The sequence below is a fragment of the Pseudomonas sp. B414 genome, from assembly GCF_055408445.1.
Genome location: NZ_JBUZTQ010000016.1, coordinates 57,672 through 105,842, shown reverse-complemented (window position 1 = coordinate 105,842; position 48,171 = coordinate 57,672). Strand labels below are relative to the sequence as shown.

The following is a 48,171-nucleotide window of genomic DNA, read 5'->3' as shown; positions in this document are numbered from 1 at the left end:
CGCATGCCAGACGGCCGTGATACCTGCACCATTTACCCCGGCTGCACGGAAAACAAGGCGGTGACCCCATGAGCCTTGCCTCCCTGAAAGACAGTGATAGAGCGTCCTTTGACGGGCGTATCCATAGCTGCCCACTACGCGGGCACTCGACCAGTTTTCAATTGGTCGATGAACTAGGGGAAGGCGAGCCCTACGCCGGTTTGGTATACGAAGTTACTGATTCTGAAGATATCACCTACACCGGCAAACTGGATGCTACCGGTTCCGGCAAGGTGGACAACCATTATTGTGGCCCGACGTACAGGGCTTTGCGGGGCGGCATGCAAGCGTTGGCAGGTGCGTTTCCTGCAGATGCTTGAACAGCAGGGGCACACCGAGCTAGTCCAATGGATCACCTGGCTCGGTAGTCGCAAGGTCAAGGAAGTGAGTGATTTTGTGCGTGATAGCGGACAGTTGAAGGAGGTCGCGGGTTCTCGTTACTCAGCTGATTCAAATCGGCGCTTTGCCGTTCCACCCAAGCACTCCAGAAAGCGGAACTGCGTTTCATAAGGTGCTTCAGCCACTACCTAAAAACACAAAATGCTACCCGCGAGTTGTGTGTAGCCAGCTCAAGAATGGATTGTGCACGATGCACGATGGCCATTCATGCAGAATGCACGATCGACAATTGCATTAAAAATTTTAAGACATTGATTTATAAGGATTTTTTAAAAAACGCATAGTGGCACAATCACTGCAACCTCTACTCCATACAAGCACTTGAGCGCTAATGGAGCTGAACACATGAGCCTGATCCAGGAAAAATTTGCATCGTTGTTCTCCAACCACACCGTCACTGTAAAACCTCGCCCTGATGGCGGCGTGTTGCTGACCTTGTGTGACAGCGATGGCAAGCAGACCCAGCGCACGCTGTCCTACACCCAGTTGCACACCGCCGAGGAATTAACCTGGGCCATCAGCGCCATTCGCCGTGACCTGGCCGGTACAGCCAGTGAATTGCCGACGATTTCGCTGCTGCAAAGTCAGCATCGCTTTGCCCTGCCGACTTACCACACCCGCTAAACCGAATCCCAGAGACAAAAAAGCCAGCGATTGCTGGCTTTTTGCTGTGCGGTGGATCAAAGCGCTTAAAGCCCGGCAGGATCGATCTCGGCAAAACTCTTGACCGTTTTATGCCCCGCCAGCTCGCCCCCCTCACGGGCCAGGCCGCAGGTCAACATGCCTGCAGCCTGAGCAGCATCCAGCTCTTCAACAATATCGGACAGAAACAGGATCTTCCCGGCCGGGCATCCTATGGCTTCCATGATATGCCGATAGGACTGCGCCTCGCGCTTGGGCCCAGAAGTTGTATCGAAATAGCCGTTGAACAGCGGCGTCAGGTCGCCCGCTTCCGAGCAGCCAAAGATCAGTTCCTGGGCCTGGATCGAACCCGAAGAGTAGACATACAGTTCATAGCCCTGCTCGTGCCAGGCCTGCAGTGCCTGCACTGCGTCCGGGTAGACATGGCCCTTGAGCTCCCCTGCCTCATAGCCCTGCTTCCAGATCATGCCTTGCAAGGCCTTGAGCGGTGTGGCCTTGCGGTCTTCGGCAAGCCACTGCTGCAGGATTTCGATAACACGCTCGACATCGGCTTCCGGCTCACCGCTGTCCAGGCGCACCGCACCCAGTTGCATGGCCACGTCCGGGTCTTCGGCGTGCTGACGGACAAATTCGGGCAAGTGCCTGGCCGCGTACGGGAACAGCACGTCGAACACGAAGCTGACGGCACTGGTGGTGCCTTCGATATCGGTGAGGATGGCTTTGATCGGCATGGGGGCGTCCTTAATCTTCGAGGCGCGGGAAGCGGTTGGCGATATCTTCGCCGGTAAAGTTTGCAACCCAGCCCTCGGGGTTATTGAACAGGCGGATGGCGACAAAATGCGGATGCTCGCCCATGTCGAACCAGTGCGGCGTACCTGCGGGCACGGAGATCAGGTCGTTCTTTTCACACAATACCGCGTAAACATAGTCGCCAATATGCAGCGTAAACAACCCGCGTCCGGCGACGAAAAAGCGCACTTCATCTTCGCCATGGCGGTGCTCGTCGAGGAACTTGGCGCGCAATTCGGCTTTTTGCGGGTGATCGCTGTTAAGGCTGATCACGTCAACGGTGACATAGCCACCTTCGCTCATCAGCCGGTCAATCTGGGCGCGATAGGCGTTGATTACTTCATCCTGGCTGGCACCCGGCTGAATCGGCGTGGCGGCCTGCCAACGCTCAAAGCGCACCCCCTGCTCGGCCAGCGTGGAGGCAATGTCATCAAGGTGAGTCAGCACCTTGTTGGGTAATTCAGAGCTGGATACGTGATAAACGGACAGGCTGCTCATGGGGCGTGGTTCCTCGGCTTCGGCGCGCTTTCGGCTTTTACAGGCCGTTCAGGCAGACCGTGCAAATCAGGTAGTGAGCTTCTTCACGGTGAAGTCAGCGTTAGCGATTGAGTACGGCGCGGGTTTTCAGTTCACATTCAAACAGAAACTCGAAGGCTTCGATCTGGCGCAGGGCATCACTCATGCGTGCACCCCAGGTGTACAGACCATGCCCGCGGATCAAATAACCCACGCAGTCAGGATGCGCCTCAAGCCAAGGCTGGACCTTGGCCGCCAGGCGGGTGATGTCCTGGTCGTTGTCGAAAATCGGCACCAGCACCTTCGACTCATGGGTCGATATGCCACTAAAGGCCTTTTGCAGTTCGTAGTCTTCAAATTCGATGCTGTCACCCGGAGTCAGGCGCGACAGCACCGTGGCATTGACCGAGTGGGTATGCAGCACCGCGCCGATCTGCGAGCACCAGCTGTAAAGCTGGGTATGCAGCAGGGTTTCTGCCGAAGGCTTTTTGCCCGGCTCCAGGCTGTTGCCTGCCAGGTCGGTGGCCAGCACATCGTCCGGGCCCAATTGGCCCTTGTGCTTGCCCGAGACGGTCAGCAGCGCTTCGCTGGCCGACAGTCTGGTCGAGTAGTTGCTGCTGGTGGCCGGCGACCAGCCGCGACCATACAAAAAGCGCCCGGCTTCGATAATTTCCTGGCTCAGGTGTTCACGGGTAAGGCTCATGGCCTGTCCTCTTGCAGTCGAGTGGCAATGATAACGGCTGCGGCCAGCGCTGCGACGCTCGCCATACTAAAGGTGATAGTGGGGCCCAGGGTGTTCCAGCTGTAACCGGAGTACAACGCCCCTACCGCACCACCAATACCGGCCAGCGTGGCGTACAGGGCCTGGCCCTGCCCCTGTTGGCCGGGGCCAAAGCTGCGCTGCACAAAGGTCATGGCCGCAGCGTGGAAACTGCCGAAGGTGGCAGCATGCAGCAGTTGCGCCAGCAGCAGCACCCATAAGTGCTCGGCAAAAGACCCCAGCAGCAGCCAGCGCAAAGCGGCCAGGATAAAACTGAACATCAACACCCGGCGTACCGAGAACTTAAGCAGGATGCGGCGCATGGCCATAAACATCAGCACTTCCGCCACCACCCCCAATGCCCAGAGCAGACCAATCACGCCGCGACTGTAGCCCAGGTGCTCAATGTGCAAAGTGAAGAATGTGTAATACGGCCCATGGCTCATTTGCATCAGCGCGACACAGATGTAAAACGCCAGAACACCAGGGCTGAACAATTGCTTTAAAAAACCGCCCTCCATCAGCTTGCGGCCCAGGCTGGAGGGCTGCGCGTTCGGCACCCACAAACTGCACAGCACAATGCCACCCATGATCACGATCAACGCAACCGGGTAGATATCCAGGCTCAGCCATTCAAACAGGCGACCCAATATCACCACGGTGAGAATAAAACCGATCGAGCCCCACAGGCGAATCTGACTATAACGCTCAGGCTGCTCGCGCAGATGGGCAAAGGTGATGACTTCAAACTGCGGCAACACCGCATGCCAGAAGAACGCATGCAACGCCATGACCAGCGCCAGCCAGGCGTAGCTCTGGCTGACAAAGATCAGGGCAAAGCTGACCAAGGTACACAGCGCCCCAAGACGCACGATCAGCAGGCGCTGGCCGGTATAGTCCCCCAGCCAGCCCCACAGATTGGGCGCCACGCAGCGCATCAGCATGGGGATGGCCACCAGTTCGCCTATGCGCGCGCTGGAAAACCCCAGGTGATGGAAATACAGCGCCAGAAACGGCGCTGTCGCGCCGAGCAAGGCGAAATAGAAAAGATAGAAGCCTGACAGACGCCAGTAAGGAAGTGTCGCCACGGCCGTCAGACCGTGACGCTCAACAATCCTTGCATTACAACTGGCCCAGCACGGGAGTGCTTACACGCACGTCAGAGTTCTGGCCGCGATGGCGCAGCAGGTGGTCCATCAGCACAATGGCCATCATGGCTTCGGCGATTGGCGTGGCACGAATGCCAACACAAGGGTCATGACGGCCCTTGGTGATCACGTCCACCGGGTTGCCGTGCACATCGATCGAACGCCCTGGGGTGGTGATGCTCGACGTCGGCTTAAGGGCCAGATGGGCAACAATCGGCTGCCCCGAAGAGATGCCGCCCAAAATGCCGCCCGCGTTGTTGCTGAGGAAGCCTTCCGGGGTCATCTCGTCACGGTGCTCGGTGCCACGCTGAGCCACACTGGCAAAACCGGCGCCAATCTCGATGCCCTTGACCGCGTTGATGCTCATCAGCGCATGGGCCAGTTCGGCGTCCAGGCGATCGAAAATCGGCTCGCCCAGACCCGGGATCACGCCTTCGGCGACCACGGTGATTTTGGCACCCACCGAATCCTGATCACGGCGCAGCTGATCCATATAGGCCTCAAGCTCGGGCACCTTGTCCGGATCAGGGCTGAAGAAGGCGTTTTCTTCGACCGAATCCCAAGTCTTGAACGGGATTTCAATCGGGCCCAGTTGGCTCATATAGCCACGGATCACGATGCCCTGGGTGGCCAGGTACTTTTTCGCTATGGCACCAGCGGCCACACGCATGGCCGTTTCACGGGCCGAACTGCGACCGCCGCCGCGATAGTCGCGCTCACCGTATTTGTGGTGGTAGGTATAGTCGGCGTGGGCCGGGCGGAACAGATCCTTGATCGCCGAGTAGTCCTTGGACTTCTGGTCGGTATTGCGGATCAGCAGGCCAATGGCGCAACCGGTGGTGCGACCTTCAAACACTCCAGAGAGGATTTCGACTTCGTCGGCTTCCTGGCGCTGGGTGGTGTGGCGGCTGGTGCCGGGCTTGCGTCGATCCAGATCACGCTGCAAGTCTTCAAGGGACAGCTCAAGCCCGGGCGGGCAGCCATCAACAATGGCGACCAACGCCGGACCATGGCTTTCGCCAGCGGTGGTGACAGTGAACAGCTTGCCGTAGGTATTGCCGGACATGCAGGGCGCTCCGCGAAAATCAGCCGATAGAATTCAGCCCAGAATAGGTTCATGTCCCGTTGCAGCCACAACAGAAGTTGAACAGATCCCAGATAACCAAATGCGCCAGTATACGCAGGCTACCTCTGTAGTTCATCCTCGAACCTTCCTCATCCGGGTTTGTCCAACCGGCACACTAGACAATGATGGCGCTATGATGCTGCGAATACTCGTTTTTGCACTGACCCTGTTTGGCTTTGGCACCCAGGCCCTGGCGGCTCCACCTTCCAATGTCTTGCTGCGGCCCATTGAACTGGATACCGGCTCTGGCACGTTGTACGGCTCGCTGGTACTGCCCAAAAGCGACAAACCCGTGCCCGTGGTGCTGATCATTGCCGGCTCAGGCCCGACTGACCGCGATGGCAACAACCCGATTGGCGGGCGCAACGACGCCTTGAAAAAGCTGGCATGGCGCCTGGCCCAGAGCAATATCGCCAGTGTGCGCTTCGACAAGCGCGGCATAGCCCAAAGCCAGCCCGCCGGGCCTGACGAGCAAAAACTCAACTTCGATCAATATGTCTTAGACGCTGTGGCCTGGGGCGAAAAGCTCAAAAGCGACCCGCGCTTTGGCAAGGTGTTTGTCATCGGCCACAGTGAAGGGGCGATGATCGCCAGCCTCGCAGCGCCGAAAATCGGTGCCGCCGGGGTGGTTTCCATAGCCGGCACGGGGCGCCCGGTGGGTGTGCTGCTGCGCGAGCAATTGCAACGCAATCATCTGCCGCCTGCCCTTCTCAAGCGCAGCTTTGAGCTGATCAGCACCCTGGAAGCCGGTAACACCGACAACAATGTGCCCAAAGACCTTGAGGTGGTATTCCGCCCAAGTGTGCAGCCCTATATGGTCAGCCTGTTGCGCCACGACCCGGCAGCCGCTTTTGCTGCATTGAAAATGCCGGCCATGATCATCCAGGGCACCCACGACATTCAGGTCGAGGTCAAGGATGCGCGCCTGCTCAAGGCGGCCAAACCGGATGCCGTGCTGACCTTGATCAATGGCATGAACCACGTGATGCGCATCGTGCCCATGGACATGAAACGCCAGGTGCAGTCCTACAACGATCCCAATCAGCGCCTGGCAGGCGAACTGGGCGACCGAACTGTGCGCTTTATCACCAAAGTCAATGCGGGCCAGCCCTTCAGTACTGCGCACAACGGCCGATAAACATGTGTCGGCCGCCTTTGCTTTGCTGACATTTCGGGCTAGCACAGGATCGAGCCGCTATGAGCGACACCCCATCACAACCCGCCGGGCCTGAGGCACCGGCAGTGCCCGAGGCGCCGCCACTGCCCTGGGCTGACGTGCAGCCCGAGCATTTGCGCATGCTGCGCCTCGCCCCCCTGCCTATTGACCGCAGCACCGGGGCGCGGCCCTTACGCTTTGTGCAGTACGGCCATGCCGCACGTCACAGCAAAGAGCTCAGCCTGCTACGTTTGGCCATTACCCTGCCGGGGCAGCGGGTCCGTAGCGAACAAAACCAGCTCGACGTATGGGTCGACCACACCACCCAGCGTGTACGCATCAGTCCTGAACGCGGCTTGCAAGTTGAGCCGCAGAACCGCGGGATTGGCCGTTTTCTGTTGGCTCAGGCCGTGCAGTGGGCGCAAAAAAGATGGTCGCACTACCGTGTTGAAGGCATGGATCTGCCTAGCAGGGATGCCCTGAATGAAGACAGCCGTCTGCGCCGCGATCATTTTTTGCGGGTTCAGGGTTTTGATGTGGTGTATGCCGACGCCCAGTTTCTCAAGGCGCGAGTCGAAGAAGTGCCAGTGGGCGAGCTGCTGGACAGCTGGAACGGCGAAAAGCTTCAGTTCCTGGATATCCTCGATGCTGCGCACATGCTCCAACAGGCCGAACAGAACCTGCAGGAACAGGATGTAAAACTGCGCGAGAAAGAAGAAAAACTCGGCAGATACCAGCGCGAAGAGATGGGCCTGCGCTTTACCATCACCTGCCTGGTGGCCTTTTCGGTGTTCCAGGCAGGCTTGTTGATCTGGATTGCGACGCACCGCTGAAACACGCCGCAATCCGTAACTACATGGACTCGATCAAACCCGCGAAGCAAACAACGCCTGATGCTCACGGCACTGCTCGGCAGTCAGCATGAACACGCCATGACCGCCGCGCTCGAATTCAAGCCAGGCGAAGTCCACTTCCGGGTACAGCGACTCAACGTGAACCTGGCTGTTGCCCACTTCCACAATCAGCAAGCCCTTCTCAGTCAGGTGATCCGCTGCCTCGGCCAGCATCCGGCGAACCAGATTCAAACCATCATCACCGCAAGCCAGGCCCAACTCCGGCTCATGCTGATACTCGGCCGGCATATCGGCAAAATCCTCAGCATCGACATAGGGCGGGTTGGACACGATCAAGTCGAAGCGCTGCCCCGGCAGACCATCAAAGCCATCGCCCTGCACCGTGTAAACACGTTCATCGACGCCGTGACGTTCAATATTCTGGTTGGCCACTTCAAGGGCTTCAAAGGACAGGTCAGCCAGCACCACTTCAGCGTTCTGGAACTCGTAGGCACAGGCAATGCCGATGCAACCCGAACCGGTGCACAGGTCGAGAATGCGCGCAGGCTCGGCAGCCAGCCACGGCTCGAAACGTTTTTCAATCAATTCGCCAATCGGCGAGCGCGGGATCAGCACGCGCTCATCGACGATAAACGACATGCCGCAGAACCAGGCCTCACCCAACAGATAGGCAGTTGGCACGCGCTCTTCGATGCGGCGCTTGAGCAGATGTTGCAGGTTAACCAGTTCATCGTCCTCAAGACGGCAATCGAGGTAACTGTCAGCGATTTCCCACGGCAGGTTCAGCGCACCCAACACCAGTTGACGGGCTTCGTCCCAGGCGTTGTCGGTGCCATGACCAAAGAACAGATCTTCCCCATGAAAGTGGCTAACGGCCCAGCGAATATGGTCGCGCAGAGTGCGCAGGCGGGAAGTGATCAATGGTCTTACTCCTCAAAATCGATTGGCGATTCTAACAGCCAAACCCCGACGCGCCAAAGTTGCGCCAGACGGTTACACGGGCCAGTGTTTTAAAAAGTAAGACCGTGCACAAAAAAAACCTGAAATCGCTCCACTTTGTACATTTTATGGTTGCAAAACATCTCCTTGACATCGCTACAGGCCAACAACCACAAGGCCTGCACGACTGGCCATTCACATAAACGCTCCGCCAGTGGAGAATGTCGCAAAAGCCCCATTCAAAGGAGCCCCCGAATGCCCGCTTTAAAGACGATGTTTCAACTCACTGGACGTGGTTACGCCGCGGCCAATCTGAGCAACGCCAGCCTGCTGATCATCGATGCGCAAAATGAATACCTGAGCGGCCCATTAGCCCTGTCCGGCATGGACGCGGCCACCGCCAACATCGCCCGCCTGCTTGAAGCTGCGCGCAGGGCCCGGCGCCCGGTGATCCATATCCGCCACCTGGGCACGGTTGGCGGCATGTTCGACCCCCAGGGCGAGCGCGGTGCTTTTATCAAGGGCCTTGAACCCCAGGGCGACGAACTGATCATCGAAAAACGCATGCCCAACGCCTTCAACGACACCGGCCTGCAAAAAGCCCTGGAAAACCTCGGCTCGCTGGATGTGATTGTCTGCGGCTTTATGAGCCACTCCAGCGTCAGCACCACCGTGCGCGCGGCCAAGGACTACGGCTTGCGCTGCACCCTGGTGGAAGACGCCTGCGCCACCCGCGACCTGCCGACTGCGGACGGCATCATCAGCGCAGAGCAAGTGCAAAAAGCCGAAATGGCCATCATGAACGACAACTTTGCCACCCTGACGCTGACCCAAAACCTGATTTGATCCGAGCGGGCCAGGACGGGCGGCCATTGCCACCGCCCATCCCAGACACCCTCTACCGGCACGCAATTGCCAATTTCACGACAGGCAGGAACAACCTGCCCAAGTACCTGTCGAAGGGCCGATACCCTTTAAGGAAAGATCGGAATGAAGATCTCCGATGGTTTTGATGCTCGACGCTTGCGCCCCAAGGCCCACCGTGACTGGGGCTCGCGCCTGGTACTGCTGTTTGCAGCGCTGCTAACCCTGAGTGGCGCCCTGTTGCTGCTGGCAGGCGCTGCCAGCCTGATTGGCCACCCCGACGCCCTGGGCGACCTCAACGCCAGCCCTGCAGGTGCCGTACTGGTACTGGTGTTCGGCTTGCTGGTGTGCTGGCTGGGCGCATGGATATGGCGCCGCCGACGGCGCCTGATGCGCCAACCATTCGGGCTTAATATGGCCCCGCACCTGATGAAAAAGCACGACTGACGCATATCCGCCGCCCGATCGTCGTCGACTTGGGTAAACTGGCCGCCCTTCGCGGAGGCTGACATGCAAGACGACGACTTTTCCCTGTTCAAAAACGAAATTCGCGGTGTCAAACCGATCAAGCATGATCGGGCCGACACCGGCAAACCCAAAGCTGACCGAGCACAGCTGGCCAAACTGCGCCAGAACGCCATTGTGCGCAGCAATACGACCATCATCGACGGCCTGTCAGACCAGTTTGTGATTGATGTCGGCCCTGAAGACCAGTTGAGCTGGGCCCGTGACGGCGTGCAGGAAAGCCAGATGCGCAAGCTCAAGCTGGGGCAGATCAGCTTCGAGGGCAGCCTGGACCTGCACGGTATGACCGTCGAAAAAGCCCGTGAGACCCTCTGGGAATTCCTCGGCGAAGCCACCCGGCTTGAAGTGCGCTGCGTGCGCGTCACCCACGGCAAGGCCGTGCGCCTGGACGGCAAGCGCCCGATGATCAAAAGTCACGTCAACACCTGGCTGCGCCAGCATTCCCAGGTGCTGGGCTTCTGCTCCTGCCAGGCCAAACATGGCGGCGCAGGTGCGGTGTATGTGATGCTCAAGCGCACCATGATGGAGGGGCGCGACGAGTAACAGCGTGTCATCACGCTTGCAGCGTCGTACGAAAAACTTGTACGAGCACATCCTGAAAGCACCAGTGCAAGCGCCGCAGCTACAGCAAACTGGGGTATCCGCGTGATCAGTTCTCTCCCTGAAAACGCCGACTGCACCCCGTACCTGCTCAAGCATCCAGTTGTCTGGACGCTCAGCAGATAGTTGCATGATGTACCTTTTTAGGTACACTACTGCTATGACTGATATCCCTCTCGTCCTCAACGTACGGTTCTTCTGTACAGACGCTGGCAATGAGCCGGTTCGTGAATGGCTGACCGATCTCCCAAGGGAGCATCGGCGCATGATCGGTACGGACATCAAAACCGTGCAGCTTGGCTGGCCAATCGGGATGCCGGTGGTTCGTAAGTTAGACACGGGGCTTTGGGAAGTCAGAATTGATCTGGATGACACCATCGCCCGCATTCTGTTTACGATCGTTGGCTCAGACATGATTTTGCTTCACGGCTTCATCAAGAAAAGCCAGAAAACACCAGCGTCTGACATGGCAACCGCCAAACAGCGTAAAGCTAGACTATGAGGTACTACACATGAACAAGCATATCGGTTCTGACTTCGACGACTTCCTCTCCGAGCAAGGCCTCGTAGAAGAGGTTTCCGCAGCCGCTCTTAAGCGCGTGATTGCCTGGCAGATCGCTGAAGCGATGAAGGCTCAGCACGTCACTAAGAAAGCCCTCGCTGATCGTATGCATACCAGTCGTACCGCTGTGGATCGCGCGCTTGATCAAAATGACGCTGGCATGACTCTCGCTACATTGGCCAGCGCAGCTCGCGCACTTGGTCAAAGGGTCGAGGTTCGCCTTGTTCCGGAGCGCGACGTGGCACACGTATAACCCACCGCCCGTTGCCTGCAAGCCCAAGGACTGGACTCATTGATCGCACCCCAGTGGATGTAATTGAACTGCCAGCCAGGGCCAAAAAGGCCGTTGATCCGTTTACGGTCGAAGAAGCAGACAGGATGATTGGCTATCTGTACTCACACTTGAGAAGCGCAACGCGAATCTACGCTGCGTATTTTGAGTTAGCTTTCTACACCGGCATGCGCCCGGGTGAGATTGCAGCGCTTCGCTGGGATGAAGTCGATGAAGAGAAGAAAGTCGCCAACGTATGCAGGCAAGCGTAACCGACAAACATTTCCAGGAAGCGCTATCAAAACTGAAGATCAGAGTGCGCCGACAATACAACTGCCGCCATTCCTACGCTACCATGTGCCTCATGGCAGGCATGAACCCTGCGTTTATCGCCAATCAGCTAGGTCACAGCGTACAGATGTTGCTTTCAACGTATGCTAAATGGCTAAATTCCAGCACAGACTGGAGCGAGCTCGGGAAACTCGAAAACAGCATGATTGGTACAAAATTGGTACGACCCGACGAGGTGCCACTCTGAAACCCGCATGGAATATAGTCCTGTGACACTGGAACAAAACTACACCGCGATCCTCGGTCAACTCGGCGAAGACGTTTCCCGTGAAGGCCTGCTGGATACGCCAAAGCGTGCAGCCAAAGCCATGCAGTACCTCTGCCGTGGCTATGAACAAACCCTGGAAGAAGTCACCAACGGTGCCTTGTTCAGCTCTGACAACAGCGAAATGGTGCTGGTCAAGGACATCGAGTTGTACTCGCTGTGCGAACACCACCTGCTGCCGTTTATCGGCAAGGCGCATGTCGCTTATATTCCGAGCGGCAAAGTGCTGGGCCTGTCGAAAGTGGCACGCATCGTCGACATGTATGCCCGACGCCTGCAGATCCAGGAAAACCTCAGCCGCCAGATTGCCGACGCGGTTATGGAAGTCACCGGCGCCCTGGGCGTTGCCGTGGTGATCGAAGCGAAGCACATGTGCATGATGATGCGCGGTGTCGAGAAGCAGAACTCGTCGATGATCACTTCGGTGATGCTGGGTGAGTTCCGCGAAAACGCCGCCACGCGCAGCGAGTTTCTCAGCCTGATCAAGTAAGTGCTGCACCGAAAAAACCGGCGTTTATCGCCGGTTTTTTTTCGCCTGCCGGTTTTCAGGTAAGCTGCGCACCTTCTAACTTGCCCATGAGGCTTTTACCGTGTTTATCAAAGCGCTTCGCGTAGGCCTGGGTCAGCTCATCATCGCTGGCGATTTCGTCACCCGTCCAAGCAAAAAGCAGCGCCCTGCCGCCGCTCAGGCGCAGGTCGATGAGGCTGCCAAGGGTTTGACCCTGTATCAGTTCCACGCCTGCCCGTTTTGTGTCAAAACTCGCCGCACCCTGCGCCGCCTGAACGTGCCGGTAGCCTTGCGTGACGCCAAGAACAATGAACAGGACCGTCAGACCCTGCTGGAGCAAGGTGGCAAGATCAAGGTGCCGTGCCTGCGTATTGAAGAAGATGGCAAGACCACCTGGATGTATGAGTCCAAGGTGATCATTGATTATCTGAACCAGCGGTTTGCGACTATCTAAGCAAGCAAAAACCCCTCACCACGCCTCTCCCTCCGGGAGAGGCGTGGTGAGGGCGCTTTTGGCTCAGCCCAGCATCCCGACATGCCGCGGATGGCTGGCCACCCGCGCAAGCCAGGCCTGAATACCCGGATAACCGCTCAGGTCAAAACCGCCCTGATCGGCCACATGGGTGTAGGCATACAGCGTCACATCAGCAATCGAGTACTGCTCACCCACCAGATATGGCGTGCGGTTGAGCTGCTGTTCCATCACGTCCAGGGCCTTGTAGCCACGCTTTTGCAGCTTGCGATACTCCTCAAGACGCTCAGGCGGCAGGCCCAGGTAAAACTGGATAAAGCGCGCCACCGCGATATAAGGCTCATGGCTGTACTGCTCGAAAAACTGCCATTGCAGCACTTGCGTGCGCAAACGCGGCTCGCCGGGCAAGAACTCGCTACCGTCGGCCAGGTAGTTGAGAATCGCATTGGACTCCCACAGGCAGGTACCGTCTTCAAGCTCCAGTACCGGCACTTTGCCGTTGGGGTTCTTCGCCAGGAATTCCGGGGTTTCGGTTTCACCCTTGAGAATGTCCACGGTAAACCACTGATACTCAAGACCGAGCAGATGCAGCATCAGCTTGATCTTGTAGCAGTTGCCCGAGTTGTAATCGCCATAAACCTTAAGCATCGCGCCTCCCTCAGGCCGCCTGGGCAGCCTGTGCCTGACGAATCACGTTAGCCAGACGCTTGAGACCTTCATGCAGGCGCGCAGGGTCGATATGGCTGAAGTTCAGCCGCAGGCTGCCCACGTTCTGATCCGGGTTGGCAAAGAACGGCTCGCCCGGCATAAAGGCCACGTTCTGCTCCAGCGCAGGCTTGAGCAGCGTGCGGGTATCAAACGGCTGCTTGAGGGTCAGCCAGAAGAACAGCCCGCCCTGTGGAACATGCCAGTCAGCCAGATCCGAAAAATGCTCTTCAAGGGCCAGCTGGAAACCGTCACGGCGCACACGGTAGAAATCACGCAGCTCGGCCAGGTGGTTGCTCATTTTCTCGGTGCCGATCCACTGCAAGGCTTGCCACTGGCCGACACGGTTGGTGTGCAGGTCGGCCGATTGCTTGAGGCGCAGCAGGTGCGGGAACAGGTCCGGGCTAGCAATCAGGAAGCCAACGCGCAGGCCCGGCAACAGGGTTTTGGAAACGGTGCCGGTGTAGATCCAGCTGGCTTTTTTCAGGCGGCTGACAATCGGCGTGGCACTGCCGCCGTCGAAATTCAGTTCGCGGTACGGTTCGTCTTCAATCAGGGTCACGCCGAACTCGTCCAGCAGGGCCGCTACGGCATCACGCTTGGTTTCGCTGTAACGCACGGCAGACGGGTTCTGGAATGTCGGGATCAGGTAGATGAATGCAGGCTTGTGGGCTTCGAGCTGCACACGCAACGCGGCCAGGTCCGGGCCATCGGCTTGCAGCGGGAAGGTCAGGCATTCGGCGCCGAACAGCTGGAAGATTTGCAGCGCGGCCAGGTAGGTTGGCGCTTCGAGCATGATTTCCGTGCCCTTGTCGATATACAGCTTGGCCGCCAGATCCAGGGCCTGCTGCGAACCGCTCAACACCATGACCTGACTTGCATCGCAGTCAACGCCCAGGGCGCGAGCCTCTGCGGCCAGGACTTCACGCAGTGCCGGCTCGCCTTCACTCATGCCGTATTGGCCCATCGAGGCCGGCATATCGGTCCAGTCGACCTTGGGCAGCATGGCCTCGGCCGGTAGCCCGCCAGCGAAAGACATGACTTCCGGACGTTGGGCCGCAGCCAGAATTTCACGAATCAAAGAGCTTTTCAGGCGGGAAACACGTTCGGAGAAGGCCATACAGATCACCGGTAGCGGAAGTAATTGGAAATAAGTCAAACTGGTTGACCGAAACTACGCCGCGAAGCCTAGATACGTCAATATGCTTGACCTTAAAAATCCGACCACTCAGCGCGCCGCCATGGAAGCCTTCTTCTTTGGCTATCAAGCATTTACCGCCAAGGCGGATGAAATGCTGGCTCGCCGTGGGCTGAGTCGGGTGCATCAGCGCATTGTTTTCTTTATCGCCCACCACCCTGGTGTCAGCGTCAAGGAACTGCTGACCTTGCTGGGCGTAAGCAAACAGGCTCTCAATACGCCATTACGCCAGTTGGTTGAGAGGGACCTGGTGCGCAGCGTCGCGCCAGAGACCGACAAGCGCAAACGCTTGCTGGAGCTGACCGCGGACGGTGTGACCTTCGAACAAAACCTGCGTCGCGAGCAGGTCAAGCTGCTGCAACGGGTGTTCGCCCAGGCAGGCGACGATGCGGTGAATGGGTGGCTGGCGATCAATCATGCGCTGGGGCAAAGCCGCCACGGCTGAGCTGTGGGAGCAGCGGTGCGACTTGCTCGCGATGAAATCACAGCAATTATCCTGACAAACCTCACTGCCCGAATCGCGAGCAAGCCCGCTCCCACACTATAGAACCAATGCAACCCTGCACTTCGTCCACAATTTGAAAAACATTATTTGCTTTATTTGTATACAAAAGCATAATTCATCTCGCCTGCGTTCTTGACCAAAAAGTCAGGAAACCTGTCACCTGCCTCACCCAGTGCCCTTAAAAACAATAAAAGCCTGAGGAAATCACCGTGGACAGCCAAAAGTCAGAAATACCCGCTCTCGACCTTTCACCCCCCGCCCCGCGTGGCTGGCTGGAGCGTCTGTTCAAACTGTCGCTGCATGGCACTACGGTCAAAACCGAATTGATCGCCGGCGTGACCACCTTTATCACCATGGCCTACATCATTTTCGTCAACCCCAACATCATGGCCGATGCCGGTATTAACCATGGCGCCGCCTTTGTCGCGACTTGCATTGCCGCCGCCCTGGGCAGCCTGTTGATGGGGCTATATGCCAACTGGCCAGTAGGCCTGGCACCCGGCATGGGCCTGAATGCGTTTTTTACCTACACCGTGGTCGGGACCATGGGCTACAGCTGGGAAACGGCACTGGGCGCGGTATTTGTCTCCGGTGTGCTGTTTCTGTTTCTGACCCTGTCACGGGTGCGCGAATGGTTGCTCAATAGCATCCCCGTCAGCCTGCGTTACGCAATGGGTGCAGGGGTAGGCCTGTTTCTGGGGCTTATCGGCCTGAAAACCTCGGGCATTATCGTTGACAGCCCGGCTACCCTGATCAAACTCGGATCGTTGCGCGACCCTGCCCCACTGCTGGCCGCCGTGTGCTTTTTGATGATTGCGATTCTTAGCTACCACCGCGTTTTCGGCGCAATCCTGATCAGCATCATCGCCGTTACCCTGGCTGGCTGGGGACTGGATCTGGTGCATTACAACGGCATCATGTCCGCACCGCCGAGCCTGGCCCCGACCTGGATGGCCATGGACCTCAAGGGTGTGTTCAATATCAGCATGATCAGCGTGGTATTGGCCTTTCTGTTTGTACACATGTTCGATACCGCCGGCACCTTGATGGGCGTGGCCCAGCGTGCCGGACTGGTCAAGGCTGACGGCAAGATCGAAAACCTGTCCCGGGCCCTCAAGGCGGACAGTGCCTCCAGCGTATTCGGCGCCGTGGTCGGCGTGCCACCGGTGACCAGCTACGTCGAAAGCGCCGCAGGCGTTGCCGCGGGCGGTCGTACCGGGCTTACCGCGGTCACCGTCGGGGTATTGTTTGTCGCTGCGATGTTCTTTGCCCCGCTGGCTGGCATGATCCCCGCTTATGCCACTGCCGGTGCGCTGATTTACGTCGCCATGCTGATGATGGGCGGCATGCAGCACATCAACTGGGACGAACCCACCGACTGCATCCCGGCCATTGTGACCGTGATCATGATGCCGCTGACCTTCTCGGTCGCCGACGGGATTGCCCTGGGCTTTATCACCTATGTCGCACTCAAGGCGGGCACCGGCAGATACCGGGAAATTTCCGTCAGCCTGTGGGTACTCTGCGCTATTTTCATCGCCAAGTTTATTTACCTGTAAACCGGGCGGTATCAATCGGCCCCGCAATGACGCGGGGCCTTTGTTGTTTGGGAGGAAGTGATGAGTCTGGAAACCTGGCTGCTGTTCAGCAGCGCGGCATTGGTGGTAATCCTGATTCCGGGACCACTGTCGTTATTGATGATCAGTAACAGTCTGAACTACGGCTTGCGCCGTTCGTATCCGGCCTTTCTGGGCGGCGTGTTTGCCTCGATCTGCCTGCTCAGTGCTTCAGCCCTGGGTTTGGGCGCCTTGCTGCTGGCCTCGGAAAAGCTTTTCAGTGCTCTCAAGATCGTGGGTGCGCTGTATCTGTTTTACCTGGCCTGGCAAAGCTGGAAACAATCGCGCCAGCCGGCCACGGTCACCAATGTGCCCGAGGCTGCACCAATACCGCGCTTTGGCGCCCTGTTTGGGCGCGCGTTTGTGCTGGGCGCCAGCAACCCGAAGGACATTTTGTTCTTTGCCGCCTTCCTCCCGCAGTTTCTTAACCCTGACTTGCCGTTCCTTAACCAGTTGCTGGTGATGATCGCCACCTGGACCGTGCTTGACCTGCTGTGCAAGCTGGCCTACGGCCTGGGCGCCCACGGTGCGGCGGGTTATCTGCGCAGCGGCAAGGGCCAGAGCTGGTTTAACCGGATCAGTGCCGGGTTGTTTGGGGTAGCGGGTACGGCGTCGTTGCTCAGCCGATAATCGGTGCCTTGTAGTCGCTGACGAGGAACGAAGGCTGCGATCGGCGGCGCAGCCGTCGTAAACTTGAATGCTCAATGTATCTGATACACCAGGTGTCTGACTTTACGACTGCTTCGCAATCGATCGCAGCCTCGCTTCGCTCCTCAGCGACTACAAGGCGTCAGTAACCGGTTGCTCGTCCCGATCCTGCAGGCAAAAAAAAGCCCGCAGTGTGAGCGGGCAAATAACCACATGCGCAGATCGTAAACCCGTTAGCTGCCGCGATAAGTCGAGTAGCTGTACGGCGAAATCAGTAGCGGTACATGGTAGTGATCCTGCTCGGCGTTGATGCCAAAACGCAGTACCACCACATCCAGAAAGGCCGGTTCCGGCAATTGCACACGCCGTGCACGGTAGTAATCACCGGCACTGAATTGCACCTGATATACCCCGGAACGGTAAGCATCTCCCTCCAGCAACGGCGCGTCACAACGGCCATCGCTATTGGTCCGCGCTGTAGCGACCAACTCCAGCTGCGAACCTTCAACCCGATACAACTCGACCTTGATCGAGCTGCCAGGGCAGCCGTGTGCGGCATCCAAAACGTGCGTAGTCAAACGTCCCATTGATTCTGCGACCTCCCGAGTCGGTGAATAAAACGGTTGCCGCCCCCTTTTGGCGCACCAAAAGACTCGGCGAAGACATGATTAAGACATTTATCAAAAAAATTGTACACAATTAAAAACGACAATCTGTGACCACCCTGAAGCGACGGGGCCTGCACGGTATTAATCGTCAAAGCCGCAGCCTTTACAGACCTTGTACCCATAAACTGACCAATCAGGCAGGTTTCTTGCAAGTACTATTAATGTACAAATCATGGTAGAAATAGGAAAAATCAGGGTTACAAATAAAATGTAAAGTTGTATACAATCAGCTCATCGCAGTGACGCCAGGTCTGGCCAATCGACTGTTACCACGAACAATAAGGAAGACTGCAGTGAGCGCTGACTACCCACGCGACCTGATTGGTTACGGCCCAAACCCTCCACATCCGCACTGGCCGGGCAACGCCCGTATCGCCCTGTCTTTTGTTCTCAACTACGAAGAAGGCGGCGAGCGCAATATCCTCCACGGTGACAAGGAATCTGAAGCCTTCCTTTCGGAAATGGTTTCGGCCCAGCCGTTGCAGGGCGAGCGCAACATGAGCATGGAGTCGCTGTACGAATACGGCAGCCGTGCAGGCGTGTGGCGCATTCTCAAACTGTTTCGCGAGTTCGATATCCCGCTCACGGTGTTTGCCGTAGCGATGGCGGCCCAACGCCACCCTGACGTCATCCGCGCCATGGTCGCAGCCGGGCATGAGATTTGCAGCCACGGCTATCGCTGGATCGACTACCAGTACATGGATGAAGCGCAAGAGCGTGAACACATGCTCGAAGCCATCCGCATCCTCACCGAAATCAGCGGCGAACGCCCGCTGGGCTGGTACACCGGCCGCACCGGTCCCAATACCCGGCGCCTGGTGATGGAAGAAGGCGGCTTTTTGTACGACTGCGACACCTATGACGACGACCTGCCCTACTGGGAACCCAACAACCCGACCGGCAAGCCGCATCTGGTGATCCCCTACACCCTGGACACCAATGACATGCGCTTCACCCAGGTGCAGGGTTTCAACACCGGCGAGCAGTTCTTCCAGTACCTCAAGGATGCTTTCGATGTGCTGTACGCCGAAGGCGCAGAGTCGCCGAAAATGCTTTCCATCGGCCTGCATTGCCGCCTCATTGGCCGCCCTGCGCGTCTCGCCGCCCTCAAGCGTTTCATCGAGTATGCCAAGGGTCACGAGCAGGTCTGGTTCACCCGTCGCGTGGACATCGCCCGCCACTGGCACGCCACCCACCCTTTTGTTGCCGAGACCGCCAAATGAGCGCCTTCAAGACCCTCAAGCCTTCACAACTGAGCCGTGAAGCCTTTGTCGCGGCCTTTGCCGATATCTACGAACACTCGCCCTGGGTTGCCGAAAAGGCTTACGACCTGGGCCTGGACAGCAGCGTCGATCAGATCGAAAGCCTGCACCAGCGCATGAGTGACATTTTGTTGAGCGCCGATCACGCCAGCCAGCTGGCACTGATCAATGCTCACCCGGACCTGGCCGGCAAAGCTGCCGTCCAGGGCCAGTTGACCGAAGCCAGCACCAATGAACAGGCTGGCGCCGGTATTCACCAATGCACGGCCGAAGAGTTCCAACGCTTCACCGAGCTGAACGACGCCTACAAAGCCAAGTTCAAGTTTCCCTTCATCATGGCGGTAAAAGGCAGCGACCGGCACCAGATCCTCGCCGCGTTCGAAACGCGCATCCACAACCCGGCAGACGTCGAGTTCAAATGCGCGTTGGCAGAAATCAACAAAATTGCCCTGTTCCGATTGCTCCAGCTCTAAGCCGATCCGGCACGTGCCGATGACGCATCTCCAGCCACTTAATTAAAGGCAGACAAGAAGAATGAAAGCTTACGCCGTACCTTTCGAGAAGTTCGTCAACCTGGCCGATGCCCGCCTGGGCACCAAAATCGTTTCGGTAACCGATGACTGGTTCGCCGACGCCAACCGCATGTTCCAGCCGACCCCGGCCGTATGGAAGGAGGGCGTTTTCGATGACAACGGCAAGTGGATGGACGGCTGGGAGTCCCGCCGCAAGCGCTTCGAAGGCTATGACAGTGCTGTCATCCGTCTTGGCGTGCCAGGCTCGATCAAGGGTGTGGACATCGACACTTCATTCTTCACCGGCAACTTCCCGCCGTCTGCCTCGCTGGAAGCCTGCTTCCTGGCTTCAGGCGAACCGAATGAAAACACCCAGTGGGTTGAAGTGCTCTCGGCCGTCGAGCTGCAAGGCAACAGCCATCACTACCACGAGATCAACAACGACCAAGCGTTCAGCCACCTGCGCTTCAACATCTTCCCGGATGGCGGCGTAGCGCGTCTGCGCGTTTACGGCGTGCCATTCCGTGACTGGTCGGCAGTCGGCGACAACGAACAGGTCGACCTGGCCGCAGCCCTCAACGGTGGCCGCGCCCTCGCCTGCTCCGACGAACACTTCGGGCGCATGAGCAACATCCTCAACCCGGGCCGTGGCATCAACATGGGCGACGGCTGGGAAACCGCGCGTCGCCGTACTCCTGGCAATGACTGGGTCATCGTCGCACTGGGCCACCCTGGCCTGATCGAAGAGATCACCATCGACACCCTGCACTTCAAGGGCAACTACCCGGACACCTGCTCGATTCAGGCCGCGTACGTCAAAGGCGGCACCGACAACCAGATCGAAACCCAGTCGCTGTTCTGGCGTGAATTGCTGCCGAGCCAAAAAATGGAAATGCACGCTGAGCACACCTACAGCGAGCAGCTCAAAGACCTCGGCCCGATCACCCATATCCGCCTGAACCTGTTCCCGGACGGTGGTGTAAGCCGCATCCGCGTATTGGGCAAAGTCGCGAAGTAAGGGTTGAACCCAATCGCGAGCAAGCCCGCTCCCACAGCGGTAAATTCATTTCAAATGTGGGAGCGGGCCTCGCGATAACAATAGAAACAACACCACAGAAACCCGAATAAGAAGACCACCATGCGCACATTGATGATTGAACCGCTGACCAAAGAAGCCTTCGCCCCGTTCGGTGATGTGATTGAAACCGATGGCAGCGACCACTTCATGATCAATAACGGTTCGACCATGCGCTTTCATCGTCTGGCCGAGGTCGAAACGGCTACGCCAGAAGACAAGGCGATCATCAGCATTTTCCGCGCCGAAGCGCAGGACATGCCGTTTACCGTCCGCATGCTGGAGCGCCATCCGTTGGGCAGCCAGGCTTTTATACCGCTGCTCGGCAACCCCTTTCTGATCGTGGTCGCGCCGGTTGGCGATGAACCTGTATCGGGCCTCGTCCGCGCCTTTGTCAGTAATGGCAGGCAGGGCATCAATTACCATCGCGGCGTTTGGCACCATCCGGTGCTGACGATCGAAAAGCGGGATGACTTCCTGGTGGTTGATCGCAGTGGCACAGGCAATAACTGCGATGAGCATTTCTTTAAAGAGGATGAGTTGTTGATCCTCGCCCCCCACCAATAAGAGAAGGTCCAACACTCATCAAAGAGTGACGGGCAAGAGGTAAAGACTGTGGAAGCACATCTAATGGAATGGCTGAATCTGAGCGTGCGCTGGATTCATATGATTACCGGTGTGGCCTGGATCGGCGCGTCGTTTTATTTCGTCTGGCTGGAAAACAACCTCAACCGTGCCAACCCCAAGGATGGCCTTGCCGGCGATCTATGGGCGATTCACGGCGGCGGTATTTACCACCTCGAAAAGTACAAGCTGGCTCCTCCCACCATGCCGGAAAACCTGCACTGGTTTAAATGGGAAGCCTATTTCACCTGGATGTCAGGCATCGCCCTGCTCTGTCTGGTGTTCTACTTCAACCCTGCGCTGTACCTGATTGCTCCCGGCAGCACCCTGAGCGGCCCGCAAGCGGTTGCCATCGGTATCGGTTCGCTGATTGCCGGCTGGTTCATTTACGACTTTCTGTGCGATTCCGCCCTGGGCAAACGCCCGGCGTTGCTCGGTTTCGTCCTGTTTGTGCTGCTGGTTGCGGCAGCGTTCGGCCTGAGCAAAGTGTTCAGCGGGCGCGGTGCCTACCTGCACGTAGGCGCCATTATCGGCACCATCATGGTCGGTAACGTGTTCCGCACCATCATGCCGGCCCAACGTGCCCTGGTAGCAGCCATCAAGGAAGGCCGCAGCCCCGACCCGGCACTGCCGGCCAAAGGCCTGCTGCGTTCGCGTCACAACAACTACTTCACCCTGCCGGTGCTGTTCATCATGATCAGCAACCACTTCCCGAGCACCTATGGCAGCCAGTACAACTGGTTGATCCTGGCCGGGATCGCAGTGTTGGCCGTGTTGGTACGTCACTACTTCAACACCCGCCACGACAGTCACAAATATGCCTGGACCTTGCCGGTTGCAGCACTGGGCATGATCTGCCTGGCTTACGTCACCGGTCCCAAGCCTGTTTCGACAGCGCCGCAAACCGCCAAGGTGATCAAGTATCAGCCGCTGCCTGAAACCGCTCTGGGTGGTGTCAAGGCTGCAGATGCTCCTGCCCCGGTAACCGCACCCGCTGCCCCTGCAGCCCCTGTGGCCACTATCGATTTCGAGAAGGTCCACTCGGTGATCCAGGAGCGCTGCACGGTCTGTCATTCCGCCACCCCTACCAGCCCGCTGTTCAGTGCGGCCCCGGCAGGCGTGATGTTCGACACCGCGCAGCAGATCAAACTGATGGCTCCACGTATTCAGGCCCAGGCCGTCGCCACCCCGATCATGCCACTGGGCAACATCACCCAGATGACCCAGCAGGAACGTGATCTGATCGGCGCCTGGATCAGTGCAGGAGCTCAAACCAACTAACGCACAGACCTTGTGGTCGCAGCCCGGCTGCGGCCACAAACACACACCACTAGCTCACAACAATAAGAATGACCGAGGTGTTGCATGTCCGATTTAACCGAAGCGCGCAGACCCGCCGTAACGGCCCCGCCGCCGCTGGCGCGGCTACCCATGCTGCAACTGATCCTGGTCGGTTTGCAGCATGTGCTGCTGATGTACGGCGGCGCTGTGGCCGTGCCATTGATCATTGGTCAGGCCGCCGGTTTGAGTCGTGAGGAAATCGCCTTTTTGATCAACGCCGACCTGCTGGTGGCGGGGGTTGCAACCATCGTGCAGTCGATGGGCATAGGCCCCATGGGCATTCGCATGCCGGTGATGATGGGCGCCAGTTTTGCTGCGGTTGGCAGCATGGTGGCAATGGCCGGAATGCCGGGTATCGGTTTGACCGGGATCTTCGGTGCGACCATCGCCGCGGGTTTTTTCGGGATGATCATTGCGCCCTTTATGTCCAAGGTGGTGCGCTTCTTTCCACCTTTGGTCACCGGTACGGTGATCACTTCTATTGGCCTGTCGCTGTTCCCTGTTGCGGTCAACTGGGCCGGTGGCGGCAGCGCTGCGGCGCAGTTTGGCTCGCCGGTGTACCTGGCCATCGCGGCCCTGGTACTGGGCACCATCCTGTTGATCAATCGCTTTATGCGCGGCTTCTGGGTCAATGTCTCGGTATTGATCGGCATGGCCCTGGGCTATGTACTGTCAGGCGCCATCGGCATGGTCGACCTTTCCGGCCTGGACAGTACGCCCTGGTTCCAGGTCGTCACCCCGCTGCACTTCGGCATGCCGGAGTTTCATTTGGCACCGATCCTTTCCATGTGCCTGGTGGTGGTGATTATTTTTGTCGAGTCCACCGGGATGTTCCTGGCACTGGGCAAAATCACCGACCAGGAAGTCACCCCGCGCATGCTGCGTCGCGGCTTGCTGTGTGATGCAGGCGCTTCGTTTATCGCCGGTTTTTTCAACACCTTCACCCATTCCTCTTTCGCCCAGAATATTGGCCTGGTGCAGATGACCGGTGTGCGTTGCCGCTCGGTGACGATCATGGCCGGGATATTTCTGATTACCCTGAGCCTGCTGCCCAAGGCAGCGTATCTGGTGGCTTCGATTCCGCCTGCGGTATTGGGCGGTGCAGCCATTGCCATGTTCGGCATGGTCGCGGCAACAGGAATCAAGATCCTGCAGGAAGCCGACATTGCCGACCGCCGCAATCAGTTGCTGGTGGCGGTGAGTATCGGTATGGGTCTGATCCCGGTGGTGCGTCCTGAGTTCTTTGCCCACCTGCCACTGTGGATGGACCCCATCACCCACAGCGGCATCGCCATGGCCGCCGTCAGCGCGGTCTGCCTGAACCTGATGTTCAATGTGCTGGGCGGTTCCGAACGCGCAGCCATGAGCGGGCATGTGCATCAGCATTAAGCGAGTGGATTGACTTGCCCCTGTGGGAGCGGGCTTGCTCGCGATAGCATCACTGCGGTCGTTAAGGTACACCGCGTCGTTTGCATCGCGAGCAACCCCGCTCCCACAAGGGGGGCTTGCACCTCTCCTACATCCGACACAACAAAAATAAAAAAGGGAGTTACCCATGAACTGCAAACACTGGGGCGTCACGCTCGCAGGTGGACTTTTGGCTGCCAGCCAGACAATGGCCGGCGATCTGTTTTTGTGGCAAACCAACAGCCTTACCTACCTGTACGGCAAGAATTTCGCGATCAACCCGTCGATCCAGCAAACCGTCACTTTCGAGCATGCCGACAAATGGAAATACGGCGACAACTTCCTGTTTGTCGACCGTATTTTCTACAATGGCAAGGCTGACCCCAACAAGGGCCCGAACACTTACTACGGTGAGTTCAGCCCACGCCTGTCGTTCGGCAAGATCTTCGACCAAAAGCTTGAATACGGCCCGATCAAGGACGTGTTGCTGGCCATGACCTATGAGTACGGCGAAGGTGACAGCGAGGCCTACCTGATCGGCCCGGGCTTTGATCTGGCGGTGCCGGGGTTCAACTACTTCACCCTGAACTTCTATCGTCGCCATACCGAAGGCCCGCGTCCTGGCACCGGTGTCTGGCAGATCACCCCGTCGTTTTCCTACACCATTCCCATGGGTCGCTCCAACGTGCTGATCGACGGGTATATGGACTGGGTAGTCGACAACGACCAGAACTCCCGCGGCACGTACCACGCCAACCTGCACTTCAACCCGCAGATCAAATATGACCTGGGCAAGGCCCTGAACCTGGGTGAGAAGCAGCTGTATGTGGGGATTGAATACAGCTACTGGAAGGACAAGTACGGTATCGACAGCAGCAGCCGCCTGGACACTAACCAGAACACTGCCAGCGCCCTGATCAAAGTTCACTTCTAAGTCTAAGGCTGTGCACGCTCTGTTATTGCCCACCGAGGGCTTTAACAGAGCGCTTGAGTGCAGACGCCAGAGCCAGTATTCTCCGCGGCCGCTCAACTGCGAGCACTGTTGAAAGCTGACTTTAAAGCCAAGTTTATATCGATAAATCAAAGGTTTGCGGTCTGTTTTAAACAATGAACCAAGGCGCCGGCACAGAGCGCCACGTTCTCACTACTGCACAATTTTTTACTTTTTTGGAGCTAACCGAATGAAGCGCACACTTACCGGCCTGATGCTTGCGGGAAGCATGCTGGGCGGGGCTCCGGCAGTCGCCGGCGACCTGCTGCAATGGCAAACCAACAGCCTGACTTACTTGTACGGCAAAGACTTCCAGGTCAATCCAAAAATTCAGCAAACCCTGACGTTCGAGCATGCTGACAGCTGGAAGTACGGCGACAACTTCTTCTTCCTCGACCGTATCTTTTACAACGGTAAAAAAGACGGCAACGTAGGCCCGAACACTTATTACGGTGAATTCACTCCACGTTTGTCGATGGGCAAGATCTTCGACCAGAAGTTTGAATTCGGCCCGATCAAAGACGTGCTGCTGGCCATGACTTACGAGTTTGGCGAAGGCGACACTGAGGCCTACCTGATCGGCCCGGGTTTTGACCTGAACGTGCCGGGCTTCGACTACTTCCAGTTGAACTTCTACCAGCGTTTCCCGGAAGGCAGCCGCGCCGGCAAAGGCGTGTGGCAGATCACCCCGGTGTGGGCCTACACCCTGCCCCTGGGCAATTCCGATGTGCTGATCGACGGCTACATGGACTGGGTGGTCGACAACGACCAGAACTCGCGCGGTACCTACCACGCCAACCTGCACTTCAACCCGCAGGTCAAATATGACCTGGGCAAGGCCTTGAGCTGGAGCGCCAAGCAACTGTATGTCGGTGTTGAATACGACTACTGGAAGAACAAATACGGCATCGAAGACAGCGGCTCGTTCAAAACCAATCAGAACACCACCAGCCTGCTGGTCAAGTACCACTTCTGATGCACCCGCCTCAGCCGCGCTATTGCGCCTGAGGCACCTGCAGCAAACCGCGCAGCATCAGGTCCAGGCTGTCCAGTGCAGCCGCCAGACGCTGCGGCGGGTTGTCGGCCTCGGCAATCCACAACGACGCATCCATCAAACCGCCCTGAATCAGACGCGCCAGCGCTTCGGGGTGGGTGTGTTGTATCACTTGCGTGTCCATCAAGTTCCGCAGCATCGACGCCATCGACAGGCAGCACACCGACTGGGTGTTCTGCACATATTGCGAACCCAGCACCGAAGGCGCGTCGCGCAACAGAATGCGCTGCACTTCGACTTGCAGGGCCATCTCCAGATACAACCGGCACTGATCCTGAAACCCTTGCCACAGGCTGGCAGCCTGTTCGAGCACCTGGGCCAGTTGTGCGTCCAGTTCGGCATCGATCTGCTGGGCGACAGCTTTGAACAGCCCCTTCTTGTCACCAAAATGGTGATACAGCGCGCCACGGGTCAAACCTACCGAGGCCGTCAGCTCGTCCATCGAGGTCTGGGCATAGCCCACTGAACTGAATGCCAGACGCGCCGCCTCAAGCAGCTTGCCACGGGTTTCTTCGATCATCTGCGACCGCGCTTTGGGCGCCATGCCAGCCTCCTTTTTTTGAGATACGCGACGTATGTTAATTGACATACACCGTGTATGCGTATATTTCTACATACGCCGCGTATGTAATACCGCGCTCCCACCACTCCAACATATTTCCGGAGCTTGTATGGCCAACCCTTATCGCGAGATTTTCAGCGCCCCCGGCACCAAGGCTTTCAGCGGTGCGGGCCTGATCGCACGGATGCCGATTTCCATGGTCGGCATCGGCATCATCACCATGCTGGCGCAATTGCATGGTTCCTATTGGCTGGCCGGTGCCGTGGCGGCCACCTTTGCCCTGGCCATGGCCCTGCTGGCGCCGCAAATCTCGCGCTGGGTCGATCGCTACGGTCAGCGCCGCGTACTGCCCGGCGTCACGGCCATTGGCGTCAGCGCACTGCTGGCCTTGCTACTGTGCAGCCACTATGGCGCGCCGGACTGGACCCTGTTTGTTTTCGCCGCACTGTCGGGCTGCATTCCGAGCATGCCGGCCATGGTGCGGGCACGCTGGACCGAGCTGTATCGCGGCTCGCCCAAACTGCACACCGCGTTTTCGTTCGAGTCAGTGCTCGATGAGGTGAGTTTTATTGTCGGCCCGCCAATTTCCGTGGGTTTGAGTGTGGCGCTGTTTCCCCAGGCCGGGCCATTGGTGGCCGCCATCCTGCTGGCTATCGGCGTCACCGCGTTTGTACTGCAACGCAAAACCGAACCACCGGTACACCCGCGCAACAGCGAACACGGCGGCAGTGTTCTACGTCAGGGCGCGGTGGTGATTTTGCTGCTGTCCCTGTTGGGACTGGGCACCATTGTCGGCACTGTGGATGTGGTCAGCGTCGCCTTTGCCCAGCATCAGGGCCAGCCTGCTGCTGCGAGCATCGTGCTGTCTATGTATGCCTTGGGGTCATGCGTCGCCGGGCTGGTGTTCGGCACGCTCAAGCTGAATATGCCGCTGCCCAGGCTGTTTTTGCTCGGTGCCCTGGCCACTGCAATCACCATGGTGCCGCTGATGTGGGCCGACAGTATTGCCACCCTGGCGGTCGGAATGCTGGTCGCCGGACTGTTTTTCGCCCCTACCCTGATTACTGCGATGGGCCTGGTGGAAAACATCGTGCCGCCAGCCAAGCTGACCGAAGGCCTGACCTGGATGATCACTGGCCTGGGCATGGGCGTTGCACTCGGCGCCGTTCTTGGTGGCTGGGTGATCGACGCCTATGGCGCCCGCACCGGCTTTACCGTGTCGCTGGCCGCCGGCGGGGTGATGCTGCTGTTCGCCGTGCTGGGCTATCGCCTGCTGCAAGACAGCACTACACCCCGGGCCATTGCGGCCTAGCCTTTAACCGCCCGCCAGAGTTTGCTCACGCCTGCTACCACGGCCAACACCACAGCGCCGGCAATAATGCCGGCCACGGCGTTGAGCAGGGTCGGCACGATGGCCGAAACCACGCCCAGCCATTGCGCGCTGCTTTGCGCCACGCCTTCGACCCAGTGATGCAGCGCCGGTACGCCGTGGGTCAGAATACCGCCACCGACCATAAACATTGCTGCCGTGCCAATCACTGACAAGCTTTTCATCATATACGGAGCGGTGTTCAATATACCCCGGCCAAAACTGCGCTGAAAACGCGGCCACAGACCCTCCCCGGTTTTCTGGCTCAGGTACAGGCCAGCATCGTCGAGTTTGACGATACCGCCCACCAGGCCATAAACGCCGATGGTCATGACAATCGCGATCCCCGACAACACCGCCACTTGCTGCATCAGCGGTGACTCGGAGACGATCCCCAGGGTGATGGCAATGATTTCGGCGGACAGAATAAAGTCCGTGCGCACAGCGCCCTTGATCTTGTCTTTTTCAAAGGCCGCCAGATCGACGTCTGCGCCAGCCAGCGAGTCTTCCAGCGCCTGACGCTCACCCTGGGCATCAGCCTTGCTGTGCATAAAGCTGTGGGCGACCTTTTCGAAACCCTCAAAACACAAATAAGCGCCCCCCACCATCAACAGCGGGGTGACTGCCCACGGCGCAAATGCGCTGATGGCCAGGGCAGCAGGCACCAGGATCAGCTTGTTGCGAAACGAGCCCTTGGCCACTGCCCACACCACCGGCAACTCGCGGTCTGCGCGTACGCCCGAGACTTGCTGGGCGTTCAATGCCAGGTCATCACCAAGCACCCCGGCGGTCTTTTTGGCGGCCACTTTGGTCATCAGCGAGACGTCATCAAGCACGGCGGCGATATCATCGAGCAACATCAGCAAGCTACTGCCAGCCATAGAAAAACGTCCTTTGAGAATGAATGACCACAAGCATAGCGTGTACCGGCCCGAAAGCTGCAATCTTGAGCCGCCTGCAAGCCCGGTGCTACCATGCCCGACCGCCCCAGCAGGCAAGGACATATCGGGTTTATGAGCAGTATCCGCGAGCGTAACAAAGAACTGATTTTGCGTGCCGCCAGCGAAGAATTCGCTGACAAGGGTTTCGCCGCCAGCAAAACCAGCGACATCGCGGCCAAGGCAGGCGTGCCCAAGCCCAACGTCTACTACTACTTCAAATCCAAGGAAAACCTCTATCGCGAGGTGCTCGAAAGCATTATCGACCCGATTCTGCGGGCCTCGACGCCGTTCAATGCCGATGGTGAGCCGAATACAGTATTGAGCAATTATATCCGCTCAAAAATCATGATTTCCCGCGACCTGCCCTTTGCCTCAAAAGTGTTCGCCAGCGAAATCATGCATGGCGCGCCGCACCTGAGTGAAAAACAGGTCGAGCTGCTGAATGCCCAGGCCCAGCACAACATTGCCTGCATCCAGACCTGGATCGACCGCGGCCAGATTGCCGCCATCGACCCGCATCACCTGATGTTCAGCATCTGGGCAGCGACCCAGACCTATGCCGACTTCGACTGGCAAATTTCTGCCATTACCGGCAAGGCCAAGCTGGAAGACAGCGATTACGAGGCGGCGACACAAACCATTATCCGGTTGGTGCTCAAGGGGTGTGCGCCGGACTGAAAAACAACACCTCCCCCTGTGGGAGCGGGCTTGCTCGCGATGCAAACGACACGGTGTATCTGAACGACCGCGTTGATGCCATCGCGAGCAAGCCCGCTCCCACAAAAAGCCAGCGCTGCGTTTAGACCACCACCCCCGCATCCGCCCGCAAGCCCAACGCTTCTATCGCACTAATGGCGCATTGTTCGTCGATATCCGAGGTATCACCGCTGATACCTACCGCGCCAACCACCTGCCCCGCCTCATTACGAATCAATACGCCGCCCGGTGCAGGCACCACATCACTCTGGCCCATGCCATTAAGGGCCGCGAAAAACGCCGGGCGCTGTTGCGCGTCCAGCGCCAGCAGGCGCGAGCCCTTGCCCAGTGCAATCGCGCCCCAGGCCTTGCCAATCGCGATGCTCGGGCGCAGCAGGCTGGCACCGTCTTCGCGCTGCAACGCCAGCAAATGCCCGCCACTGTCGAGCACCGCTACCGTCAACGGCGCGGCATTGATCTGACGCCCGACACTCAAAGCCTGAGCGGTCAGTTCTAAAGCGACTTTCAAGGTTAAAGCACTCATGGTTGCCATCCTTATCTTGTTATGGAAAGCCTTCGGCGCGCCACGCTAGGCGCGCTCAATATCACCAATAGAACACAATACAAATATGTTTTGTATACAATTTTTATTGATCAAAAAAATTAAATCAACAGAACAAGCCTGAATACAGGGCTTAGGACTGATCAGTCATCGAATCGATAAAAGCCATTGACCTGCATGGCGGAGGATGAATACACTCGCTCAACAGCCACTTGTATACAATTACAAAACGTAAGAGGCACAAAACAATGAGCAAAATGAGAGCAATCGAAGCCGCCGTTCTGGTGATGCGTCGCGAAGGTGTCGATACCGCATTCGGTATCCCGGGCGCCGCCATCAACCCGCTGTACTCGGCCCTGAAAAAGGTCGGTGGCATCGATCACGTCCTTGCTCGCCACGTCGAAGGCGCCTCGCACATGGCCGAGGGCTATACCCGCACCAAGGCCGGCAATATCGGCGTGTGTATCGGTACTTCGGGGCCTGCGGGCACCGATATGGTCACCGGCCTGTACAGCGCCTCGGCCGACTCGATCCCGATTCTGTGCATCACCGGCCAGGCACCACGGGCGCGGATGCATAAAGAAGACTTCCAGGCAGTCGATATCACCGCCATCGTCAAGCCCGTCACCAAGTGGTCGACCACCGTGATGGAGCCGGGCCAGGTGCCTTATGCTTTCCAGAAAGCCTTTTACGAAATGCGCTCCGGCCGCCCTGGCCCGGTGCTGATCGATCTGCCGTTTGATGTGCAGATGGCTGAAATCGAATTCGACATTGACGCCTACGAACCGCTACCACTGGCCAAGCCAGCGGCAAACCGGCTACAGGCAGAGAAAGCCCTGGCCATGCTCGACCAGGCCGAACGACCGCTGCTGGTGAGCGGTGGCGGCGTGATCAATGCCGACGCCAGCGACCTGCTGGTGGAGTTCGCCGAATTGACCGGTATCCCGGTGATCCCGACCCTGATGGGCTGGGGCACGATTGCCGACGATCACCCGCTGATGGTGGGCATGGTCGGCCTGCAAACCTCGCACCGCTATGGCAACGCCACCTTGCTCAAATCCGATGTGGTCATGGGCATCGGCAACCGCTGGGCCAACCGCCATACCGGCTCGGTGGAGGTGTACACCGAAGGCCGCAAGTTTATTCACGTTGATATCGAGCCAACCCAGATTGGCCGTGTGTTCAACCCGGACCTGGGCATCGTTTCCGACGCCGGTGCAGCACTCAAGGTATTCCTTGAGGTGGCCCGCGAATGGAAAGCCGCCGGCAAGCTGAAAAACCGCAGCGCCTGGCTGCAGGATTGCCAGCAGCGCAAGGCCACCCTGCAGCGCAAGACCCACTTCGACAACGTACCGGTCAAACCGCAACGCGTGTACGAAGAAATGAACCAGGTATTCGGCAAGGACACTTGCTACGTCAGCACCATTGGTTTGTCGCAGATTGCCGGCGCGCAATTCCTCCACGTCTACAAGCCACGCCACTGGATCAACTGCGGTCAGGCCGGCCCTCTGGGCTGGACCATTCCAGCAGCACTGGGTGTGGTCAAGGCTGACCCGACTCGCAACGTGGTGGCCTTGTCCGGCGACTATGACTTCCAGTTCATGATCGAAGAACTGGCCGTAGGCGCACAGTTCAACTTGCCGTATATCCACGTCGTGGTTAACAACTCCTACCTGGGGCTTATCCGTCAGGCCCAGCGCGGGTTTGAAATGGACTACTGCGTGCAGTTGGCTTTCGACAACCTCAACGCACCGGAGCTTAACGGCTATGGCGTTGACCACGTGGCCGTCGTTCAAGGCCTGGGTTGCAAAGCCTTGCGTGTGTTCGAACCGAGCGAAATCCAGCCTGCCCTGCGCAAGGCCCAGGAGCTGATGAAGGAATTCCGTGTGCCGGTGATGGTGGAAATCATCCTGGAGCGCGTGACCAATATTTCGATGGGCACCGAAATCAACGGCGTAAATGAATTTGAAGACCTGGCGCTGGTGGGTAACGATGCACCGACCGCCATTTCGATGCTGGATTAATTTATAGCCCTCACCCCCTCTCCCGAGGAGAGGGGACTACAAGCAGGAGTTCACCATGCCGCGTTTTGCCGCCAACCTGTCCATGCTGTTCACCGAACAGGATTTCCTTGTCCGTTTTCAAGCGGCCGCCAATGCTGGTTTTCATGGCGTTGAATACCTGTTCCCTTACGATTACAACTCGGCCGATATCAAGGCCCAGCTCGACGCCAACAAACTGACCCAGGTGCTGTTCAACCTGCCGGCCGGTGACTGGGCCAAGGGCGAGCGCGGGATTGCCTGCCTGCCGGACCGGGTAGAGGAATTTCGTTCCGGAGTCGATCTGGCCATCGCCTACGCACAAGTACTGGGCAACGACCAGATCAACTGCCTGGCCGGGATCCGCCCACAGGGTGTTGACGAGGCACTGATCGAAAAAACCTTCGTCACCAACCTCAAGTACGCCGCCGACAAGTTGCAGGCCGTGGGCATCAAGCTGGTGATGGAGTCGATCAACACCCTCGATATTCCGGGCTTCTACCTGAACAACACCAAGCAGGCACTGGCTATCCAGGAAAAGGTCGGCAGCAGCAACCTGTTCCTGCAATACGACATCTACCACATGCAAATCATGGAGGGCGATCTGGCCCGCACCATGCAAACCCATCTGCCGCAGATCAACCATATCCAGTTGGCCGACAACCCCGGTCGTCACGAACCGGGCACCGGCGAGATCAACTACCGCTTCCTGTTCGACCATCTGGACCGCATTGGCTATCAGGGTTGGGTCGGCTGCGAATACAAGCCCCTGACCAGCACCGAAGCCGGTCTTGTATGGCTCAAGAGCCATAACGCGGTTTAACACTGTGGCAGCGGGCTTGCTCGCGATTGAATCGCGGTGGTGTGACAGATACACCGCGTCATTACCATCGCGAGCAAGCCCGCTCCCACACCACCCGCACTGAATTGCCTTAAATAAAAACAAGAGGATTTGTCATGGCTAAAATCGGATTTATCGGCACGGGCATCATGGGTTCGCCTATGGCCAGCAACCTGCAAAAGGCCGGGCACAACCTGTTTCTGTCGACCCACCACGGCGCTGCACCGGCCGATCTGGTCGCCGCTGGCGCCATCGCCCTGGCCAACCCGCGCGAAGTGGCGCAGGAAGCCGAATTCATCATCGTCATGGTTCCCGATACCCCGCAGGTTGAAGACGTGCTGTTCCGTGAAGACGGTATCGCCGCAGGCCTGAGCCCGAACAAGGTAGTGATCGACATGAGTTCGATCTCGCCTACCGCCACCAAGGCTTTCGCGGAAAAAATCAACGCCAAGGGCGCGCAATATCTGGACGCGCCGGTTTCCGGCGGTGAAGTGGGCGCCAAGGCAGGCAGCCTGAGCATCATGGTCGGCGGCGACGAAAAAACTTTCGCCCGCGCCCTGCCCCTGCTGCAGAGCATGGGCAAGAACATCACCCTGGTCGGTGGCAATGGCGACGGTCAAACCGCCAAGGTGGCCAACCAGATCATCGTGGCCCTGAATATCCAGGCCGTGGCCGAAGCCTTGGTGTTTGCCGCGAAAAACGGCGCAGACCCGGCCAAGGTGCGTGAAGCACTGATGGGTGGTTTTGCCTCGTCGAAAATCCTCGAAGTTCACGGCGAGCGCATGATCAAGGGCACTTTCGACCCGGGCTTCCGTATCAGCCTGCACCAAAAAGACCTCAACCTGGCCCTGGCCGGTGCCCGCGAACTGGGGATCAACCTGCCCAACACCGCCAACGCCCAGCAAGTGTTCAGCACCTGCGCGGCCATCGGTGGCAGCAACTGGGATCACTCGGCGCTGATCAAGGGCCTGGAACATATGGCCAACTTCTCGATTCGCGACAAGTAACCCCACCGCAATATCCGCGGTCACTGCCGACGCACGAAGGCTGCGAGCTCTTGATCATGCAGGGAGCCAATCAAGAGCTCGCAGCCTTCGTGCCTCGGCAGCGACTACCAGGTAGCAATCATGCGTTCACATCCCTGCCCCGACTGGGCGACTGCCCTGTGCGCCGGTTTCAGCCAGATCTTCCTTCAGCGTCACCCTTTATGCGGTGTGCTGTGCCTGCTGGCCATTCTGCTCAGCGCCCCCACCCTGCTCGGTGGCGCATTGCTCGGCGGTATTGCCGGGCTCCTCACTGCACAACGCCGTGACTACCCCAAGGCCGAGCGCCAAGCGGGACTGTACAGTTACAACGGTATCTTGCTGGGGTTGCTGCTGAGCCATCAGCTGGAGTGGTCTGCCCTGCTGCCTTTGCTGATCATTGCCAGCGCCGGGCTAAGTACGATGCTCGTCCATCAGTGGCTCAAACGCGCCAGCCACGGGCAAAACCTGCTGGCCTATACCGCGCCGTTTGTGGGTATTGGCTGGGTCCTGCTGTACCTCAACAACACCCCCGCCACAGCCCTGGATCACGCTCAGACAGTCAACAGCCTGACGCTGGCCCAGGGCCTGTTAAACGGCGTTGCCCAGGTCATGCTGCTGCAACACCCGCTGGCCGGGCTGCTGATTGTCATCGGCCTGTGGCTGAGCAGTTGGCGTGCGGCACTGTGGGCCATTACCGGTTCTTTGGCCGGCCTGTTATTCGGTCTCTATCAACAGGACTCGGCAGGCGCCTTGAATGGTCTGACGGGCTACAACCCGGTGCTTGCTGCATTGGCCCTGAGCCAGCAACCACGCCGCCCCTGGCTGCCGGCTGTGGGCATTGTCATCACCTTGCTGCTTACCCCCGGCTTTGCCGCCCTGGGCCTGGCACCACTGACCGCACCATTTATTCTCAGTTGCTGGCTGGTCCACGCCAGCGTGCGAATTCTCAGCCCCGCGCAACAACAATGCAGGTTGCGCATTGAGCGTTAATACTCGAACCTTCCTGTATTTGGGCATCGAGCAACCTGCATGAACAACAATGATTGGCGCCAGCGGCTTTACGTGATGGTCTTTCAGGCCGACACCGCCGCCGGGCGCCGTTTTGATACCGCACTGCTGCTGATCATCCTCTGCAGCCTGGTGGTTGTGGTGCTCGACAGCATCAACAGCATTCACCGCGACTACGCCAATCTGCTGGCGTATATCGAGTGGGGCTTCACCTTTGTATTTGCCATCGAGTACGGCCTGCGCCTGTATTGCTCACCCAAACCGCTGCGTTACGCCTTCAGTTTTTACGGATTGGTGGATTTGCTGGCCATCGTGCCGGGGATTCTGGCGATTTATTACAGTGACGCGCAGTACCTGCTGATTATCCGCATCATCCGTATGCTGCGCATTTTCCGTATTCTCAAACTGCGGCCCTACCTGAGCCAGGCCAACTACCTGCTGGCAGCCCTGCGCGGCAGCAAGCAAAAAATCATTGTGTTTCTGGTCAGCGTCTCGACCCTGGTCACCGTTTTCGGCAGCCTGATGTATGTGGTCGAAGGTCCTGAAAACGGCTTTACCAGCATCCCGGTAAGTATCTACTGGGCGATTGTCACCCTGACCACCGTCGGCTTTGGTGACATAGTGCCCAAAACCGTGCTGGGGCAGGTGATCTCGGCCATGGTCATGATCACCGGTTATTCGATCATCGCCGTGCCCACCGGCATCTTCACCGCCGAGCTGGCCAACGCCATGCGCGGCGAGCAGCTCAAGCACGACTGCCCGACCTGCAAGAAGAACACCCACGAACCCTCGGCGTCTTTTTGTTCCCGTTGCGGTAATGCGCTCTTTATAAAAAAAGCATAACCACAGCACTTTTTAATCTTTTAAGGTCTATACGCCAGCCGCTATAGTTGCTGGTAATTTGCCCCTCTTGCTCTCTATAACAAGGAATGCGCAGTGAAAAAACTTTTTAGTGCCTCCATCATCGCCGCCGGCCTGGCCCTGGGCAGCATCGCTCACGCAGCTACCCCGCCGCCGCTGCTGAACGTGTCCTACGACGTGATGCGTGACTTCTACAAGGATTACAACGCTGCGTTCCAGAAACATTGGCAAGCCGAGCATGGCAACAAGCTCAATGTGCAAATGTCCTTCGGTGGCTCCAGCAAACAGGCGCGCTCGGTGATCGATGGCCTGCCCGCTGATGTGATCACCATGAACATGGCCACCGATATCAACGCCCTGGCCGACAATGGCCAACTGGTCCCGGAAAATTGGGTCACCCGCCTGCCCGACAACAGCGCGCCGTTTACCTCGGCCACTGTATTTATCGTGCGCAAAGGCAACCCGAAAGCCCTGAAAGACTGGCCTGACCTGCTCAAGGACGGCGTGCAGGTGATCGTGCCCAACCCGAAAACCTCAGGCAACGGCCGCTACACCTTCCTTTCGGCCTGGGGCTATGTGCTGAAAAACGGCGGTGACGAAACCAAGGCCAAGGACTTTGTCGCCAAGCTGTTCAAGCAGGCACCAGTACTCGACACCGGCGGCCGTGCAGCCACTACCACCTTTATGACCAACCAGATCGGCGACGTGCTGGTGACCTTCGAAAACGAAGCTGAAATGATCGCCCGCGAATTTGGCCGCGACCAGTTCGAAGTGATCTACCCGAGTGTATCGGCCGAAGCCGAGCCACCCGTGACCGTAGTCGACAAAGTGGTCGACAAGAAAGGCACCCGCGCCACGGCCGAGGCATACCTGAAGTACCTGTGGTCGCCTGAAGGTCAGGAAATCGCTGCGAAAAACTACCTGCGTCCACGGGACAAGGCAGTGCTGGCCAAGTACAACGACCGCTTCCCGAAAGTCGAATTCCTCTCGGTTGAGAAAACCTTCGGCGACTGGCGCGACGTGCAGAAAAAGTACTTCAACGACGGTGGCGTGTTCGACCAGATCTATAACGGGCAATAATCCCCCTCGATAGCCCTGTAGTCGCTACCGAGGAACGAAGGCTGCGAGCTCTTGATTCGTTAAAAGCTCGCAGCCCTCGTTCCTCGGCAGCGACTACAGCCAAGCATTACCCTCCAGCAACAGCTGTACAAAAAACCAGTTAAAACACTTGCCCTCGCGCCCTTCTCTGCCCATGCTGTGCATCTTCTGCGATGCATGAATGAGTTGAGCGATGCGGCTGTTTCTGTGTGAAAAACCCTCCCAGGCCAAAGATATTGCTGCCGTGCTCGGTGCCAGCCGCCGCGGTGATGGCTGCTGGGTGGGCGCCAATGCCACCGTCACCTGGTGCATCGGCCACCTGCTCGAAACCGCCCCGCCCGATGCCTACGACGAGCGCTACAAGCGCTGGGTGTTGACCGACCTGCCGATCATCCCCGAAAAATGGAAAATGCGCGTCAAACCCAAGACCGCCAGCCAGTTCAAGGCCGTCAAGCGCCTGCTCGGTGAAGCCAGCGAACTGGTGATCGCCACCGACGCCGACCGCGAAGGCGAGATGATCGCCCGTGAACTGGTCGAACATTGCCGCTATCGCGGGCCCATCCAGCGCCTGTGGCTCTCGGCCCTGGATGACGCCTCGATCCGCAAGGCCCTGGCGGCCCTCAAGCCCGGAGCCGAAACCTTTAACCTCTACCATTCGGCCCTGGGCCGCTCGCGGGCCGACTGGCTGATCGGCATGAACATGAGCCGCCTGTTTACCCTGCTCGGGCGCCAGTCCGGCTATCAGGGCGTATTGCCGGTAGGCCGGGTACAAACCCCGACCCTGCGCCTGGTGGTGGACCGTGATCGCAGCATCAGCGACTTTGTCCCCGTGGCCTACTGGGCCATTGATGTGCAGCTCAAGCACGACGGCCAGTCGTTTACCGCGCAATGGCGCGCTGATCCCGATACCTGCGACGACCAGGACCGCTGCCTTAACCAGGCCCATGCGCAGCAGGCCGCAGCAGCGATGAACAGCGCCAGCAGCGCCCGGGTGCTCAAGCTGCGCACCGAGCGCATGCGTGAAGTCGCGCCGCTGCCGTTCGATCTGGGCACCCTGCAGGAAGTGTGTTCAAAAAAACTCGGCCTCGGCGCTCAGGAAACCCTCGATATCGCCCAGGCCCTGTACGAAACCTACAAAGTCGTCACCTACCCGCGCAGCGATTGCGGCTACTTGCCGCAAAGCCAGCACAGTGAAGCTGCGTCGATTATCAGCGCTTTGCAGCAGGCCGATCCGGCATTGGCGCCTCTGACCGGTTATCTGGACCCGCAACGCCGCTCACGGGCCTGGAACGACGCCAAAGTCAGCGCCCACCACGGCATCATTCCTACAGCGGCAGCGAAAAATCTTGAACGCCTGAGCGGCAAGCACCGCGCGGTATACACCCTGATTCGCGCCCGCTATCTGGCGCAGTTCCTGCCCAATCACGAATACGACCGCACCCAGGCCGACTTCGACTGCGCAGGGCAAAAGCTGCGCGCCGTCGGCAAGCAAATCGTCGAACCCGGCTGGAAACGCGCCCTGCCCGAAGCCCTGGCCCCGGCCAAAGGCCGCGAAGCCCCGGCGCCGCAGCCCCTGCCGTTATTGCGCGAAGGTCTGGACTGCGCGATTGCCGCGGTCAACCTCAAGGACCTGTGGACCCAGCCGCCCAAGCCCTTTACCGAAGGCGACCTGATCAAGGCGATGAAAAACGTCGCCAAGCTGGTGCAGGATCCGCTGCTCAAGCAAAAGCTCAAGGACACTACCGGCATCGGCACCGAAGCCACCCGCGCCGGGATCATTCAGGGCCTGCTGGATCGTGGCTACCTGAGCAAAAACGGCAAGGCCCTGGCTGCCACCGCACCCGCTTTCAGCCTGATCGACGCGGTGCCCCGCGCCATTGCCGACCCCGGCACCACGGCGATCTGGGAGCAGGCACTGGATATGGTGCAAAGCGGCGAGATGACCCTCGATATTTTCGTCGCCAAACAGGCTGCGTGGATGAGCAAACATATCGAGCGGTGCAGCGCCATGACCATGACCATCAGCGGCCCGGCCAGCCCGGCAGGTGTTGCCCCGGCCTGGAAGAAAAAACGCAAGGCCGCCCCGGGCAAGGCAAAGCCCAAGCGGGTGGTCAAGGCCAAAGGAGCTTGAGCATCAAAGCGTCAGTTGCCCCGAAATACAGGTCACTGCCGCTCCGCCCACCCAGATATCTGCGCCAATCTGTTCGATAGACACCCGCCCCGCCCGGCCCATGGCCGTACCCTGGCTGGCTACATAGCGCGTCGGGGCATGACCGTCTGCAATCAGCCACTGCGCCAGCCCGGCATTCAGGCTGCCGGTCACCGGGTCTTCGGGCATGCCTTCACCGGCACAGAATGCGCGCACTTCAAACTGCGCCTCGTCACCATCGACTTCAGGCTGCCAAGGGGCGACCACACCGACCGACAGTCCCAGCAACTGCGAGTAATCGGGCTCCAAATCCAGCACCTGTTTACGGTCACGCAGCATCAACGCCACCCAGCCCGGGCCATTATCGACCCAGCGCGCCTGCGCCACAGCCTGCGGCTCGATGCCAAGGCCACGGCAGATACGTTGCAGCAAAGCCTCCTCGACGGCTCCAGTGCGCAACAGCGGCGGCGCAGTAAAGGCCAGTTGCCCGCCCTGGCGGCGGATACGGATCAAGCCCGCGCTGCACTCCTGCACGACCTCTGCGCCCTTGGGCTGGCCTCCGGCTTCCAGCCAGGCATGACAACTGCCCAGGGTCGGATGCCCGGCAAATGGCAATTCTTTGAGGGTGGTGAAGATACGCAGGCGGTAATCGGCTTCGGGGTTTTGCGGTTTCAGTACAAAAGTGGTTTCGCTGAGATTGGTCCAGCGCGCAAAGTCGGCCATTTGCGCATCGCTCAGACTGTCCGCATTCAATACCACGGCCACCGGGTTACCCTTGAGGGCAACGCTGCTGAAAACATCAACTTGCTTGAATTCAAATAGGCTCATGGTCGGCTCCTGATAATGATCAGAAGTACCCTACACAATCCCAGGAAAAATGGCGCGGTGCGTGGTCGCTGCCAAGGCACGAAGGCTGCGAGCTTTTTATTCGCAGCGCTGCAAGATCAAGGGCTCGCAGCCTTCGTGCCTTGGCAGCGACTACGGCATTAATATCGTCAGACCAGATCCGTGCCCTCACGTTTGGCCTTGCGCATATCGCGCCACAGGCTGACGCACAGGGTCAACATCACGGCCCCAGCAATGGCCGGCCAGATCAGGACGTACAGGGTCGAAGCGAAACTGGACATGGCATGGTTGCCAGCACCATGGTCAAGCGCCCGACAAATAACATGGTTTTGGGGTTGGGTTTATCCTTGGCAATTTTTTTGCCATAGACATCGGTCATTACCAGCGCCGACAGGGCGGACAGATGATTTACGTCAGAATCCCGACACCTGCAATTTCAAAGCAATTCTGGCAAAAAGTCGAAGGCGGTTTATAGACCGCCTTCATCCTTGCCCGATTGAAATCTGCTAACTCCAATTTGCAGCAAGAGCCGGTTGGAAACTCTGCTGATCAGGAACAGTGATGTTGGTCAAGTTAGCAGCAGGTGGATCAAATGCAGCCATTGCTTGAACTAAATTATCGGCCCTTTGCACAAATGATATTTTTTCCTCAGTCACACTGAGAGTACGTTGGCGCTCCGATCGATTAATGTGCCATCTGGGCTCTGCCAAGGGAGTTCGATCTACATTTTCAACGGGTCTTGGCACTGACATGCTGGTATCAAGCCTTCTGCCCGGCACTAATGGGCTTGGCTGAAGCCGCTCATGCAACTTGTTTAAATCGATAGCTCGCTCCGCCAGAATTTCATCGATGGTTTTAAATTTCCTGTCGTTAAAACGATCATTGAGGGCTGCCATACGTTCTTCGAATGACGGTAGTTTGGGATGTTCTATCGGGAATACTGGACGCAACCCCGCAGAGGGCACATCAGTATTTGGCCACTTGAACGTACCAGGCTCAGTAACAACGGGCCGCAACCATTCTGGCTTCACCACCTCAGTCGAGATAGGAACCAATTCCAGAGCATGGCTGGAAAAAATAAAATCTGTCCGTTGCAGTTGCGAAATATCCAGTGCATCCAGATAAAGCAATTGAACCTTGCCGCCAGCAGGGTCAAGCGCCATGGTGGTGATTTCTACGCCGTGAATCTGAGACATCCCGTTGATCGTGCCACGATTGCTTTTACTGATCACGAGTTGATCGAAACTGGTTATGCCCGTCTGGCTCAAGTCGATTTTATCAATGCCCTGCCTGAAACCTCTGAGCGCATTCTTATAGTTGGCCACTCCCTGCTGCCGGGCGACCACAAAAGTGTCTGAACTTGCACTGTCGTGGCTGTACACCGTACCGGCCAAGGAGGCCACAAACCGGCCATCATCCCCCGTGGTAATACTGACGCCTTTGGAACCACCGTTTAGAACTACAGTCCCCAGCTTTTCTGGTAAAGATAACCCGGGGACGTTGCTGTTAACGTAAGCCGTTGGCGCAACAAACGTATCCTGAAACATGAATTGAGCGGCTGTTATTTTTGACGCGAGCTGATTTTTCAGCAAGATGGACTGTGCATCTCCCAACTCGACATATGCGTCAGCACCCCGTTGGGTGACGAGCAGATTTTCGAAAGTCTTGCCGGTAAAACCAACCAGATTAATGATCTCGCCACGGGCAACCTCGTAGTTCATCACAATGTCGTTACCACCTCCTCGGCGATGGACAACAAAGAAGTCTTTACCTGCACCGCCCTTCAGGATGTTGTTGCCACGGCCACCATCTAGTAACGCATCAGTCATACCTGCAACCAGTGTGTCATTACCGTCGCCAGTCACAATATTCTGGATAGATAAAGGGTTATTGATACGCAGGGCGGCCCCGCCAATACTGCCAACACCTGTTATCAGATTGATCGAAGTGTCGCCGGATACTGCCGCTGCATTGATCGTATTACGCCCGCCAGCCGTCCCGTTTACAGCATCATCCAGAACGCTGCGGTTAGCTTGCGCAGTAACTGCCTGAATGTATTCGTCCGTGTAAAAGTACGTGTCGTGCGCAGTTGTCTTGCTACCGTACAAGCGTAATGACCAACTGTTCAACTTGACTGGAAGCCCCGTAACGGAGTCGCTTACTTCAAGCGTCCACTCACCGAGCGACCGCTCGCCCCAATCATGTGTACTCATAAACGTGTACTTGAATGTTCCCGAGCGAGTACTGCCGGTATCAGCATCGCTGGCTCCTGTCATACCAGTGGGCACTTTTCCTTGTCGGTTGAGCAAAACACTCTGCGTACCGTTTGGAGAAACAAGCTTAAGGGTTAGATCTCCCAAGCGCCCAACCTGAGCATCAAAATCGATTTCGACATGCTCAATGCTTAACCCGGCGTTCATTGCCAAGCTTGATTTAAAGGTTTCACCAGCCACCAGAGTTTTGCCAAGATCGCCACTGGAAGCACTAAAAACGGACTCATTGGCGCCGGTGCTTTGGGTCATCCAGGATTCGGACAAACGCACGGCGGCACGCGCATCGACCATACCGAAACCGTAGTCATTACTGCTGTGCATACCTGCGCCATTCCAGTTGCGGGCACCATTGTTGCTCCACACTGTGGACGGGTCGTTGATCGTGCGTGCGGACAGCGCCAGGATCTGCTGGACATCCCGGTATCCCAGATTGGGATTGGCTTGAAGCATCAATGCGACAATACCTGAGACGATAGGCGCGGCAAAGCTGGTGCCTTGCATGGCACTGTAGCTATTGCCAAACATTGAGCCACGATCCGTTTCCAGCATATGGCTGGTGGAAACCACGTTACTGCCAGGTGCTGATATCAACAGACTTGCGCCAGGATTGGAAAACGGTGCAGAACCAACCTGTAAAGTAGACAGATCCACTTGCGCATTGATAGCCCCGACTTCAATCGAGTGCCGATTGTTGCTGGTCAGCGATCCTTGAGCATTGCCGCCATTGGCACGGTCGTTACCACCCGCGGCTACAATAATCGTACCTAAACCACCGCGGCCATTATGGGCTGCATACTGAGCATTGGATGTTAAAGAACTGGCGGTATTGATGAATCCCTGATGAAGATTGCTGATGGCAAAATCATTTTCAAACCCCCAGCTATTGTTCGCGATGTCATAACTGACCATGTGACCCAGCGCAGTCAGATCATCGCCCTTGTTGGCCAGATAATAGCCTCCAAGGGTTGCATCGTGGGCAACTCCTACACCTCCGATACCGTTCTTGGCACCTACCATGACCCCAGCAACCATCGTGGCGTGGTTAGACACAACGCCTGGCAATGTTCCATTGGTTTGTTGGGTCTGTAGCCAGGCCTTATCAACATTAGGTGCAAGGTCTGGGTGCTGGATGTCAAAAACCTCAGGGGTAACCGCAAATTCACCGCCTGGCTCAAACTGTCCAATGCGCACACCTTTGCCGGTGTAGTCCTTCCATACTTCAAGCACATGGGTGTCGCTGAGATACCACTGTTGTGCGGCTAGCGGATCCAGTGGTACCTCGGGGGTGAGCAGGGTGACATTGGCACGCATAGGCGCTGTCTGCCCGGTCCCAAGATTGACGACCATGGCCGAGGGATTACCGGCAGCATCAACAACCCCATATTTAAAGCTGATCAATCCTGTAAAGCGCGGGTCCGGGGTAAACAGTACATCGCCTTGTAGGGTAAGACTGACCGTACCGCCAACCGCACCCCCAACATGGGCAATCCGCAAGGGGCCTGAACTATTGAGCGGCTGGTCATTGGCAAGCAGGCTGGCTGAAGAGATAAGGTGAGCCCGCGTGCGATCAAAAGCCCTGCCAGTTCGATCAACGGCCAAAACATCAGCCACTGGCATGGCGTTGGGCAACTCAAGGTCGACGGCCGATATATCCGCAAAATTGAGCTTTTGAATATTTTTCAGTGTAACGGTGCCGTCACGCCCGGAAACCGTATCTGCCACTTCATAGCCAGTAGCGGTGCGGGTAATTTTATAATCGCCATGATTGCCATGCAGGGTGACTATGTTTATGCCGCCGTCTCCGTCAATAACGGCATTACCCCGCCCCACTTCCACGACATCATTACCTGCACCGCCGTAAATGATGTCTGCGCCTGCGCCTGCATAGATAATACTGCCGCCATCAGACGCATAAATAGTGTCGCCATTGGGGCCTGCATACATCACCGCTTTACCACTGCCGCCATAAATAATGTTATGCCCGGTACCACCGACCAGCACATCGTTGCCAGCCCCACCGATCAGCGTTGAATTGCCCGAACCACCTTTGATAAAGACGCTGGAAGCTCCGCCACTGGTAATGACGTCGTTACCACGCCCACCCTGAGCGATAGTCAATCCGGCTCGGGCCATATTCAAAGCTACACCTTCGTCACCTACGATAATCGCCGTGTCGCGCCCACCGTTGCCGTGGATATTAGCCATGGTGTCCGAGGCGCTGATGACAAAAACGTCGTCAGCGGCAGAACCGTTATAAACATTACTGCCTGCTCCGCCCACCAGCCAGCTGCCCGTTGGGGCTGCAATCAAGGTGTCATCACCCGCACCGCCATACAGATTGTTAACCCCCAACTGAGCGGCATTCAATGTTTCACCGGTTAGGCTGTGGCTTGCGTAAGCGGTCGTGGTCGAACCTTCTGAAGTTGATATCACCTGAGTGCCGGATGCCTGAGCAAGCAACGTACTGCTGACAGGGTCACCCAAAAAGTCGACCGCGAGCGCCTCCTGGAGGTTGCCGTTGATCGTGAAAGTGCCTTGGGCAAGTACTCGATTTCCATCACGAACTTCATTGCTGGCGGTTGTATCCCGCACATTGATTTGCGTAATACCCAGCTCGGCCAGGGTTTTGAGTTCACCTGCATCGGTTTTCCCATCGTGGGAGGCATCCACCCACACCCGTAACGTGCTCCAGATCGGATCATTCAGATCAATCACGCCATCTGCATTTGCGTCTTCACTGACTAACGCTGCAAAGCCATCCTTGAATCGCGCCTCCCCAGCAGCACCGCCCAAACCAACCTTGCCCGAGTAGTACTCGGAAAACATCTGGCTGACGTTTTTAATCTGGCCCGTGCCGTCGTTAACCACCAGCATTCCAGTACTGCGATCGGCCCAGCCCGTACGCTTGAGTGTGCCGCTGTGATCGGTATCGAACAGAACACCATCACGAATATCAGTCATGCCCACCCCATTACCGGTCAAATCCAGCAGCAAAGGGTCAACGTAAGTGTTGACTGTGGTCATTGCGGCAAGGCCATTGAGCGTTACGGCATTCAATAGGCCAAAATCCGGACTGCTACTGGTGGGACGATCAAGATAGAACTGTGAAAGATAGCTATTGGGCCGCGCATTGGGGTCCCGTTGAATTTCACCTGGCCGTATCCCGCCCGTTGCCATGCTGCCCATTTGGGTCGAGGTGAAATCTGTTTTATTTAACAGGCCGTCCTTGAATGAAATTAGGTGAGTCGGTGAGTTGACGGCAAAACCGTTGCTTACATCCTGACGGGCCTGGTTTTCGCCCTGGATAGTTTGCTGGGGTGTTGGGATGGGGGTGATGTTGATATCAATTAACGTAGAGGCCGGCTCATTGGAAGGTTTATTGAAGTCACTTGAAAAAGCCCCGGAAATCATATTGATTATTTGATTGAAAATACTTTTTGCTGCTGTGGCAGCTCCCGATGGGGAGTCAACTCTGCCAACCCATCTTTTAGCCAATTGCTTATTACTATCCGTACTTATAGTCGACGCTAACGACATAAGCCTATCTGTCTGGACTGCCAAATTAATTTCACTTGGCAAATCACCCGCCGACTCCAAAACCTTCTTCCAATATGTCTCTCTGGTATTTTCAGTAATCACCGACAATACTGAGTGGAGTGTCCACGCCTCCACAGAAAGATCATTATCATTGAAAACCTTTTTATGAAACTCCCAGGCTTCTTTATGGTTTATATCACCAGCCAAAACTCCACCACCATCATCCAACTTATTCTTCAACGCCTCTATATATTCAACAGCCATATCCTTTCGAATACGATTCACATCAACATCAGATAGCGTACGACCCAAGTCCGATGCCGTCAGCCTCATAAAGTTAATGGCAGCCTCGCCTGATAAAGAATTACCCTTCGCCACCCCATTTGCCAGCGTTGCATACTTATATCCTTTTGCAGCTAAGTAGTCATATGCAGCAGCAGGACCTAATGTTTCTAAAAGTCCTTTAGCACGTTCTAAATCATTTAAACTCAATTCTTGCGGCATAACAAATACCCCTTAACTTTTCACTTTAGACAGTATGAAATTTTTAGTTAGATAAACGATCTTGCGCCAATACTTTAACTCCTCAAACGAAAACCTGACTTTCACAAAAGCGTCGAACTCATCAAGAAGAAAATACCCTTTACAGTCTTTCAGCTGATTATTTTTTCGCGCCCTATAACATTCAAACAAAACAGCCACTTCACCATTGACTTCAGACCAATAGTAGCGATTCATGATATCCGTATAAATATGGTTACTACGCTCGGCAGAAAAAAGATTCAGCTCGACTTCATAGCTCTTATCTTCAGCACTTAAAACACCCCCCCCCTGACGGGCCAATGCATAAAATTTAAGTTTACGACCCATAAAATCTTCTCTTTTCACTAACGGCGCCACGGTGATCTCTAATATCGATATCTCGTCCTGCCTGGCAAAGTAATCCTCAGACTTGACAATTTTAAATCCAGGCCATGAAACCGTTAAATCCAATGCTCGAAGATTGGCATCACAGCCTTTTTTGTTGAAAATAAAATCTTTATCCCACGAGCTCTTACCTTCGTACTCAGGCCAGAACATGATGTACTTCCTGGGCACTTCAATGACGGTTCCCGATATCATCCCGCACGTGACGTAAGGATTGGATGGTTGGTAATTTTTATAGCGCTCACTGTCTTCTTCTGAAACAAATCTAGAACTAAACAGAATAAACAATGCCGGCACATAGTACATTAACAAAAAGCCTGCAGCTCCGACTCTCAACAACTGCCAGATCACGACATAAATCATTGAAAAATAGTACTTCCACCCACTTCGATGCGTCTTCATATCTTCCTCTGCCAGCACTACTGAGACGGAGTGACACCGATGCGATCTTATTTGACCTTGATTTATTTAGCTGCCGGCTCGAAAGTTTCGGGGAACAACCTGTATAGATTATCGTCAACCCAACTATTAGCATCACGGGCCATTTTCCAATGAGGCACCTTATCAAGCGGTGTGTCGCGATCAAGGTATCTATTCAGCCCCGCTACAGTTTGCATAAGCGCGACCCCCATATTTTTAAGGTACTCCATACGAGTATTGCCGGTGACTTGAACAAAATCCTGCCCCCAACCAAATGGGTATGGGAGTTGATCATATAAGGTGCCAGGCCAGTGCCACCTTTCCAGTTTGAACCCCTGAACCGTTGCATTAATGTCTGCTTCAATCAACTCTTGCACAGCGGGGATGCCACCCGTCTCTAAAACAGTGTGAGCTATGCTTTGCGCCACACCATCTGATACAACTTGAAAGTCCGTATCGGTCAAGGACCTGCCCGTCGTTGCAACAGCAAACTCGATCGACCCTCTCTTCCAATCACTCACAAAACTCCGGTCATCCGCATTTATAGATCCAGAACTGGATAACCATTTAGATACTTTCTCCAGCTCTGTCAGCGTCGGATTATCAGTTCCCTTCTGCATGATCA

49 protein-coding genes (1 of these 49 cut by a window edge) are annotated in these 48,171 nt (G+C 57.1%); 32 read left to right on the top strand and 17 right to left on the bottom strand.

What is annotated here, in order from left to right; translation table 11 throughout:
- The first annotated feature begins 68 nt into the window (after nucleotides 1-68).
- Nucleotides 69-359, top strand: coding sequence for a hypothetical protein (locus tag ACZRMH_RS15355; RefSeq protein ID WP_464014111.1), 291 nt, complete (start codon nucleotides 69-71; stop codon nucleotides 357-359).
- Nucleotides 360-783: 424 nt separating this feature from the next.
- Nucleotides 784-1,062, top strand: coding sequence for a DUF3509 domain-containing protein (locus ACZRMH_RS15350; protein ID WP_464014110.1), 279 nt, complete (start codon nucleotides 784-786; stop codon nucleotides 1,060-1,062).
- 65 nt (nucleotides 1,063-1,127) lie between these two features.
- On the opposite strand, the gene mtnC is transcribed toward ACZRMH_RS15350, so the two are convergent.
- The 5 genes from mtnC to aroC form a co-directional block, all read right to left on the bottom strand.
- The gene (gene mtnC, locus ACZRMH_RS15345) at nucleotides 1,128-1,811 is read right to left on the bottom strand and encodes an acireductone synthase (protein WP_464014109.1); all 684 of its coding nucleotides are present in this window, start codon (nucleotides 1,809-1,811) and stop codon (nucleotides 1,128-1,130) included.
- A gap of 10 nt (nucleotides 1,812-1,821) precedes the next feature.
- Entirely contained in the window at nucleotides 1,822-2,367 is a 546-nt protein-coding gene (locus tag ACZRMH_RS15340) for a 1,2-dihydroxy-3-keto-5-methylthiopentene dioxygenase (RefSeq protein WP_464014108.1), read from the bottom strand.
- A gap of 100 nt (nucleotides 2,368-2,467) precedes the next feature.
- Nucleotides 2,468-3,088 (bottom strand): methylthioribulose 1-phosphate dehydratase, encoded by a 621-nt coding sequence (locus tag ACZRMH_RS15335; protein ID WP_464014107.1) that lies wholly within the window; start codon nucleotides 3,086-3,088, stop codon nucleotides 2,468-2,470.
- A complete protein-coding gene (locus ACZRMH_RS15330) occupies nucleotides 3,085-4,233 on the bottom strand; it encodes an MFS transporter (protein ID WP_464014106.1) in 1,149 nt (382 codons plus the stop codon). The genes ACZRMH_RS15335 and ACZRMH_RS15330 overlap by 4 nt, the downstream gene beginning before the upstream one ends.
- Nucleotides 4,234-4,267: 34 nt before the next feature.
- Entirely contained in the window at nucleotides 4,268-5,359 is a 1,092-nt protein-coding gene (aroC, locus tag ACZRMH_RS15325) for a chorismate synthase (protein ID WP_464014105.1), read from the bottom strand.
- Nucleotides 5,360-5,552: 193 nt separating this feature from the next.
- Here aroC and ACZRMH_RS15320 point away from each other — a divergent pair, with 193 nt between their 5' ends.
- Both ACZRMH_RS15320 and ACZRMH_RS15315 read left to right on the top strand, forming a co-directional pair.
- Nucleotides 5,553-6,557, top strand: coding sequence for an alpha/beta hydrolase (locus tag ACZRMH_RS15320; RefSeq protein WP_464014104.1), 1,005 nt, complete (start codon nucleotides 5,553-5,555; stop codon nucleotides 6,555-6,557).
- A gap of 59 nt (nucleotides 6,558-6,616) precedes the next feature.
- Nucleotides 6,617-7,408 carry a hypothetical protein gene (locus ACZRMH_RS15315; protein WP_464014103.1) on the top strand — a complete coding sequence of 264 codons (792 nt, stop codon included), beginning with the start codon at nucleotides 6,617-6,619 and terminating at the stop codon, nucleotides 7,406-7,408.
- Nucleotides 7,409-7,441: 33 nt separating this feature from the next.
- Here the strand turns inward: ACZRMH_RS15315 and prmB are convergent, their stop codons facing one another.
- On the bottom strand, nucleotides 7,442-8,350 hold the full coding sequence (gene prmB, locus ACZRMH_RS15310; RefSeq protein WP_464014102.1) for a 50S ribosomal protein L3 N(5)-glutamine methyltransferase: 909 nt from the start codon (nucleotides 8,348-8,350) through the stop codon (nucleotides 7,442-7,444).
- Nucleotides 8,351-8,623: 273 nt separating this feature from the next.
- Here prmB and ACZRMH_RS15305 point away from each other — a divergent pair, with 273 nt between their 5' ends.
- The 8 genes from ACZRMH_RS15305 (at nucleotide 8,624) to ACZRMH_RS15270 (ending at nucleotide 12,768) form a co-directional block, all read left to right on the top strand.
- Nucleotides 8,624-9,214 carry a cysteine hydrolase family protein gene (locus ACZRMH_RS15305; RefSeq protein WP_464014101.1) on the top strand — a complete coding sequence of 197 codons (591 nt, stop codon included), beginning with the start codon at nucleotides 8,624-8,626 and terminating at the stop codon, nucleotides 9,212-9,214.
- Nucleotides 9,215-9,358: 144 nt separating this feature from the next.
- Nucleotides 9,359-9,679, top strand: a complete 321-nt coding sequence (locus ACZRMH_RS15300) for a hypothetical protein (protein ID WP_464014100.1) — start codon at nucleotides 9,359-9,361, stop codon at nucleotides 9,677-9,679.
- A gap of 63 nt (nucleotides 9,680-9,742) precedes the next feature.
- Nucleotides 9,743-10,300 (top strand): Smr/MutS family protein, encoded by a 558-nt coding sequence (locus ACZRMH_RS15295; protein ID WP_464014099.1) that lies wholly within the window; start codon nucleotides 9,743-9,745, stop codon nucleotides 10,298-10,300.
- A gap of 217 nt (nucleotides 10,301-10,517) precedes the next feature.
- A complete protein-coding gene (locus tag ACZRMH_RS15290) occupies nucleotides 10,518-10,859 on the top strand; it encodes a type II toxin-antitoxin system RelE/ParE family toxin (protein WP_464014098.1) in 342 nt (113 codons plus the stop codon).
- Between the two features lie 10 nt (nucleotides 10,860-10,869).
- Nucleotides 10,870-11,172 carry a Fis family transcriptional regulator gene (locus tag ACZRMH_RS15285; RefSeq protein WP_464014097.1) on the top strand — a complete coding sequence of 101 codons (303 nt, stop codon included), beginning with the start codon at nucleotides 10,870-10,872 and terminating at the stop codon, nucleotides 11,170-11,172.
- Nucleotides 11,173-11,225: 53 nt separating this feature from the next.
- Nucleotides 11,226-11,462 carry a tyrosine-type recombinase/integrase gene (locus tag ACZRMH_RS15280; RefSeq protein WP_464014096.1) on the top strand — a complete coding sequence of 79 codons (237 nt, stop codon included), beginning with the start codon at nucleotides 11,226-11,228 and terminating at the stop codon, nucleotides 11,460-11,462.
- Between the two features lie 288 nt (nucleotides 11,463-11,750).
- The gene (gene folE, locus ACZRMH_RS15275; protein WP_240889104.1) at nucleotides 11,751-12,296 is read left to right on the top strand and encodes a GTP cyclohydrolase I FolE; all 546 of its coding nucleotides are present in this window, start codon (nucleotides 11,751-11,753) and stop codon (nucleotides 12,294-12,296) included.
- Nucleotides 12,297-12,396: 100 nt separating this feature from the next.
- Nucleotides 12,397-12,768, top strand: a complete 372-nt coding sequence (locus ACZRMH_RS15270; protein WP_464014095.1) for a glutathione S-transferase N-terminal domain-containing protein — start codon at nucleotides 12,397-12,399, stop codon at nucleotides 12,766-12,768.
- Nucleotides 12,769-12,831: 63 nt separating this feature from the next.
- Here the strand turns inward: ACZRMH_RS15270 and ACZRMH_RS15265 are convergent, their stop codons facing one another.
- Nucleotides 12,832-13,434 carry a glutathione S-transferase family protein gene (locus tag ACZRMH_RS15265; RefSeq protein ID WP_464014094.1) on the bottom strand — a complete coding sequence of 201 codons (603 nt, stop codon included), beginning with the start codon at nucleotides 13,432-13,434 and terminating at the stop codon, nucleotides 12,832-12,834.
- A gap of 10 nt (nucleotides 13,435-13,444) precedes the next feature.
- Nucleotides 13,445-14,611: an aminotransferase-like domain-containing protein gene (locus tag ACZRMH_RS15260; protein ID WP_464014093.1), complete on the bottom strand. Its 1,167-nt coding sequence runs from the start codon at nucleotides 14,609-14,611 to the stop codon at nucleotides 13,445-13,447.
- Nucleotides 14,612-14,693: 82 nt separating this feature from the next.
- Between ACZRMH_RS15260 and ACZRMH_RS15255 the strand changes: the two genes are divergently transcribed.
- The 3 genes from ACZRMH_RS15255 (at nucleotide 14,694) to ACZRMH_RS15245 (ending at nucleotide 17,440) form a co-directional block, all read left to right on the top strand.
- Nucleotides 14,694-15,134, top strand: coding sequence for a MarR family winged helix-turn-helix transcriptional regulator (locus tag ACZRMH_RS15255; protein WP_464014092.1), 441 nt, complete (start codon nucleotides 14,694-14,696; stop codon nucleotides 15,132-15,134).
- Nucleotides 15,135-15,403: 269 nt separating this feature from the next.
- Complete coding sequence (locus tag ACZRMH_RS15250; RefSeq protein ID WP_464014091.1) at nucleotides 15,404-16,753, top strand: NCS2 family permease; 1,350 nt, start codon at nucleotides 15,404-15,406, stop codon at nucleotides 16,751-16,753.
- A 60-nt stretch (nucleotides 16,754-16,813) separates the two neighbouring features.
- The gene (locus ACZRMH_RS15245) at nucleotides 16,814-17,440 is read left to right on the top strand and encodes a LysE family translocator (protein ID WP_464014090.1); all 627 of its coding nucleotides are present in this window, start codon (nucleotides 16,814-16,816) and stop codon (nucleotides 17,438-17,440) included.
- A gap of 251 nt (nucleotides 17,441-17,691) precedes the next feature.
- Here ACZRMH_RS15245 and uraH read toward each other — a convergent pair whose 3' ends face one another.
- Nucleotides 17,692-18,045 carry a hydroxyisourate hydrolase gene (uraH, locus tag ACZRMH_RS15240; RefSeq protein WP_464014089.1) on the bottom strand — a complete coding sequence of 118 codons (354 nt, stop codon included), beginning with the start codon at nucleotides 18,043-18,045 and terminating at the stop codon, nucleotides 17,692-17,694.
- Nucleotides 18,046-18,419: 374 nt separating this feature from the next.
- On the opposite strand from uraH, the gene puuE reads away from it, so the two are divergent.
- From puuE to ACZRMH_RS15200, 8 genes are all read left to right on the top strand, one after another.
- Complete coding sequence (gene puuE / locus ACZRMH_RS15235) at nucleotides 18,420-19,349, top strand: allantoinase PuuE (RefSeq protein ID WP_464014088.1); 930 nt, start codon at nucleotides 18,420-18,422, stop codon at nucleotides 19,347-19,349.
- A complete protein-coding gene (gene uraD / locus ACZRMH_RS15230; RefSeq protein WP_464014087.1) occupies nucleotides 19,346-19,861 on the top strand; it encodes a 2-oxo-4-hydroxy-4-carboxy-5-ureidoimidazoline decarboxylase in 516 nt (171 codons plus the stop codon). Before puuE ends, uraD begins: the two co-directional genes overlap by 4 nt.
- Nucleotides 19,862-19,922: 61 nt before the next feature.
- Nucleotides 19,923-20,918, top strand: coding sequence for an allantoicase (gene alc / locus ACZRMH_RS15225; RefSeq protein WP_464014086.1), 996 nt, complete (start codon nucleotides 19,923-19,925; stop codon nucleotides 20,916-20,918).
- A gap of 120 nt (nucleotides 20,919-21,038) precedes the next feature.
- On the top strand, nucleotides 21,039-21,542 hold the full coding sequence (locus ACZRMH_RS15220; protein ID WP_048360818.1) for an ureidoglycolate lyase: 504 nt from the start codon (nucleotides 21,039-21,041) through the stop codon (nucleotides 21,540-21,542).
- Between the two features lie 48 nt (nucleotides 21,543-21,590).
- Complete coding sequence (locus ACZRMH_RS15215) at nucleotides 21,591-22,880, top strand: urate hydroxylase PuuD (RefSeq protein WP_464014085.1); 1,290 nt, start codon at nucleotides 21,591-21,593, stop codon at nucleotides 22,878-22,880.
- Between the two features lie 84 nt (nucleotides 22,881-22,964).
- Nucleotides 22,965-24,329, top strand: coding sequence for a nucleobase:cation symporter-2 family protein (locus ACZRMH_RS15210; RefSeq protein WP_464014084.1), 1,365 nt, complete (start codon nucleotides 22,965-22,967; stop codon nucleotides 24,327-24,329).
- A 166-nt stretch (nucleotides 24,330-24,495) separates the two neighbouring features.
- On the top strand, nucleotides 24,496-25,281 hold the full coding sequence (locus ACZRMH_RS15205) for an outer membrane protein OmpK (RefSeq protein WP_464014083.1): 786 nt from the start codon (nucleotides 24,496-24,498) through the stop codon (nucleotides 25,279-25,281).
- Between the two features lie 247 nt (nucleotides 25,282-25,528).
- Nucleotides 25,529-26,314 carry an outer membrane protein OmpK gene (locus tag ACZRMH_RS15200; protein ID WP_464014082.1) on the top strand — a complete coding sequence of 262 codons (786 nt, stop codon included), beginning with the start codon at nucleotides 25,529-25,531 and terminating at the stop codon, nucleotides 26,312-26,314.
- 19 nt (nucleotides 26,315-26,333) lie between these two features.
- Here ACZRMH_RS15200 and ACZRMH_RS15195 read toward each other — a convergent pair whose 3' ends face one another.
- Entirely contained in the window at nucleotides 26,334-26,936 is a 603-nt protein-coding gene (locus tag ACZRMH_RS15195) for a TetR/AcrR family transcriptional regulator (protein ID WP_464014081.1), read from the bottom strand.
- A gap of 127 nt (nucleotides 26,937-27,063) precedes the next feature.
- Between ACZRMH_RS15195 and ACZRMH_RS15190 the strand changes: the two genes are divergently transcribed.
- Nucleotides 27,064-28,266: an MFS transporter gene (locus tag ACZRMH_RS15190; RefSeq protein WP_464014080.1), complete on the top strand. Its 1,203-nt coding sequence runs from the start codon at nucleotides 27,064-27,066 to the stop codon at nucleotides 28,264-28,266.
- Here the strand turns inward: ACZRMH_RS15190 and ACZRMH_RS15185 are convergent.
- Nucleotides 28,263-29,204: a DUF808 domain-containing protein gene (locus ACZRMH_RS15185; RefSeq protein ID WP_464014079.1), complete on the bottom strand. Its 942-nt coding sequence runs from the start codon at nucleotides 29,202-29,204 to the stop codon at nucleotides 28,263-28,265. The two genes, ACZRMH_RS15190 and ACZRMH_RS15185, sit on opposite strands and share 4 nt — an antisense overlap.
- Nucleotides 29,205-29,336: 132 nt before the next feature.
- Between ACZRMH_RS15185 and ACZRMH_RS15180 the strand changes: the two genes are divergently transcribed.
- Entirely contained in the window at nucleotides 29,337-29,942 is a 606-nt protein-coding gene (locus ACZRMH_RS15180; protein ID WP_464014078.1) for a TetR/AcrR family transcriptional regulator, read from the top strand.
- A gap of 121 nt (nucleotides 29,943-30,063) precedes the next feature.
- Here the strand turns inward: ACZRMH_RS15180 and ACZRMH_RS15175 are convergent, their stop codons facing one another.
- Complete coding sequence (locus ACZRMH_RS15175) at nucleotides 30,064-30,504, bottom strand: GlcG/HbpS family heme-binding protein (protein WP_464014077.1); 441 nt, start codon at nucleotides 30,502-30,504, stop codon at nucleotides 30,064-30,066.
- Nucleotides 30,505-30,770: 266 nt separating this feature from the next.
- Between ACZRMH_RS15175 and gcl the strand changes: the two genes are divergently transcribed.
- The 7 genes from gcl to ACZRMH_RS15140 all read left to right on the top strand — a co-directional run bounded on the left by gcl (nucleotide 30,771) and on the right by ACZRMH_RS15140 (nucleotide 39,525).
- Nucleotides 30,771-32,546, top strand: a complete 1,776-nt coding sequence (gene gcl / locus ACZRMH_RS15170) for a glyoxylate carboligase (RefSeq protein WP_464014076.1) — start codon at nucleotides 30,771-30,773, stop codon at nucleotides 32,544-32,546.
- Nucleotides 32,547-32,601: 55 nt separating this feature from the next.
- Nucleotides 32,602-33,384, top strand: a complete 783-nt coding sequence (gene hyi, locus ACZRMH_RS15165) for a hydroxypyruvate isomerase (protein ID WP_464014075.1) — start codon at nucleotides 32,602-32,604, stop codon at nucleotides 33,382-33,384.
- A gap of 134 nt (nucleotides 33,385-33,518) precedes the next feature.
- Nucleotides 33,519-34,409: a 2-hydroxy-3-oxopropionate reductase gene (locus ACZRMH_RS15160; RefSeq protein WP_464014074.1), complete on the top strand. Its 891-nt coding sequence runs from the start codon at nucleotides 33,519-33,521 to the stop codon at nucleotides 34,407-34,409.
- Nucleotides 34,410-34,529: 120 nt separating this feature from the next.
- Nucleotides 34,530-35,417, top strand: a complete 888-nt coding sequence (locus tag ACZRMH_RS15155) for an urea transporter (RefSeq protein ID WP_464014073.1) — start codon at nucleotides 34,530-34,532, stop codon at nucleotides 35,415-35,417.
- A gap of 39 nt (nucleotides 35,418-35,456) precedes the next feature.
- A complete protein-coding gene (locus ACZRMH_RS15150; RefSeq protein ID WP_464014072.1) occupies nucleotides 35,457-36,278 on the top strand; it encodes an ion transporter in 822 nt (273 codons plus the stop codon).
- Nucleotides 36,279-36,371: 93 nt separating this feature from the next.
- Nucleotides 36,372-37,376, top strand: a complete 1,005-nt coding sequence (locus tag ACZRMH_RS15145; RefSeq protein ID WP_464014071.1) for a sulfate ABC transporter substrate-binding protein — start codon at nucleotides 36,372-36,374, stop codon at nucleotides 37,374-37,376.
- Between the two features lie 211 nt (nucleotides 37,377-37,587).
- The gene (locus ACZRMH_RS15140; protein ID WP_464014070.1) at nucleotides 37,588-39,525 is read left to right on the top strand and encodes a DNA topoisomerase III; all 1,938 of its coding nucleotides are present in this window, start codon (nucleotides 37,588-37,590) and stop codon (nucleotides 39,523-39,525) included.
- Between the two features lie 3 nt (nucleotides 39,526-39,528).
- Here ACZRMH_RS15140 and ACZRMH_RS15135 read toward each other — a convergent pair whose 3' ends face one another.
- The 5 genes from ACZRMH_RS15135 to ACZRMH_RS15115 all read right to left on the bottom strand — a co-directional run.
- Nucleotides 39,529-40,371 carry a PhzF family phenazine biosynthesis protein gene (locus ACZRMH_RS15135; RefSeq protein ID WP_464014069.1) on the bottom strand — a complete coding sequence of 281 codons (843 nt, stop codon included), beginning with the start codon at nucleotides 40,369-40,371 and terminating at the stop codon, nucleotides 39,529-39,531.
- Nucleotides 40,372-40,538: 167 nt separating this feature from the next.
- On the bottom strand, nucleotides 40,539-40,670 hold the full coding sequence (locus ACZRMH_RS15130) for a putative transporter small subunit (protein WP_464014068.1): 132 nt from the start codon (nucleotides 40,668-40,670) through the stop codon (nucleotides 40,539-40,541).
- A 225-nt stretch (nucleotides 40,671-40,895) separates the two neighbouring features.
- Nucleotides 40,896-46,703, bottom strand: a complete 5,808-nt coding sequence (locus ACZRMH_RS15125; protein ID WP_464014067.1) for a S8 family serine peptidase — start codon at nucleotides 46,701-46,703, stop codon at nucleotides 40,896-40,898.
- Between the two features lie 12 nt (nucleotides 46,704-46,715).
- Nucleotides 46,716-47,477: a hypothetical protein gene (locus ACZRMH_RS15120; protein WP_464014066.1), complete on the bottom strand. Its 762-nt coding sequence runs from the start codon at nucleotides 47,475-47,477 to the stop codon at nucleotides 46,716-46,718.
- 113 nt (nucleotides 47,478-47,590) lie between these two features.
- Nucleotides 47,591-48,171: the 3' portion of a hypothetical protein gene (locus ACZRMH_RS15115; RefSeq protein ID WP_464014065.1), read on the bottom strand. Its footprint extends 58 nt past the window's final position; the window shows 581 of its 639 coding nt (coding positions 59-639); its start codon lies off the right edge, out of view; it ends in the stop codon at nucleotides 47,591-47,593.

Excerpts from the sequence above, each read along its gene's own strand:
- ACZRMH_RS15355 (WP_464014111.1), top strand. The coding sequence starts at position 69 with ATGAGCCTTGCCTCCCTGAAAGACAGTGATAGAGCGTCCTTTGACGGG.
- ACZRMH_RS15350 (WP_464014110.1), top strand. The coding sequence starts at position 784 with ATGAGCCTGATCCAGGAAAAATTTGCATCGTTGTTCTCCAACCACACC.
- mtnC (WP_464014109.1), bottom strand. The coding sequence starts at position 1,811 with ATGCCGATCAAAGCCATCCTCACCGATATCGAAGGCACCACCAGTGCC.
- ACZRMH_RS15340 (WP_464014108.1), bottom strand. The coding sequence starts at position 2,367 with ATGAGCAGCCTGTCCGTTTATCACGTATCCAGCTCTGAATTACCCAAC.
- ACZRMH_RS15335 (WP_464014107.1), bottom strand. The coding sequence starts at position 3,088 with ATGAGCCTTACCCGTGAACACCTGAGCCAGGAAATTATCGAAGCCGGG.
- aroC (WP_464014105.1), bottom strand. The coding sequence starts at position 5,359 with ATGTCCGGCAATACCTACGGCAAGCTGTTCACTGTCACCACCGCTGGC.
- ACZRMH_RS15320 (WP_464014104.1), top strand. The coding sequence starts at position 5,553 with ATGATGCTGCGAATACTCGTTTTTGCACTGACCCTGTTTGGCTTTGGC.
- ACZRMH_RS15315 (WP_464014103.1), top strand. The coding sequence starts at position 6,617 with ATGAGCGACACCCCATCACAACCCGCCGGGCCTGAGGCACCGGCAGTG.
- ACZRMH_RS15305 (WP_464014101.1), top strand. The coding sequence starts at position 8,624 with ATGCCCGCTTTAAAGACGATGTTTCAACTCACTGGACGTGGTTACGCC.
- ACZRMH_RS15300 (WP_464014100.1), top strand. The coding sequence starts at position 9,359 with ATGAAGATCTCCGATGGTTTTGATGCTCGACGCTTGCGCCCCAAGGCC.
- ACZRMH_RS15295 (WP_464014099.1), top strand. The coding sequence starts at position 9,743 with ATGCAAGACGACGACTTTTCCCTGTTCAAAAACGAAATTCGCGGTGTC.
- ACZRMH_RS15290 (WP_464014098.1), top strand. The coding sequence starts at position 10,518 with ATGACTGATATCCCTCTCGTCCTCAACGTACGGTTCTTCTGTACAGAC.
- ACZRMH_RS15285 (WP_464014097.1), top strand. The coding sequence starts at position 10,870 with ATGAACAAGCATATCGGTTCTGACTTCGACGACTTCCTCTCCGAGCAA.
- ACZRMH_RS15265 (WP_464014094.1), bottom strand. The coding sequence starts at position 13,434 with ATGCTTAAGGTTTATGGCGATTACAACTCGGGCAACTGCTACAAGATC.
- ACZRMH_RS15260 (WP_464014093.1), bottom strand. The coding sequence starts at position 14,611 with ATGGCCTTCTCCGAACGTGTTTCCCGCCTGAAAAGCTCTTTGATTCGT.
- ACZRMH_RS15255 (WP_464014092.1), top strand. The coding sequence starts at position 14,694 with ATGCTTGACCTTAAAAATCCGACCACTCAGCGCGCCGCCATGGAAGCC.
- ACZRMH_RS15245 (WP_464014090.1), top strand. The coding sequence starts at position 16,814 with ATGAGTCTGGAAACCTGGCTGCTGTTCAGCAGCGCGGCATTGGTGGTA.
- uraH (WP_464014089.1), bottom strand. The coding sequence starts at position 18,045 with ATGGGACGTTTGACTACGCACGTTTTGGATGCCGCACACGGCTGCCCT.
- uraD (WP_464014087.1), top strand. The coding sequence starts at position 19,346 with ATGAGCGCCTTCAAGACCCTCAAGCCTTCACAACTGAGCCGTGAAGCC.
- alc (WP_464014086.1), top strand. The coding sequence starts at position 19,923 with ATGAAAGCTTACGCCGTACCTTTCGAGAAGTTCGTCAACCTGGCCGAT.
- ACZRMH_RS15220 (WP_048360818.1), top strand. The coding sequence starts at position 21,039 with ATGCGCACATTGATGATTGAACCGCTGACCAAAGAAGCCTTCGCCCCG.
- ACZRMH_RS15210 (WP_464014084.1), top strand. The coding sequence starts at position 22,965 with ATGTCCGATTTAACCGAAGCGCGCAGACCCGCCGTAACGGCCCCGCCG.
- ACZRMH_RS15205 (WP_464014083.1), top strand. The coding sequence starts at position 24,496 with ATGAACTGCAAACACTGGGGCGTCACGCTCGCAGGTGGACTTTTGGCT.
- ACZRMH_RS15200 (WP_464014082.1), top strand. The coding sequence starts at position 25,529 with ATGAAGCGCACACTTACCGGCCTGATGCTTGCGGGAAGCATGCTGGGC.
- ACZRMH_RS15195 (WP_464014081.1), bottom strand. The coding sequence starts at position 26,936 with ATGGCGCCCAAAGCGCGGTCGCAGATGATCGAAGAAACCCGTGGCAAG.
- ACZRMH_RS15190 (WP_464014080.1), top strand. The coding sequence starts at position 27,064 with ATGGCCAACCCTTATCGCGAGATTTTCAGCGCCCCCGGCACCAAGGCT.
- ACZRMH_RS15185 (WP_464014079.1), bottom strand. The coding sequence starts at position 29,204 with ATGGCTGGCAGTAGCTTGCTGATGTTGCTCGATGATATCGCCGCCGTG.
- ACZRMH_RS15180 (WP_464014078.1), top strand. The coding sequence starts at position 29,337 with ATGAGCAGTATCCGCGAGCGTAACAAAGAACTGATTTTGCGTGCCGCC.
- ACZRMH_RS15175 (WP_464014077.1), bottom strand. The coding sequence starts at position 30,504 with ATGAGTGCTTTAACCTTGAAAGTCGCTTTAGAACTGACCGCTCAGGCT.
- gcl (WP_464014076.1), top strand. The coding sequence starts at position 30,771 with ATGAGCAAAATGAGAGCAATCGAAGCCGCCGTTCTGGTGATGCGTCGC.
- hyi (WP_464014075.1), top strand. The coding sequence starts at position 32,602 with ATGCCGCGTTTTGCCGCCAACCTGTCCATGCTGTTCACCGAACAGGAT.
- ACZRMH_RS15160 (WP_464014074.1), top strand. The coding sequence starts at position 33,519 with ATGGCTAAAATCGGATTTATCGGCACGGGCATCATGGGTTCGCCTATG.
- ACZRMH_RS15155 (WP_464014073.1), top strand. The coding sequence starts at position 34,530 with ATGCGTTCACATCCCTGCCCCGACTGGGCGACTGCCCTGTGCGCCGGT.
- ACZRMH_RS15150 (WP_464014072.1), top strand. The coding sequence starts at position 35,457 with ATGAACAACAATGATTGGCGCCAGCGGCTTTACGTGATGGTCTTTCAG.
- ACZRMH_RS15140 (WP_464014070.1), top strand. The coding sequence starts at position 37,588 with ATGCGGCTGTTTCTGTGTGAAAAACCCTCCCAGGCCAAAGATATTGCT.
- ACZRMH_RS15135 (WP_464014069.1), bottom strand. The coding sequence starts at position 40,371 with ATGAGCCTATTTGAATTCAAGCAAGTTGATGTTTTCAGCAGCGTTGCC.
- ACZRMH_RS15130 (WP_464014068.1), bottom strand. The coding sequence starts at position 40,670 with ATGTCCAGTTTCGCTTCGACCCTGTACGTCCTGATCTGGCCGGCCATT.
- ACZRMH_RS15125 (WP_464014067.1), bottom strand. The coding sequence starts at position 46,703 with ATGCCGCAAGAATTGAGTTTAAATGATTTAGAACGTGCTAAAGGACTT.